50 protein-coding genes and 2 tRNA genes are annotated in these 48,258 nt (G+C 36.2%); 51 read left to right on the top strand and 1 reads right to left on the bottom strand.

Features of this window, described 5'->3' with window-relative positions; translation table 11 throughout:
• The first annotated feature begins 175 nt into the window (after positions 1-175).
• The 9 genes from DN393_RS29235 to rsmI all read left to right on the top strand — a co-directional run bounded on the left by DN393_RS29235 (position 176) and on the right by rsmI (position 6,679).
• A complete protein-coding gene (locus DN393_RS29235) occupies positions 176-355 on the top strand; it encodes a sigma factor G inhibitor Gin (protein WP_064475144.1) in 180 nt (59 codons plus the stop codon).
• Positions 356-427: 72 nt separating this feature from the next.
• On the top strand, positions 428-1,849 hold the full coding sequence (locus tag DN393_RS29230; protein ID WP_149174193.1) for an aminotransferase class I/II-fold pyridoxal phosphate-dependent enzyme: 1,422 nt from the start codon (positions 428-430) through the stop codon (positions 1,847-1,849).
• A 1-nt stretch (position 1,850) separates the two neighbouring features.
• A complete protein-coding gene (gene tmk, locus DN393_RS29225) occupies positions 1,851-2,477 on the top strand; it encodes a dTMP kinase (RefSeq protein WP_000677225.1) in 627 nt (208 codons plus the stop codon).
• A gap of 35 nt (positions 2,478-2,512) precedes the next feature.
• Positions 2,513-3,496 carry a DNA polymerase III subunit delta' gene (holB, locus tag DN393_RS29220; RefSeq protein WP_064475146.1) on the top strand — a complete coding sequence of 328 codons (984 nt, stop codon included), beginning with the start codon at positions 2,513-2,515 and terminating at the stop codon, positions 3,494-3,496.
• A 5-nt stretch (positions 3,497-3,501) separates the two neighbouring features.
• Positions 3,502-4,329 (top strand): PSP1 domain-containing protein, encoded by an 828-nt coding sequence (locus DN393_RS29215; protein WP_000272429.1) that lies wholly within the window; start codon positions 3,502-3,504, stop codon positions 4,327-4,329.
• A gap of 14 nt (positions 4,330-4,343) precedes the next feature.
• The gene (yabA, locus tag DN393_RS29210) at positions 4,344-4,697 is read left to right on the top strand and encodes a DNA replication initiation control protein YabA (protein WP_000412057.1); all 354 of its coding nucleotides are present in this window, start codon (positions 4,344-4,346) and stop codon (positions 4,695-4,697) included.
• Between the two features lie 120 nt (positions 4,698-4,817).
• Entirely contained in the window at positions 4,818-5,558 is a 741-nt protein-coding gene (locus DN393_RS29205; RefSeq protein ID WP_060486369.1) for a tRNA1(Val) (adenine(37)-N6)-methyltransferase, read from the top strand.
• Entirely contained in the window at positions 5,545-5,835 is a 291-nt protein-coding gene (locus DN393_RS29200; RefSeq protein ID WP_000414343.1) for a GIY-YIG nuclease family protein, read from the top strand. Before DN393_RS29205 ends, DN393_RS29200 begins: the two co-directional genes overlap by 14 nt.
• Entirely contained in the window at positions 5,804-6,679 is an 876-nt protein-coding gene (gene rsmI / locus DN393_RS29195) for a 16S rRNA (cytidine(1402)-2'-O)-methyltransferase (RefSeq protein ID WP_149174192.1), read from the top strand. The genes DN393_RS29200 and rsmI overlap by 32 nt, the downstream gene beginning before the upstream one ends.
• Positions 6,680-6,699: 20 nt before the next feature.
• Here the strand turns inward: rsmI and DN393_RS29190 are convergent, their stop codons facing one another.
• Positions 6,700-6,984, bottom strand: coding sequence for an AbrB/MazE/SpoVT family DNA-binding domain-containing protein (locus DN393_RS29190; RefSeq protein ID WP_000843037.1), 285 nt, complete (start codon positions 6,982-6,984; stop codon positions 6,700-6,702).
• A 501-nt stretch (positions 6,985-7,485) separates the two neighbouring features.
• Here DN393_RS29190 and metG point away from each other — a divergent pair.
• The 42 genes from metG to lysS all read left to right on the top strand — a co-directional run bounded on the left by metG (position 7,486) and on the right by lysS (position 47,939).
• On the top strand, positions 7,486-9,468 hold the full coding sequence (gene metG / locus DN393_RS29185; RefSeq protein WP_064475149.1) for a methionine--tRNA ligase: 1,983 nt from the start codon (positions 7,486-7,488) through the stop codon (positions 9,466-9,468).
• A 165-nt stretch (positions 9,469-9,633) separates the two neighbouring features.
• Positions 9,634-10,401: a TatD family hydrolase gene (locus DN393_RS29180; protein WP_064475150.1), complete on the top strand. Its 768-nt coding sequence runs from the start codon at positions 9,634-9,636 to the stop codon at positions 10,399-10,401.
• A 194-nt stretch (positions 10,402-10,595) separates the two neighbouring features.
• Positions 10,596-11,153, top strand: a complete 558-nt coding sequence (gene rnmV, locus DN393_RS29175; protein ID WP_000692830.1) for a ribonuclease M5 — start codon at positions 10,596-10,598, stop codon at positions 11,151-11,153.
• Positions 11,150-12,028 (top strand): 16S rRNA (adenine(1518)-N(6)/adenine(1519)-N(6))-dimethyltransferase RsmA, encoded by an 879-nt coding sequence (rsmA, locus tag DN393_RS29170; RefSeq protein ID WP_064475151.1) that lies wholly within the window; start codon positions 11,150-11,152, stop codon positions 12,026-12,028. Before rnmV ends, rsmA begins: the two co-directional genes overlap by 4 nt.
• Positions 12,029-12,138: 110 nt before the next feature.
• Positions 12,139-13,002 (top strand): sporulation peptidase YabG, encoded by an 864-nt coding sequence (gene yabG, locus DN393_RS29165; protein ID WP_064475152.1) that lies wholly within the window; start codon positions 12,139-12,141, stop codon positions 13,000-13,002.
• Between the two features lie 238 nt (positions 13,003-13,240).
• On the top strand, positions 13,241-13,501 hold the full coding sequence (gene veg, locus DN393_RS29160; protein ID WP_000044349.1) for a biofilm formation stimulator Veg: 261 nt from the start codon (positions 13,241-13,243) through the stop codon (positions 13,499-13,501).
• Positions 13,502-13,592: 91 nt separating this feature from the next.
• Positions 13,593-13,772, top strand: coding sequence for an acid-soluble spore protein SspF (gene sspF, locus DN393_RS29155; protein ID WP_001985066.1), 180 nt, complete (start codon positions 13,593-13,595; stop codon positions 13,770-13,772).
• Positions 13,773-13,968: 196 nt separating this feature from the next.
• Entirely contained in the window at positions 13,969-14,838 is an 870-nt protein-coding gene (gene ispE / locus DN393_RS29150) for a 4-(cytidine 5'-diphospho)-2-C-methyl-D-erythritol kinase (RefSeq protein WP_000772096.1), read from the top strand.
• A 54-nt stretch (positions 14,839-14,892) separates the two neighbouring features.
• Positions 14,893-15,741, top strand: coding sequence for a pur operon repressor (gene purR / locus DN393_RS29145; RefSeq protein ID WP_064475153.1), 849 nt, complete (start codon positions 14,893-14,895; stop codon positions 15,739-15,741).
• Between the two features lie 124 nt (positions 15,742-15,865).
• Positions 15,866-16,240, top strand: a complete 375-nt coding sequence (locus DN393_RS29140) for a RidA family protein (protein ID WP_000869826.1) — start codon at positions 15,866-15,868, stop codon at positions 16,238-16,240.
• A 152-nt stretch (positions 16,241-16,392) separates the two neighbouring features.
• A complete protein-coding gene (gene spoVG / locus DN393_RS29135; protein ID WP_000454042.1) occupies positions 16,393-16,686 on the top strand; it encodes a septation regulator SpoVG in 294 nt (97 codons plus the stop codon).
• Between the two features lie 323 nt (positions 16,687-17,009).
• A complete protein-coding gene (gene glmU / locus DN393_RS29130; protein ID WP_064475154.1) occupies positions 17,010-18,389 on the top strand; it encodes a bifunctional UDP-N-acetylglucosamine diphosphorylase/glucosamine-1-phosphate N-acetyltransferase GlmU in 1,380 nt (459 codons plus the stop codon).
• An 18-nt stretch (positions 18,390-18,407) separates the two neighbouring features.
• On the top strand, positions 18,408-19,361 hold the full coding sequence (locus DN393_RS29125) for a ribose-phosphate diphosphokinase (protein ID WP_000107420.1): 954 nt from the start codon (positions 18,408-18,410) through the stop codon (positions 19,359-19,361).
• Positions 19,362-19,433: 72 nt separating this feature from the next.
• Positions 19,434-19,994 (top strand): aminoacyl-tRNA hydrolase, encoded by a 561-nt coding sequence (gene pth / locus DN393_RS29120; RefSeq protein ID WP_078183735.1) that lies wholly within the window; start codon positions 19,434-19,436, stop codon positions 19,992-19,994.
• Between the two features lie 70 nt (positions 19,995-20,064).
• Positions 20,065-20,289, top strand: a complete 225-nt coding sequence (locus DN393_RS29115; protein WP_000399441.1) for an anti-sigma-F factor Fin family protein — start codon at positions 20,065-20,067, stop codon at positions 20,287-20,289.
• A gap of 105 nt (positions 20,290-20,394) precedes the next feature.
• A complete protein-coding gene (gene mfd / locus DN393_RS29110) occupies positions 20,395-23,925 on the top strand; it encodes a transcription-repair coupling factor (RefSeq protein ID WP_064475156.1) in 3,531 nt (1,176 codons plus the stop codon).
• A 136-nt stretch (positions 23,926-24,061) separates the two neighbouring features.
• Entirely contained in the window at positions 24,062-24,598 is a 537-nt protein-coding gene (gene spoVT / locus DN393_RS29105) for a stage V sporulation protein T (RefSeq protein WP_000648312.1), read from the top strand.
• A 232-nt stretch (positions 24,599-24,830) separates the two neighbouring features.
• Complete coding sequence (locus tag DN393_RS29100; protein WP_088047080.1) at positions 24,831-26,432, top strand: putative polysaccharide biosynthesis protein; 1,602 nt, start codon at positions 24,831-24,833, stop codon at positions 26,430-26,432.
• A 12-nt stretch (positions 26,433-26,444) separates the two neighbouring features.
• Positions 26,445-27,905: a bifunctional methyltransferase/pyrophosphohydrolase YabN gene (gene yabN / locus DN393_RS29095; protein WP_149174191.1), complete on the top strand. Its 1,461-nt coding sequence runs from the start codon at positions 26,445-26,447 to the stop codon at positions 27,903-27,905.
• Positions 27,906-27,919: 14 nt separating this feature from the next.
• Positions 27,920-28,195: an RNA-binding S4 domain-containing protein gene (locus DN393_RS29090; RefSeq protein ID WP_001234876.1), complete on the top strand. Its 276-nt coding sequence runs from the start codon at positions 27,920-27,922 to the stop codon at positions 28,193-28,195.
• A gap of 58 nt (positions 28,196-28,253) precedes the next feature.
• On the top strand, positions 28,254-28,562 hold the full coding sequence (gene yabP / locus DN393_RS29085; RefSeq protein WP_001059101.1) for a sporulation protein YabP: 309 nt from the start codon (positions 28,254-28,256) through the stop codon (positions 28,560-28,562).
• Positions 28,559-29,212, top strand: a complete 654-nt coding sequence (yabQ, locus tag DN393_RS29080; RefSeq protein ID WP_016085301.1) for a spore cortex biosynthesis protein YabQ — start codon at positions 28,559-28,561, stop codon at positions 29,210-29,212. The genes yabP and yabQ overlap by 4 nt, the downstream gene beginning before the upstream one ends.
• Positions 29,209-29,568, top strand: coding sequence for a cell division protein DivIC (gene divIC / locus DN393_RS29075; protein WP_001208737.1), 360 nt, complete (start codon positions 29,209-29,211; stop codon positions 29,566-29,568). Before yabQ ends, divIC begins: the two co-directional genes overlap by 4 nt.
• An 87-nt stretch (positions 29,569-29,655) precedes the next feature.
• A complete protein-coding gene (locus DN393_RS29070) occupies positions 29,656-30,144 on the top strand; it encodes a S1 domain-containing RNA-binding protein (protein WP_000021454.1) in 489 nt (162 codons plus the stop codon).
• A 160-nt stretch (positions 30,145-30,304) separates the two neighbouring features.
• A tRNA-Met gene (locus DN393_RS29065) sits at positions 30,305-30,378 on the top strand.
• 13 nt (positions 30,379-30,391) lie between these two features.
• Positions 30,392-30,463, top strand: a tRNA-Glu gene (locus DN393_RS29060).
• A gap of 260 nt (positions 30,464-30,723) precedes the next feature.
• Complete coding sequence (gene spoIIE, locus DN393_RS29055; protein WP_064475159.1) at positions 30,724-33,195, top strand: stage II sporulation protein E; 2,472 nt, start codon at positions 30,724-30,726, stop codon at positions 33,193-33,195.
• A 232-nt stretch (positions 33,196-33,427) separates the two neighbouring features.
• Positions 33,428-34,858: a tRNA lysidine(34) synthetase TilS gene (gene tilS / locus DN393_RS29050; protein WP_064475160.1), complete on the top strand. Its 1,431-nt coding sequence runs from the start codon at positions 33,428-33,430 to the stop codon at positions 34,856-34,858.
• Positions 34,855-35,397, top strand: a complete 543-nt coding sequence (gene hpt / locus DN393_RS29045) for a hypoxanthine phosphoribosyltransferase (protein ID WP_000981838.1) — start codon at positions 34,855-34,857, stop codon at positions 35,395-35,397. The genes tilS and hpt overlap by 4 nt, the downstream gene beginning before the upstream one ends.
• Positions 35,398-35,482: 85 nt before the next feature.
• Entirely contained in the window at positions 35,483-37,384 is a 1,902-nt protein-coding gene (gene ftsH, locus DN393_RS29040) for an ATP-dependent zinc metalloprotease FtsH (protein WP_016085296.1), read from the top strand.
• A 225-nt stretch (positions 37,385-37,609) separates the two neighbouring features.
• Entirely contained in the window at positions 37,610-38,398 is a 789-nt protein-coding gene (locus DN393_RS29035; protein WP_000578367.1) for a type III pantothenate kinase, read from the top strand.
• A 6-nt stretch (positions 38,399-38,404) separates the two neighbouring features.
• The gene (gene hslO / locus DN393_RS29030) at positions 38,405-39,283 is read left to right on the top strand and encodes a redox-regulated molecular chaperone HslO (RefSeq protein WP_149174190.1); all 879 of its coding nucleotides are present in this window, start codon (positions 38,405-38,407) and stop codon (positions 39,281-39,283) included.
• A 110-nt stretch (positions 39,284-39,393) separates the two neighbouring features.
• On the top strand, positions 39,394-40,317 hold the full coding sequence (gene cysK, locus DN393_RS29025) for a cysteine synthase A (RefSeq protein ID WP_064475161.1): 924 nt from the start codon (positions 39,394-39,396) through the stop codon (positions 40,315-40,317).
• A gap of 219 nt (positions 40,318-40,536) precedes the next feature.
• On the top strand, positions 40,537-41,934 hold the full coding sequence (gene pabB, locus DN393_RS29020; protein WP_087979110.1) for an aminodeoxychorismate synthase component I: 1,398 nt from the start codon (positions 40,537-40,539) through the stop codon (positions 41,932-41,934).
• Between the two features lie 5 nt (positions 41,935-41,939).
• Complete coding sequence (pabA, locus tag DN393_RS29015) at positions 41,940-42,527, top strand: aminodeoxychorismate/anthranilate synthase component II (protein WP_149174189.1); 588 nt, start codon at positions 41,940-41,942, stop codon at positions 42,525-42,527.
• Positions 42,521-43,378 carry an aminodeoxychorismate lyase gene (gene pabC, locus DN393_RS29010; RefSeq protein WP_088047082.1) on the top strand — a complete coding sequence of 286 codons (858 nt, stop codon included), beginning with the start codon at positions 42,521-42,523 and terminating at the stop codon, positions 43,376-43,378. Before pabA ends, pabC begins: the two co-directional genes overlap by 7 nt.
• Positions 43,368-44,228: a dihydropteroate synthase gene (folP, locus tag DN393_RS29005; RefSeq protein ID WP_142315072.1), complete on the top strand. Its 861-nt coding sequence runs from the start codon at positions 43,368-43,370 to the stop codon at positions 44,226-44,228. The genes pabC and folP overlap by 11 nt, the downstream gene beginning before the upstream one ends.
• On the top strand, positions 44,229-44,591 hold the full coding sequence (gene folB, locus DN393_RS29000) for a dihydroneopterin aldolase (protein ID WP_064475166.1): 363 nt from the start codon (positions 44,229-44,231) through the stop codon (positions 44,589-44,591). It begins immediately after the preceding gene.
• Positions 44,588-45,103 carry a 2-amino-4-hydroxy-6-hydroxymethyldihydropteridine diphosphokinase gene (folK, locus tag DN393_RS28995; RefSeq protein ID WP_064475167.1) on the top strand — a complete coding sequence of 172 codons (516 nt, stop codon included), beginning with the start codon at positions 44,588-44,590 and terminating at the stop codon, positions 45,101-45,103. Before folB ends, folK begins: the two co-directional genes overlap by 4 nt.
• Positions 45,055-45,258: a helix-turn-helix domain-containing protein gene (locus DN393_RS28990; protein WP_000387029.1), complete on the top strand. Its 204-nt coding sequence runs from the start codon at positions 45,055-45,057 to the stop codon at positions 45,256-45,258. Before folK ends, DN393_RS28990 begins: the two co-directional genes overlap by 49 nt.
• A 23-nt stretch (positions 45,259-45,281) precedes the next feature.
• Positions 45,282-46,280, top strand: coding sequence for a tRNA dihydrouridine synthase DusB (gene dusB / locus DN393_RS28985; RefSeq protein ID WP_064475169.1), 999 nt, complete (start codon positions 45,282-45,284; stop codon positions 46,278-46,280).
• 159 nt (positions 46,281-46,439) lie between these two features.
• A complete protein-coding gene (gene lysS / locus DN393_RS28980) occupies positions 46,440-47,939 on the top strand; it encodes a lysine--tRNA ligase (protein WP_000369672.1) in 1,500 nt (499 codons plus the stop codon).
• The last annotated feature ends 319 nt before the right edge of the window (positions 47,940-48,258 follow it).

The raw sequence follows: 48,258 nt of genomic DNA, 5'->3' as shown, positions 1-48,258 counted from the left end.
TCTTTTGACTTGTGTTTTTTTCTGTTTTCAAACAGTACGAAAAAAGAAGTAATGGTAATACAAACACGTTGCCCAAGGGTTAATCATATTATATAAGAGATGGATGTATATTTTTCTGAAAATTGTTAAGGAATAGAAGTATAAAATATGTCCATTTGAATAGGGAGGGAAGGTTATGAAAGTACAAAATGAAGTTTGTATTGTTTGTGAGACAGAAAGAAAAGAAGGGATATATGTTTATAATAATTTAATATGTTATGAATGTGAAAAGGATATGGTGAATACGGAGACAAATGATCCGAAGTATATATATTATTTAAAGCAGCTTCGGAAATTAGAAGTATCATATTTTTAAATAGGCATATGCCTATTATTTTTTTTGTTCTGTATAATAGAGGGAGAATGAAATAATAAGGAAGAGATATAGATGAATCAAAATCGCATACCTTTATATGAGGCATTAACAGAGTTTAAAGAAAGAGGGCCGTTATCCTTTCATGTTCCAGGTCATAAAAATGGTTTAAACTTCCCTCAGGAAGCTGTAGGGGAGTTTAAAGATATACTATCTATCGATGTAACTGAGTTGTCAGGATTAGATGATTTACATAGTCCGTTTGAATGTATAGATGAGGCACAACAGTTATTAGCTGATGTATATGGAGTGAAAAAAAGTTATTTTTTAATTAATGGTTCAACAGTAGGGAATCTAGCAATGATTTTGTCTTGTTGTGGGGAACATGATATTGTTCTTGTACAAAGAAATTGTCATAAATCAATTATTAATGGTTTAAAATTAGCGGGCGCAAATCCAATTTTTTTAGATCCATGGATTGATGAAGCTTATAATGTACCAGTGGGAATTCATGATGAAATTATTAAGGAAGCAATTGAAAAATATCCAAATGCTAAAGCACTCATTTTAACGCATCCTAATTATTATGGAATGGGGATGGATCTAGAGGCAAGCATCGCTTATGCACATGCACATAAAATCCCCGTTTTAGTAGATGAAGCACATGGAGCCCATTTTTGTTTAGGAGGGGCATTTCCAAAGTCAGCATTAGCATATGATGCAGATATTGTAGTTCATTCTGCACATAAAACATTACCCGCGATGACAATGGGATCCTATTTACATATAAATAGTCGCTTAGTGAAAGAAGAAAAAGTTTCTACCTATTTAAGTATGCTACAATCTAGTAGTCCATCGTATCCAATTATGACTTCTCTTGATATTGCACGTTTTACAATAGCACGTATAAAAGAAAAGGGACATGATGAAATTGTCGAGTTTTTACGGGGATTTAAAGACGAATTGTGTTCTATTCCACAAATAGCTATTTTACAGTATCCATTACAAGATGAGTTAAAGGTTACTGTACAGACACGTTGTCAGTTATCAGGATACGAATTACAGTCTGTATTTGAAAAGGTCGGTATATATACAGAAATGGCGGATCCATATAATGTCCTATTTATTTTGCCCTTGCAAGTAAATAAGGAATATATGAAGGCTATAGAGATGATCCGAGGGGCATTGCAATATTATGAGGTGAAAGACAAGAAGGAATCTATTCGTTATACTTATAAAGGAGAATTTTCTCCTTTACCGTATACATATAAACAACTGGAAGGATATGAAACAAAAGTAGTATCTGTAGAAGAAGCAGTTGGGATGATAGCGGCAGAAATGGTAATTCCGTACCCACCTGGAATTCCATTAATTATGTATGGGGAAAGAATTACTTCAGAACATAAAGAGCAAATTATGTATTTAGAGCAATCAGGCGCTCGTTTTCAAGGTAGCACGAAATATATGAAAGTGTATGATATAGAAAGTAGGTTTTAGAATGAAGGGATTATTTGTAACAATTGAAGGTCCAGAAGGTTCGGGTAAAACAACGTTAATTAAAAGTTTATTGCCGTACTTTGAACAAAAAGAACAAAAGGTAATGGCGACGAGAGAACCAGGTGGTATTGCAATTTCAGAGGATATTAGAACAATTTTACATAAACAAGAATATACGATGATGGAAGCACGTACAGAGGCGCTTCTGTATGCTGCTGCACGTAGACAACATTTGGTGGAAAAGGTTATGCCGGCACTTAACGAGGACTACCTTGTATTATGTGATCGTTTTATAGACAGCTCTTTAGCGTATCAAGGATATGCAAGAGGGTTAGGTATGGATAAAGTATTTGAAATAAATCGTTTCGCAACAGAGGACTGTATGCCTAGTTTAACGATTTACCTAGACATTGAACCAGAGATTGGTTTAGCTCGCATTGAAAAAGATGCAGGACGTGAAGTGAATCGATTAGATATGGAAGATATCTCTTTCCATAAACGTGTCCGTGAAGGGTATTTACAAGTTGTAGAACGTTTCTCAGATCGTATTGTATTGGTAAATGCTGATCAACCAATGGAAAAACTTATAGAAGAAGTTGTTCAGATTATAGAAGATAAATTGTTATAATAGAAGGAAAGAATGAAATAAGTGAGGTATGTATTATGACGAAGACGTGGGAGCAGCTTTCTGCTATACAACCCATCGGTGTAAAAATGTTGATGAATAGCATTGCAAAAGAGCGTATATCCCACGCTTACTTGTTAGAGGGAGGGAAAGGGACTGGAAAGTTTGCAACGGCAATTCAAATGGCAAAGAGTTTCCTATGTTCTGGGCGGAATGGGGTAGAGCCTTGTCATGTATGTACAAATTGTAAGCGAATTGATTCAGGTAACCACCCTAACTTACATATTGTAAAACCAGACGGATTATCTATTAAGAAGCAGCAAATTCATGATTTACAAGAAGAGTTTTCAAAAACAGGATTAGAAGCAAATAAAAAAGTATATATTATTGAGCACGCAGATCGTATGACAGCAAATGCAGCGAATACACTTTTAAAATTTTTAGAAGAACCAAGTAGTGATACAACAGCTATTTTACTTACTGAACAAAGTCATCAAATTTTAAATACGATTTTATCTCGCTGTCAAGTTGTTACATTTAGACCGTTACCTACGGAATCTTTAATTAGAAGATTACAGGATGAAGGTATTACGGCATCTTTATCGACACTTGCTGCGCAACTCACGAATAGTTTTGATGAAGCTTTAGCTTTATGTAGTGATGAATGGTTTGCACAAGCACGAGCTTTAGTGATAAAATTATGTGAAGCGCTCGAAAAGGATAAAGCCTCTATTTTTTTTGTACAAGAAAAATGGGGAAAACACTTTGGAGAGAAAGAACAATTACAGCAAGGTTTAGATATGTTGCTCCTTATTTATAAGGATTTATTATATGTTCAACTTGGAGAAGAAGATCGTCTTGTTTTTCATGAGCAGAAAGAGTTGTTTGAATCTTTCTCCTATGCTCAGAAGCGCATTGTATCAGCTCTCTTTAATATATTAGAGGCAAAAAATAGAATCAACGCTAATGTAAATGCGCAGCTTGTGTTCGAACAGTTAGTGTTGCGGTTGCAGGAGGGATGACCGTTTTGTATGATGTAGTAGGTGTTCGCTTTAAGAAGGCCGGAAAGGTGTATTACTTCGATCCGAATCAGTTCGATATCTCTGAAAATGAGTTTGTAATTGTAGAAACAGTAAGAGGTATTGAGTACGGAAAAGTAGTTATTACCAAAAAGCAAGTTGATGAAAACGACGTTGTATTACCGCTAAAAAAGGTTATTCGTATTGCAAATGAAAATGATCGTACCATTGTTGAAGAGAACAAACATGCTGCGAAAGAAGCATATCAAGTTTGTCAGCAAAAGGTAGTAGAGCATAATCTTGATATGAAACTTGTAGATGTAGAGTATACGTTCGATCGCAATAAGATTATTTTCTACTTTACTGCGGATGGTCGGATTGATTTCCGCGAACTAGTGAAAGACTTAGCGGCAATTTTTAGGACAAGAATTGAACTAAGACAAATTGGTGTTCGTGATGAAGCGAAGATGCTTGGTGGTATTGGTCCATGTGGTCGTATGCTTTGTTGTTCTACTTTTTTAGGAGATTTTGAACCTGTATCCATTAAGATGGCAAAGGATCAAAATTTATCATTAAATCCTGCAAAAATCTCTGGTTTATGTGGTCGCTTAATGTGTTGCTTAAAATATGAGAATGATGAATATGAGGCAGCAAAGGAACAACTTCCTGATTTAGATCAACGTATACAAACCCCGCATGGTACTGGCCGTGTTATCGGATTAAATATTTTAGAAAGATTAATTCAAGTGGAACTAGTAGACAAGGAACGGATAGTAGAATATACGTTAGATGAGTTAGTGAATAAAGGGGTCGTTTCGAGTCAAACCACAGATTAATGAGGTGGGTGCTTGTGGAGAAAAAAGATATTTTTGCATCGGTTTCTAGTATGGAAGAGCAAATTGGACATTTATACAAACAGTTGGGAGAATTAAAACAACATCTTGCAGAGTTGTTGGAAGAGAACCAACATATAAAAATGGAAAATGAAAATTTGCGACACCGCTTTGAAGAAGTGCAGATTAAAGAAAAACAAAAAACTCAAAAACGTAAAGAAGTGAAGCCGAAGACAACTGATATTGGCGAAGGCTACGATAATTTAGCAAGGCTATATCAAGAAGGTTTTCATATTTGTAATCTGCATTATGGAAGTGTACGTAAAGAGGGAGATTGTTTATTCTGCCTGTCATTTTTAAATAAAAAGTGAAATTACCTTTCCAATGATAATTGGAAAGGTAATTTTTTATACATGAGAGTAGAATGAAATATGTTTTTTATTAGTAGAAGATGAAATAGGGTAGGTTAAGTGTAAGAAAAGGAGTAACATATGAATTTATATGAAGATGAACGTTTAGATTACTTATTAGCGCAAGATATGAAGATTGTACAAAGCCCATCAGTATTCAATTTCTCGTTAGATGCTGTTTTACTTGCAGACTTTGCTTGGGTACCGATTCAAAAAGGTAATGTACTTGATTTGTGTACAGGTAACGCAGTTGTCCCCCTTTTATTAAGTACAAGAACAAAGGGAAACATTACAGGTGTAGAAATTCAAGAACGTTTATATGATATGGGAATCAGAAGCGTTCAATACAATAAGTTAGAAGAAAGAATTCACTTAATACATGGGGATTTGAAAGATATGCCGGAGAAACTTGGACGTCATCAATATGATGTAGTCACATGTAATCCCCCTTATTTTCAAACACCTGCAACTTCTGAGAAAAATATGAATGAACATTTAGCGATAGCTCGTCATGAAATTATGTGTACATTAGAGGATGTTGTATCTGCAAGTAGTCAATTAGTAAAGCAAGGTGGGAAAGTAGCATTTGTACATCGTCCAGGTCGTTTACTAGATATTGTTACATTAATGCGTAAATACAAAATTGAACCAAAGCGTGTACGATTTGTTTATCCTAAGGCAGGGAAAGAAGCGAATACATTGTTAATTGAAGGAATTAAGGATGGAAACGCAGATTTGAAAATATTGCCCCCTCTTTTTGTATATGAAGAAAATAATGAATATACAAAGGAGATTCGTTCAATTTTATATGGAGAAGAATAAGCATTGTTTTTATGTAGTAGAGTGCTCTGACGGAAGTTATTATGCTGGATATACAAATCATATAGAGAAGCGGATTCAGACCCATAATAGTGGAAAAGGGGCTAGGTATACGCGTGCTAGACTTCCTGTTGTTTTAAAATACATAGAATTTCATGAAGATAAGCGTACAGCTATGCAAGCAGAGTATTATTTTAAGCAGTTAAATAGAAAACAAAAAGAAGAATATATGCAAAAAGGAGAACGCTATGTGGCAACAAAAAAGCTTTCAACAAAATGAAAAGGGAGTTTTATATTTAGTACCAACTCCTATTGGAAATTTAGAAGATATGACATTTCGTGCAATCCGAATTTTAAAAGAAGCTGATTTAATTGCTGCTGAAGATACGAGACAAACGAAAAAACTTTGTAATTATTTCGAAATTGAAACCCCTGTTATGAGTTACCATGAGCACAATAAGGAAGTAAGTGGGAAGAAAATATTAGGGAAGTTAGACGAAGGAAAGACTGTAGCACTTGTTAGTGATGCTGGTATGCCGTGTATTTCCGATCCAGGTTACGATATTGTTGTAGAGGCTGTAGCAGAACAGTATCATGTTATCCCGCTTCCTGGGGCAAATGCAGCCCTTACAGCATTAATTGCATCAGGTCTTGAAACAAAACAATTTTATTTCTATGGATTTTTACAAAGAAATAAAAAAGAAAGAAAAATGGAGTTAGAGAAGCTTCGTTATGTACAAACTACAATGATGTTTTATGAAGCGCCCCATCGTTTAGATGATACTTTAATCTCGATGCAAGAAGTGTTGGGAAATAGAGAAATTGTATTATGTCGAGAGTTAACGAAAAAATTCGAGGAATTTATTCGTGGAACAGTTGAGGAAGCAATTGAGTGGACGAAACAAAATGAAGTTCGTGGCGAGTTTTGTATTTTAGTAGCTGGTTCAACGGAAGAACCTGCCCCAGAAGAACAATGGTGGGAATCTATTTCGATATATGATCATATTGAACATTATATAAACGAAAAAAGTATGAATTCAAAAGAGGCAATAAAAACAGTCGCTAAAGATCGAGATTTGTCGAAACGCGATGTATATCAAATCTATCATGTCGATAAAAAATAAGCTTCTCATAATTGAGAAGCTTATTTTGCTGTTTCGATATAATCTTGAAGTTCGTTTAAGACTTGCTCAGCGCCTTCTTTGCTTAAGATAATTTTACCTTCAGCTAAAGATAGGTTACCATCAGATACTTCACCAGTTACTTGGCAAGTCATGTTTGGCTTATATTTTTTTAAGATGATTTTCTCGTCATCAACGTAGATTTCAAGAGCATCCTTTTCTGCAATACCTAAAGTACGGCGTAATTCGATTGGAATTACTACACGACCTAATTCATCAACTTTACGAACGATACCAGTAGATTTCATAATTCTTTTCCTCCTAAAGAAATAGTTTATAAGTTTCGAGTCTATTTTCTAGATTCGTCATTTTTCGACAAAATACCCTATGGACATATGATACCAATCATTTACATTTCCGTCAATTCTTTAATTCTATATTTTTTAAAAAGATTTATAGATTTCTTACTTCTTATATATAATAGAATGAGAGTAATTTCTACTATTATTTCACTTTATTTTCAGAAAAATTTATAGATTGTAAGTAAGGACTGTATATTTTCTTGAAATATGAGCAATAGATGATAAAGATACTAAGTATTAACTCGTTTTTATCAAGCATTAGCAAGCAGTAAGATTCTAAATTTAAAATTTGGCTGGAGCAAAGAAGTTAAGTTGGAGTCGGATTGGTGCGGGTTAATAATCCGCGGGAGTGAACAAAACCCCCACAGATTAAAGTTTCACTTTATATATAAGTTTTTGATATACTATTTATAAATACATATGAGGTTATCCGGGAGGTCCAAAACAATGACAGAGGAAAACAAATCCTTTTATATTACTACCCCAATTTATTATCCAAGTGGAAAATTACACATTGGACATGCTTATACAACAGTAGCAGGAGATGCGATGGCACGATATAAGCGTATGCAAGGATATAATGTTCATTATTTAACAGGAACTGATGAGCATGGACAGAAGATCCAAAAGAAAGCAGAAGAATTAAATGTTACACCACAAGCATATGTGGATAACATTGTTGCAGGAATCAAAGAGCTTTGGGAGAAGATGGATATCTCTTATGATGATTTTATTCGTACAACTGAAGATCGTCATAAAGATGTTGTTGAAAAAATCTTCAAGCAACTAGTAGATCAAGGTGATATTTATCTTGATGAATATGAAGGTTGGTATTCTGTACAAGATGAAACATTCTATACAGAACATCAATTAGTAGATCCAATTATGGAAGGTGAAAAAGTAGTTGGAGGAAAAAGCCCAGATAGTGGTCATGATGTAGAACTTGTTCGTGAAGAATCGTATTTCTTTAGAATGGGTAAATATGTCGATAGACTATTAAAATTCTATGAAGATAATCCACATTTCATTCAGCCAGAGTCTCGTAAGAATGAGATGATTAATAACTTCATTAAACCGGGCTTAGAAGATTTAGCTGTTTCTCGTACTTCATTTGACTGGGGAGTTCGTGTTCCAGGTAACCCGAAACACGTTATTTACGTATGGGTTGACGCATTATCTAACTACATTACAGCATTAGGTTATGGAACAGAAAATGAAGAGATGTATAAGAAATTCTGGCCAGCTGATGTGCATTTAGTTGGAAAAGAAATCGTTCGTTTCCATACAATTTATTGGCCAATCATTTTAATGGCATTAGATTTACCTCTTCCGAAAAAAATCTTTGCTCATGGTTGGATTTTAATGAAGGATGGAAAGATGAGTAAGTCAAAAGGAAACGTAGTAGATCCAGTTACTTTAATCGATCGTTACGGATTAGATGCATTACGTTATTACTTACTTCGTGAAGTTCCATTCGGATCTGATGGTGTATTCACACCAGAAGGATTTGTGGAGCGCATTAATTTCGATTTAGCAAATGACTTAGGTAACTTATTAAATCGTACAGTAGCTATGATTGATAAGTACTTTAACGGAGAAATCCCTGCATTTAAAGCAGATGTAACGGAATTCGATGAAACGTTAGTAACGTTTGCAAAAGATACATTGAAAAAAGTAGAAGAGGCAATGGAGAATATGGAATTCTCTGTAGCGCTAAGCTCAATTTGGCAATTGGTTAGCCGTGCAAATAAATATATTGATGAAACACAACCGTGGGTATTAGCGAAAGATGAGAATGATCGTGAAAAATTAGCTTCTGTAATGGCTCACTTAGCAGAAGTACTTCGTCAAACAGGTATTATGCTTATGCCGTTCTTAACGGTAGCACCAAGTAAGATGTTTGCTCAACTTGGACTTACTGAAGAGGCACATAAATCTTGGGGAAGCCTATCTACAATTGGCTGTATTCCAGCTGGAACAAAAGTAGAAAAAGGAAACCCGATTTTCCCTCGTTTAGAAATGGAAGTAGAAGTAGGCTACATTAAAGAACAAATGAAAAGCTCTGCTCCTAAAGTAGAAGAGAAAAAAGAAGAAGAACCGAAAGCAGAAGAAATTACAATTGATGATTTCTTTAAAGTAGAATTACGCGTAGCTGAAGTACTATCAGCTGAACCTGTGAAAAAAGCAGATAAGTTGTTAAAAATTCAGCTGGATTTAGGTACAGAAAAGCGTCAAGTTGTTTCAGGAATTGCAAAATTCTATTCGCCGGAAGACCTAAAAGGTAAAAAGGTTATTTGTGTAACAAACTTAAAACCTGTAAAATTACGCGGTGAATTATCACAAGGTATGATTTTAGCGGGTGAAGAGAATGGCGTGTTGTCATTAGCATCAATCGACCAAAATCTACCAAACGGTACGAAAATCAAGTAATTAAGACAAGAAAAGAGATGTTTCACGTGTAACATGTGTGAAGCGTCTTTTTTCTTTTTACATTCTCTACTTTTGCATTAAAATTATAGTATTGTTATCGTTAAGTTAGTAAAGAGCTTATTTTTTAGAATAAACTGGATTTCAATATAAAAGGAGTTATGTATTATGTTGTTTGATACACATTCACATTTGAATGCAGAGCAATTTGAAGAAGATTTGCAAGAGGTTATTGTACGAATGAAAGAAGTGGGAGTTACCTATACAGTTGTTGTTGGTTTTGATGAAGTAACGATAAAAAAGGCGATTGAATTAGCTGAAACTTATGATTTTATTTACGCTGCGGTAGGATGGCATCCAGTTGATGCAATTGACATGACAGAAGAACATCTAGCTTGGTTAGAAGAACTTGCTTCTCATCCTAAAGTCGTTGCACTTGGAGAGATGGGATTAGATTATCATTGGGATAAGTCTCCAAAAGAAATACAGAAGGAAGTATTCCGTAAACAAATTGCATTAGCCAAAAAGGTGAAATTGCCGATTATTATACATAACCGCGATGCAACTCAAGATATTGTTGATATTCTAGAAGAAGAGAATGCAGCTGAAGTGGGAGGCATTATGCATTGTTTTAGTGGCAGCGTAGAAGTAGCAGAGCGATGTGTTGATATGAACTTTTTAATTTCGTTAGGCGGACCAGTTACATTTAAAAATGCTAAGAAACCGAAAGAAGTTGCTATGGAGATTCCATTAGAGAAATTGTTAATAGAGACGGATTGTCCATATTTAACACCACATCCATTTCGAGGAAAACGAAATGAACCAAGTTATGTAAAACTCGTAGCAGAAGAAATTGCGAATTTAAAAGGAATTTCTTATGAGGAAGTAGCAGAAATAACAACAAAAAATGCAAAAGCTTTATTTGGTGTTGAATAAAAAGGAGTGGGAGAACCCATTCTTTTTTATTTTTGTGAAAAAATAAGGGCGAATGAGGAAGTGTTACAATAAGAAGAGAGAACAAAGTTTTGGACATTCTATTTTTTAAAATGTAAGAATGGGGAAAATAATAATGGAAAAGTCGTCATTTTTTTGTTTTACTAAGTAGAGACGAAACGAGTGTGGAGGCAAGCATGAAAATTAAAGAGATTATCGTTGTAGAAGGTAAAGATGATACAGTTGCGATTAAGCGTGCTGTTGATGCGGATACAATTGAAACGAACGGTTCAGCAATCGGTGATCATGTTATTGAGCAAGTTAAATTAGCGCTGCAAAAACGGGGCGTTATTATTTTCACAGATCCGGATTATCCTGGAGAGCGTATTCGAAAAATTATTTCTGATAAGGTGCCTGGATGTAAACATGCCTTTTTACCGAAGGAAGAAGCACTTGCCAAAAGGAAAAAGGGTGTCGGGATTGAACATGCTTCTAATGAATCAATTCGCCGTGCTTTAGAGAATATACATGAAGAAATGGAAGCTTACACAAGTGAAATTAGTTGGAGCGATTTAGTCGATGCAGGCTTAGTGGGCGGAGAAATGGCAAAGAGTCGCAGAGAAAGAATGGGTAAGCTATTAAAGATTGGTTATACAAACGCAAAACAGTTACATAAACGTTTACAAATGTTTCAAGTTTCAAAAGAATCGTTTGCAGAAGCTTATAAGCAAGTCATACAGGAGGAAAGAAAATGAAGGATATCGCAACGCCAAATCGTACGAAAGACATTGTTGAAAAGTATGGATTTTCATTCAAAAAAAGTTTAGGACAAAATTTTTTAATTGATACGAACGTATTAAATCGTATTGTCGATCACGCTGAAATTGGTTCAGAAAGTGGTGCAATTGAAATTGGACCAGGTATCGGTGCGTTAACAGAACAATTAGCGAAGCGTGCTAAAAAAGTAGTGGCTTTTGAAATTGATCAGAGATTATTACCGATTTTAGATGAGACGTTAGCTCCATATAACAACGTTACAGTTATAAATAAAGACGTACTAAAGGCAGATGTACATGAGGTGTTTAGTGAGCAATTTGAGGAAGGGCAAGATGTAATGGTAGTAGCGAACTTACCGTACTATATTACAACGCCAATTTTATTTAAATTGCTGGAAGAGAAATTACCGGTTCGTGGATTTGTTGTTATGATGCAAAAAGAAGTTGGAGATCGTTTAGCTGCTAAACCTGGAACGAAAGAGTATGGTTCTTTATCCATTGCTATTCAGTATTATACAGAGGTAGAAACAGTTATGACTGTACCACGTACAGTGTTTGTGCCACAACCAAATGTTGATTCTGCGATTATTCGTCTCCTAAAGCGCCCGAAACCAGTTGTAGAAGTAACAGATGAGACATTCTTCTTTGAAGTAGTACGAGCAAGTTTTGCACAGCGTCGTAAAACTTTAATGAATAATTTATCAAATAATTTAAACGGTTTCCCGAAAGATAAAGAGTTGTTGGATCGAATTTTAACAGAAGTAGGAATTGATCCAAAACGAAGAGGCGAAACGCTATCTATCGAGGAGTTTGCAACATTAAGTAATGCATTAGTTCTTCATAAATTGTCATAAGAATAGAAAAGGGACAGTTCAACTTGAACTGTCCCTTTTGTCACCTTTCCGCTCCTACATTCATACTTTAAAAACAGGTAAGATGGCCTAACGAGTTTGGAGGTAGGAGAATGGCTTTACATGTTGGAGAATTAGTGGAACGATATTCTCATAATAGGGATATCCTTTTTCGTATTATAGAAATAAAAGGCGAGATAGCTATATTATTTGGAGAGGAAATTAGACTGGTGGCAGATGCACCACTTGAAGATTTAATTAGTATAGATCAACGAGAGCATAAAAAAAGAGCGAAGCGTGAGAAAGAAACGATGGAGCGTACGTATCGTTTGTTTCAACAAGATTATGTATTAATGAAACAAAGGCATGAACACACTTCAACGGGTGGATATACAAGTGAGGTGAATTATTTTCAAATGCCAGGACGTGTATTGCATATAGATGGGGACCCGTTATATTTGCGCAAGTGCTTAGACTTATATAATAAAATTGGTGTTCCTGTACAAGGTATTCATTGTAAAGAAACAGAGATGCATGAAAAGGTAGTAGATTTAATAGATCATTTTCGTCCGGACATTTTAGTTATTACGGGGCACGATGCATATACAAAATCAAAAGGGGTAAAGGGAGATTTAGCAGCATATAGACATTCAAGGCATTTTGTACAGGCTGTTCGAGAAGTGAGAAAAAAATATCCATCATTGGATCAACTCGTTATTTTTGCCGGGGCATGCCAATCACACTTTGAAGCATTAATTCGAGCGGGTGCTAATTTTGCTAGTTCACCATCTAGAATTAATATTCACGCACTAGATCCTGTATATGTGGTTGGTAAAATTAGTTTTACGTCGTTTATGGAAAGAGTAAATGTATGGGATGTTGTACGTAATACGATTACCGGCGAAAAGGGACTTGGCGGGATTGAGACGAAGGGGATTTTACGAACTGGATTACCCTTTCAACATTATGAAGAATAAGCAAGGTACATATGTATCTTGCTTTTTTGTATGGAAAGGATTTAAATCAGCTTGGATAAAAAGAGACAAGAACGCGCAGACTACATAATGATACTTTTACAATATAGTATTTCTTCTATCTATTTGAACGCATGATGCTTTTATAACGATATTGTCTGTGAGTTGCGGTTAATAATTGGGATAGATATATCGTGTTTTAAGTGTTCAATCTAAATTACAGCGAGGTGTAACGAAGTATATGTCAAAACGTTTAGATGAAATTAAAAGCGAATTAGATCACCATCTTGGACAGAGACTGATGTTAAAGGCAAATAGTGGGAGAAGAAAAACAGTAGAACAATCAGGTGTACTTGCAGAAACGTACCGTTCTGTTTTTGTTGTACAATTGGATCAGCAAGAAGATGCGTTGCAACGTGTATCATATAGCTATGCGGATGTTTTAACAGAGACAGTAGAGTTAACGTTTTATGGTGAACCTCATAATGAAGTGATTTTATAATTCATGTATCGTTACATATATTCCCACAAATGAAAAGCTATATTATTTTGCATACTAATTATACCGTAGCAAAATAAGGAGGGACTCTGCATTGAGTAGACGAAGAGGTGTCATGTCAAATCAATTTAAAGAAGAGCTTGCAAAAGAGCTAGGCTTTTATGATGTTGTTCAGAAAGAAGGCTGGGGCGGAATTCGTGCGAAAGATGCTGGTAACATGGTGAAACGTGCTATAGAAATTGCAGAACAGCAATTAATGAAACAAAACCAGTAGTTGTAAGATACTTTCTATGCTACGGTAGCCGAGGAGTGATTCCTCGGCTTTTTGTACTCGAAAAGGTGCCATCATTTTACATAAGTAGTTTCATTCTGAATGCTTTTCGTTATAATTAGGGAAGTGTCATCGTCTTACTATAAATTTATGGTAAAATAAACGATAAAAGATTGAGTACATAGAGTGGGTGAATAGATTGAAGCTACTAGTGAAAGCACCAGCAAAGATTAATCTGTCGTTAGATGTACTGGGAAAAAGACAAGACGGATATCATGAAGTGAAAATGATTATGACAACAATTGATTTAGCGGATCGTTTAGAACTAATGGAATTAGCAGAAGACCGTATTGAAATTTTATCCCATAATCGGTATGTCCCAGACGACCAAAGAAATTTAGCTTATCAAGCAGCGAAATTATTAAAAGAGAAGTTTAATGTGAAAAAAGGCGTATCTATTACTATTGAAAAAACGATTCCAGTAGCAGCTGGATTAGCAGGTGGAAGTAGTGATGCAGCAGCGACATTACGTGGCCTTAATAAATTATGGAATTTAGGGCTTACAATTGATCAGTTAGCAGAGCTTGGCGCAAAAATTGGATCAGATGTATCGTTTTGTGTATATGGTGGGACAGCAATTGCCACTGGAAGAGGAGAGCAAATTGAGCACATAAAAACTCCGCCTTCTTGTTGGGTTATTTTGGCGAAACCCCATATTGGTGTATCTACTGCTGATGTGTATGGAAATTTAAAGTTAAATCGAGTTACACATCCAAATGTAGATAAAATGGTTAACGTCATAAATGCTGGGGACTACAAAGGGATTTGTGATACTGTTGGTAATGTTTTAGAAGATGTAACGTTTGCGATGCATCCTGAAGTTGCACGTATTAAGGCACAGATGAAGCGATTTGGGGCGGATGCCGTATTAATGAGTGGAAGTGGCCCAACTGTATTTGGTCTTGTGCACCATGATTCGCGAATGCATCGTATATATAATGGATTAAAAGGATTTTGTGAACAAGTATACGCAGTACGTTTATTAGGAGAGCGAGAAACGCTTGAATAAAGACGTATAATACGTTATGATTTGTTTAGAATATTCGTGATTTGAGGTGAGAGTATGAAAATTAGACGAAGTACAAGATTAGTCGATATGACGTATTACTTGTTACAAAACCCTCGTCAGCTAGTTTCTCTCACTTTTTTTGCTGAAAGGTATCAATCAGCTAAGTCTTCCATTAGTGAAGATTTAGTTATTATTAAGCAAACGTTTGAACAACAAGGGGTCGGCACATTGCAAACGGTACCAGGAGCAGCAGGAGGAGTGAAATATATACCATATATAAGTGAGGAAGAGGCAGATCTAATTATTAGTGAGCTTTGTAGCTTATTTGAAAATCCAGGTCGTATTTTGCCTGGTGGTTACTTATATATGACAGATCTTTTAAGTAATCCTCGCCATATTAATGGCGCAGGTCGTTTGTTTGCTTCTGTTTTTGCTAGGCAACCAATTGATGCGGTTATGACGGTGGCAACGAAGGGGATTCCACTTGCTTATGCGGTGGCAAATTACTTAGATGTACCGGTAGTAATTGCAAGGAAAGATAATAAGGTAACAGAAGGTCCAACTGTTAGTATTAACTATGTATCAGGTTCTTCTAAGCGAATTCAAACAATGACGTTAGCAAAGCGTAGCCTTCCAGAGGGATCAAATGTTTTAATTATTGATGACTTCATGAAAGCTGGCGGGACAATTCAAGGTATGATGAGTATGTTAGAAGAGTTTAAGGCTAATGTTGTTGGTATTGGTGTATTAGTAGAATCCACGGATATTGAAGAACGACTAATTAATAATTTTGTATCATTAATTCGTCTATCAGAAGTTGATGTGAAAGAAAAAGCGATTCAAGTGGAAAAGGGAAATTATTCACTGGCACCATTTGATGAAGGGCTTGTAGAGGCTGAGTAAAAAGGTAAAGCAGATCGCTTTATCTTTTTTTTATTCTATTTATAAATTATAAAATAGATGGACAAACTGCTTTTCGTGCACTATTTTTAAAGAGTAAAAATAAATAATAAAAGGGTGAAAAAATATGAAAGTTGTTCAAACAAGCAATGCACCACAAGCAATTGGACCATATTCACAAGGGATTATTGTAAATAATATGTTTTACAGTTCAGGACAAATTCCGTTAACTGCAAGTGGAGAGCTTGTAGCAGGAGACGTGACAGTACAAACAGAGCAAGTATTTCAAAATTTACAAGCGGTATTAGAAGAAGCAGGTGCTTCATTTGATACAGTAGTAAAAACAACAGTATTCTTAAAAGATATGGATGATTTTAATGCTGTTAATGAAGTATACGGCTCTTATTTCTCTACTCATAAGCCAGCGCGTTCTTGTGTGCAAGTAGCAAAATTACCGAAAGATGTTTCGATTGAAATCGAAGTAATTGCCCTAGTTAAGTAATCTTTTGTAAGCGATAACCTCCACTAATCTCTATATTCAATTACATTAAAAATTTTTATCTTAAAAATTTTTAAAAAATTAAAGGGAAAATAGAAAATTTGTGGAATTTATACAAATATATCGCTTATTTAGAAAAGGGTGGTGAACACAAGATGGAAGTGACTGACGTAAGATTACGCCGCGTAAACACAGAAGGCCGCATGAGAGCAATTGCCTCTATTACTCTAGACCATGAATTTGTTGTTCATGATATTCGTGTAATTGATGGTAATAATGGATTATTTGTAGCAATGCCAAGTAAACGTACTCCAGATGGAGAATTCCGTGACATTGCACATCCAATTAATTCTAATACACGCTCTAAAATTCAAGATGCGGTTTTAACAGAGTATCATCGTTTAGGCGAGTTAGAAGAGGTTGAGTTTGAAGAAGCGGGTGCTTCGTAAAATTCGAATGAAAAGGGCTTTTTAAAGAAATCCCTATAATTTTGCAACAAACTCCTGTAAGCATTTACAGGGGTTTGTTTTTTTTGTGGTTTTATCTATTTTTCGCACGGAAAATTCTGAATTCTTCAAAGTGAAGAGGAAAACTTCTAATTTTTTCAAAATCATTTTAAATAGTATAGCTTATTTCTTAAAAAAGATACTAAAGAGTAAAACATCGTATAAGAATTATGGTAAAATTTAATAGTTAAAATGTGTTTCTTGAAATATATGATGATTTAGGATAATATCGTTAATGGATAAATAGGTTGCGATGGAGGGTCTATATGTCAAACAGATTTGCAGTGATTCTAGCTGCAGGCAAAGGCACACGTATGAAGTCTAAGCTATACAAAGTGCTTCATCCTGTATGTGGAAAACCTATGGTACAACATGTTGTCGATCAAGTAACGCAATTAGGATTGCAGAAACTTGTAACAGTCGTAGGACATGGTGCTGAAATGGTACAAGAACAGCTAGGAAACGTAAGTGAGTTTGCATTACAAGCAGAACAACTTGGTACAGCACATGCTGTAGATCAAGCTGCAAGTGTACTTGCAAACGAAGAAGGAACAACTTTAGTTATTTGTGGTGATACGCCGCTAATAACTGCTGAAACGATGGAATCATTGCTTCAGCAACATAAAGAGGCAGGGGCAATGGCAACGGTGCTAACAGCTTACATAGAAGAACCTGCTGGATATGGTCGTATCGTTCGTAATGAGAATGGTCATGTTGAAAAGATTGTTGAGCATAAGGATGCAAATGAGAAAGAATTAGCTATTAAAGAAATCAATACAGGTACGTATTGTTTTGATAATAAAGCTTTATTCGCCTCACTTTCTAAAGTTTCAAATGATAACGTACAAGGTGAATATTACCTGCCAGATGTTATTGAGATTTTAAAAAATGAAGGTCATATCGTATCAGCTTATCAAACAGAGCACTTCGATGAAACGTTAGGTGTTAACGACAGAGTCGCTCTATCGCAAGCGGAAATTATTATGAAAAACCGTATCAACCGAAAGAACATGGTAAATGGTGTTACAATTATTGATCCAAGTAACACGTATATTTCTGCTGATGCGATTATCGGTAGTGATACAGTTCTTCATCCAGGAACAATTATTGAGGGGAATACTGTAATTGGTTCTGATTGTGAAATTGGACCGCATACAGTAATTCGCGATAGTGAAATTGGAGATCGTACAACAATTCGTCAATCTACTGTACATGATAGTAAACTTGGTACAGAAGTATCGGTTGGTCCATTTGCACATATTCGCCCAGATTCAGTTATTGGAGATGAAGTACGCGTTGGAAACTTCGTGGAAATCAAAAAAACTGTTTTTGGTAATAGAAGTAAAGCTTCACACTTAAGTTATATCGGGGATGCACAAGTTGGAGAAGACGTGAATCTTGGTTGTGGTTCAATTACGGTGAACTATGACGGTAAGAATAAATTCAAAACTGTGATTGGTAACGGGGTATTTATTGGATGTAATTCAAACCTTGTTGCTCCTGTAACAGTTGAAGATGGTGCTTATGTGGCAGCAGGCTCTACAATTACAGAGAATGTTCCATCAAAAGCATTATCTGTAGCACGTGCACGTCAAGTTAACAAAGAAGACTATGTTGATCAATTGCTGAATAAGAAAAAATCATAATGTGGAGGGTTAATCTAGATGTCGACTCAATATCTAAATTCTAATTTGAAAGTATTCTCTTTAAACTCTAATAAGGAACTTGCTGAGCAAATTGCAAAGCACATTGGAGTAGGACTAGGAAAATGTTCTGTTGATCGTTTTAGTGATGGAGAAGTTCAAATTAACATTGAAGAAAGTATCCGTGGTTGCGATGTATTCATTATTCAATCTACAAGCTTCCCAGTAAACGAACATATCATGGAATTACTTATTATGATCGATGCATTAAAGCGTGCATCTGCAAAAACAATTAATATTGTTATTCCTTACTATGGTTATGCGCGTCAAGACCGTAAAGCGCGTTCTCGTGAACCAATTACATCGAAACTTGTAGCAAACTTGCTTGAAACAGCAGGTGCAACTCGTGTAATCACTCTAGATTTACATGCTCCACAAATTCAAGGATTCTTTGATATCCCAATCGACCACCTAATGGGTGTACCGATCCTTTCAGATTACTTTGAAACAAAAGGTCTTAAAGATATCGTAATCGTGTCACCTGACCACGGTGGGGTAACTCGTGCTAGAAAAATGGCAGATCGTCTAAAAGCACCAATCGCTATTATTGATAAGCGTCGCCCTCGTCCGAACGTATCAGAGGTAATGAACATTATCGGTAATATTGAAGGTAAAACAGCAATTTTAATTGATGACATCATTGATACAGCTGGTACAATTACATTAGCAGCAAACGCTCTTGTTGAGAACGGTGCTTCTGAAGTATATGCTTGCTGTACACACCCAGTATTATCTGGTCCAGCAATTGAGCGTATCCAAAATTCAAATATTAAAGAGTTAGTTGTAACGAACTCTATCGTATTACCAGAAGAGAAGAAAATCGACAAAGTACATGAACTTTCAGTTGCTCCACTAATCGGAGAAGCAATCATTCGTGTATACGAAGAAGAATCTGTAAGTGTATTATTCAATTAATTGGATAGAATGAGACGTAACCAAGATTGGTTACGTCTTTTCGTATCGAAAAAAGAAAGTAGTGGTACAAGAATGAAATTGATAGTAGGACTTGGGAACCCGGGTAGAGAATATGAATTAACAAGGCATAATATTGGATTTATGGCGATTGATGAACTTGCAAAGCGTTGGAATATTTCTTTGAATGAACAAAAATTTAAAGGAATATTTGGTGCGGGATTTGTTAATGGAGAAAAAGTAATCTTATTAAAGCCACTTACATATATGAATTTATCTGGGGAAAGTATTCGACCACTCATGGATTACTATAAAATTGATGTTGAAGACTTCGTTGTTCTGTACGATGATTTAGACATCCCTGTAGGTAAATTACGCCTTCGTATGAAAGGTAGTGCTGGTGGACATAATGGTGTGAAATCAACAATTTCACATTTAGGAACACAAGAGTTTCAACGTATCCGCATGGGAATTGATCGTCCGAAAAATGGCATGAAGGTAGTAGATTACGTATTAGGACGTTTTACATCGGAAGAAATTCCTGATGTGAGTCATTCTATTGAAAAAGCAGCGGATGCATGTGAAGAATGGTTAAATAAACCTTTTCTTCAAATCATGAATACCTTCAATAGTTAAGGGTATGATTGGGAATATTTTGTCTTATTTTTACCCATACTAGTAGTAATTGGATTTTTAGGAGGCTAGTATGGAAGGTTATTATTATTGCAGACATTGCGGGAGTAATGTAGGCTCCGTTACTGCAGAAAAAGTGTATAGCGACGTTTTATTTCAACTAACAGAGCAAGAAGTAGTAGAGATGATTCATTTTCATGAGAATGGAAATATATATATAAAAACGATTTGTGAATCGTGTCAAGAAACGCTCGCATCTTATCCTGAGTATTATGAATATGAAAAATTTCTGCAATAAAATGTTGTCGCTTTGGCATGTCCAAAGCATTTTTCTGTTTTCTTTTTCCGAAATATTTGCATAAAATATAGTGGCTTGCTCTTTATGTTGAGAGGGGTTTTGAAAATGATAGGTTTATTAGAGCAATTTTATAAAAATGAAGAGATCCAATCGGTTATTAATGGACTAGAAGATGGTTTAAAAGAACAACTTGTATCAGGTATGGCAACCTCTTCTCGTTCGTTATTAATGGCGGCCTTATATAAAAAAACAAAAAAATCACAACTTATTGTGACGCATAATTTATATCAAGCACAAAAAGTGCATGAAGATTTAGTGGCGTTACTTGGTGAAAAAGATGTGTGGTTATACCCAGTAAATGAATTGATAGCATCAGAAATTGGTGTTGCAAGCCCAGAATTGAAGGCGCAACGTATTGAAGTATTGAATCGTTTAGCGGCAGGAGAGAACGGGATTATTGTAGCGCCAGTTGCAGGACTACGCAGATTTTTACCAATGAAAGAGTTGTGGAAGCAAAGGCAAATCGAAATCAATCTAGGGCAAGAGATTGATTTAGATACATTCTTGCATACTTTACATCATATTGGTTATGAGCGTAAGTCGATGGTAGAAGCTCCTGGGGAATTCAGTTTGCGTGGGGGAATATTAGATATTTACCCATTAACTGAAGAGTTACCATTTCGTATTGAATTTTTCGATACAGAAGTTGATTCTATTCGATTATTTGATGTGGATGAACAGCGCTCTCAAGATAAAAAAGAAAGTGTTAGATTTGGTCCAGCAACAGAGTTTTTATTTTCACAGGAAGAATTGAAGTCGGGAATTGAGCATCTTGAGGAAGGCTTGACTAAGACGATGCAAAAACTTTCCGATGATAAATTGAAGACTACAGTGCTTGAAACGGTAAGTCATGAAATTGAGATGTTAAAAAACGGGCAAAGTATAGAACAGATGTTTAAATATTTATCTATTTTCTATAAAGAACCTGCTAGTCTTATAGATTATTTACCAGAAGATGGTATTGTGGTTTTAGATGAGATTTCCCGTATTCAAGAAACAGCATCACATCTTGAAACAGAAGAGGCGGAATGGTATATATCACTTCTTGGTGAGGGAATAATTATTCAAGATTTATCTTTCTCACACTCGTTTGAGGAATTTCTTCATCATAAAAAAAGAAGTTTTGTATATTTAACGTTATTCTTACGTCATATAGCACATACACATCCGCAAAACATTGTGAATGTGACATGTAAAACAATGCAAGATTTCCATGGGCAGATGCAGTTGTTGAAAACTGAAATTGATAGATGGAACGAAGGGCATTTTACGACTGTTGTGCTCGGCACAGATGATGAACGTGTAAAAAAACTACAACATATTTTAAGTGATTATGATATTGAGGCAGATATCGTAGAGGGCACAGACATATTATTGCCTGGAAGGTTACAAATTGCTGTAGGTGATTTACATGCAGGATTTGAAATGCCGATGCAAAAGCTTGTTGTTATTACTGAAAAAGAGCTTTTTCATAAGAAAGTTAAAAAATCACAACGTAAGCAGAAGTTATCTAATGCTGAACGTATTAAAAGTTATTCGGAATTAAAAGTTGGAGATTATGTAGTTCATGTAAATCATGGTATAGGTAAATTCTTAGGTATCGAGACATTAGAGATTAATGGTGTTCATAAAGATTACTTGAATATTAAATATCAAGGTAATGATAAGTTATACGTTCCAATTGAACAAATTGACCAAGTGCAGAAATATGTAGGATCTGAAGGTAAGGATCCAAAAGTTTATAAATTGGGCGGAAATGATTGGAAAAAGGTCAAAACGAAAGTTGAAAAATCTGTACAAGACATTGCGGATGACCTAATTAAACTATATGCTGAGCGCGAAGCTTCAAAGGGTTATGCATATACACCAGATACGGCAGAACAACAAGAATTTGAATCTTCTTTCCCATATCAAGAGACAGAGGATCAATTACGTTCTATTGAAGAGATTAAGAAAGATATGGAACGTGGACGTCCGATGGATAGGCTTCTTTGTGGTGATGTAGGATATGGAAAGACGGAAGTAGCTATCCGTGCGGCATTTAAGGCAATTATGGATGAAAAACAAGTTGCAATTTTAGTGCCGACAACGATCCTTGCACAACAACACTATGAAACAATTCGAGAGCGTTTTCAAGATTATCCAATCAATATAGGATTATTAAGTAGATTCCGTACGAGAAAACAGCAAAATGAAACAATTAAAGGCTTAAAAGATGGTACGGTAGATATCGTAATCGGAACGCATCGTATTTTATCTAAAGATGTTACTTATAAAGATTTAGGTCTTCTTATTATTGATGAAGAACAAAGGTTTGGTGTAACGCATAAAGAAAAAATTAAACAATTAAAAGCAAATGTTGACGTGTTAACATTAACGGCAACTCCGATTCCGCGTACACTCCATATGTCTATGCTTGGTGTGCGTGACTTATCTGTTATTGAGACACCACCAGAAAATCGTTTCCCAGTCCAAACGTATGTAGTAGAGTATAACCCAGCGTTAATGCGAGAAGCGATAGAACGAGAGCTTGCAAGAGGTGGGCAAATTTACTTCCTATATAATCGTGTGGAGGATATCGAAAGAAAAGCGGATGAAATTTCGATGTTAGTTCCAGACGCGCGTGTAACTTATGCGCATGGAAAAATGAACGAAGGTGAATTAGAGTCTGTTATGCTATCGTTTTTAGAAGGGCAGCATGATGTTCTTGTAAGTACAACAATTATTGAGACGGGTGTAGATATTCCGAATGTAAATACGTTAATTGTATTTGATGCAGATCGTATGGGACTATCGCAGCTGTATCAGCTTCGTGGTCGTGTTGGACGTTCTAATCGTGTTGCATATGCATACTTTGCATACAAACGAGATAAAGTGTTATCAGAAGTTGCAGAGAGGCGTCTGCAAGCCATTAAAGAGTTCACAGAGCTTGGGTCAGGTTTCAAAATTGCAATGAGAGACTTATCCATTCGTGGTGCAGGTAACTTGTTAGGAGCCGAACAGCATGGATTTATTGATTCTGTCGGATTTGATCTATATTCTCAAATGTTAAAAGATGCAATTGAACAGCGTAGAGGAACAGATGGGGTTGAAAATACAGTTAATGTTGAAATTGATTTAGAAGTAGATGCATATTTACCAGATGCTTATATTTCAGATAGTAAACAAAAGATTATGATGTATAAACAGTTTAGAGGTGTTTCTGCAATTGAGGATATTGAAGAGTTGCAGGAAGAGATGATAGATAGATTTGGTGATTATCCGCAAGAAGTTGGTTACTTATTGCAAATTGCAAATATTAAAGTATTGGCAATGAAAGAACAAATTGAGTTAATTAAGCAAAATAAATTTGAAGTGACAATTCTGTTCTCAGAACAAGCAAGTCAAAATATTGATGGCGGAAAATTATTCATGCTTGGAAATAGTTTTGGACGTATGATTGGTCTAGGAATGGAAGGATCGCAATTGAAAATCGTTATGAAAACAAATGGTTTAGAGACATCGAAGTGGTTAACAATTGCTGAAAATTTATTAAAAGGCCTGCCAGATGTAAAAAAAGAAGTCATAAATGCCTAATATAAGATAAAAAAATACAATTCGGCGTGCATAGAAGAACTAATGTGTAAAATACTATGTCTAACAGTTGGTGATTTTTACATGAACAGGTAAATTCACCACTTTGATCATCAGTAGAAAGTGAGGCAGCATTAGAATGAAAGCAACTGGAATCGTACGTCGAATTGATGATTTAGGTAGGGTAGTAATTCCGAAGGAAATTCGTAGAACTTTACGTATTCGAGAAGGAGACCCACTAGAAATATTTGTTGATCGCGATGGAGAAGTGATTTTGAAAAAATATTCTCCAATTAGTGAACTAGGTAATTTTGCAAAGGAATATACGGAAGCTTTATACGATAGCTTAGGACATAATGTGCTTGTATGCGATCGTGATTCTATTATCGCAGTAGCAGGCGTATCTAAAAAAGAATACTTAAATAAAAGTGTTGGCGATTTAATTGAGAAGACAATGGAAGAGCGTAAGTCTGTAATTATGACAGATGAAAGCGAAATTTCAATTATTGATGGAGTAACAGAAAAAGTGAGTTCCTATACAATTGGCCCGATTGTTGCGAATGGGGATCCAATTGGAGCTGTTGTTATCTTCTCTAAAGAGGCTATTATAAGTGAAGTAGAGCATAAGTCAGTAAATACAGCTGCAAGCTTTTTAGCGAAACAAATGGAGCAGTAAGGCTATATGGAATTTTAGAAGTAGCAATCTTTCCTAATTATGATATTTCTTCTTGAGAAATCAAATATTTGGAGATATATGTATATTGAATGAAGGTAGCGCTTTGCTACCTTTTTTCGTTGAACATTTCTATCGTTGCGCGAACGTATTATTACTCGTGTAGGCAAGGAAGCTTGTCCTTTTCTTTATGATATAATACGAGGGGTGAGAATAGAAAAAGGAGTTTTCTTGTATGGAATCAAAGAAGTATCAAGCCTTTTGGCGTGGGGCTATTATATTAACAATCGCAAGTTTTGTTACAAAGGTATTAAGCGCTTTTTACCGTATTCCATATCAAAATATAGCGGGTGATATTGGTTTTTATATTTACCAACAAATTTATCCGTTTTATGGATTTTGTTTAATTTTAGCTACTTATGGGTTCCCCATTATAATTTCAAAAATGGTTGCGGAACGATTAGAGCGAGGGAAACAACAAGAAGCAGAAGAAATTATCTGTGTATCTTTTTGGTCTTTATTGGGAATTGGTTTCGTAGGCTTTTTTACATTGTTTTTTGGTGCCGAAACAATTGCAGCAGCCATGGGTGATATACACTTAGATAAGTTATTACGTGTTATTTCATTTTCATTCATATTGATGCCGTTTTTATCTGTAGCAAGAGGATATTTTCAGGGGTTCAATAATATGATGCCAACAGCTGTTTCGCAAGTGATAGAACAAACGATTCGTGTTTCTATTATTGTATTTTTATCTCTATTCCTAATTGCTCACGGATTTGATTTATATACAGTCGGTGCAGGTGCTATGTTAGGTTCAATCGCAGGCGGACTGATTGGGATTATCGTACTTGTACTTTATATGCGTCATGACTTTCGTTCTATATTTTTCAAGAGTGTAAAGAGAATTAAGGGGAAAAAGAGGATCATTAAAATTCTGTTTTGGCAGGGATTGGCGATTTGTGTTAGTAATTTAGTACTTATTTTTATACAAATGGCTGATTCCATTTCCTTCTATTCCTTACTTATTGGGGCAGGAGAACAAGCTGAAAGTGCAAAGGTATTAAAAGGTGTTTACGACAGAAGTATCCCGCTTATGCAATTAGGTACTGTCGTGACAACTTCTTTCTCATTGTCACTTATTCCAATTATTACAGCGGCGAAGGAAAGAGGAGATCTTTCCTTTATTCGAGAAAAGGTAAAGTTAGCAATGAAAATAACATTTGTTATTGGATTTGCAGCTGCCATTGGATTAACTTGTATTATTCAGCCTACGAATATTATGTTGTTTGAAAATAGTGATGGGTCAGATGTTTTATCCATTTTATCTTTATCTATTTTATTTAGTTCATTGTCGATTACAACTGCTTCTATTTTGCAAGGGTTAGGACAAACATTAAAACCAGCAATATTCGTTATATTTGGGGGTTGTTTAAAGTTAGCTTTAAATTATACATTAATGCCGTATTTTGGTGTGAAGGGAGCTGCAATTGCAACACTAGTTGCGTTAATTGTAATTTCTGTGCTAAATAGTGCATTACTTATGCAAGCTGTATCTGAATCGCTTATCGATAAGCGTAATATGTTAGGTGTAGTTATTAGTGGTATCGGTATGGGGTTTGTATTAATAATATTTATACGTGTGATGCAAATGTCTGGATTAGTAATTGATACAACGCATAGAGGAATTGCAACACTTGAGGCATTGTTAGGTGTAGCTATCGGTGGATTAACATATGTGTTTTTAATTTTAAAATTACGTGTATTTACAAAAGCGGAAATAGGAACCGTTATGAAAAAAGAGAAAAAAGAAGGTTTATTGAAGAAGAGTGGATAGAGGTGGCAGGTTGTGAGTGGAATCATTACTATTTTAGGGTTAGGTGCTGGTGAGTTAGATCAGTTAACGATGGGTGTATATCGAAAAATAAAAGAAGCAGATCACATGTTTGTTAGAACGAAGGAACATCCCGTTATAGAAGAGTTGGAGAAAGAAGGTATACAATATACAGCCTTTGACAGTGTATATGAAGCGCATGATACATTTGAAATTGTATATGAAACAATCGCGAATACATTGCTAGAACAAGCTGAAGGCACAGAAATCATCTATGCCGTGCCAGGGCATCCGCTTGTAGCGGAAAGAACGGTTCAGCTACTGTTGGAAAAAGGCGAAGTAGCGAATGTTGAAGTGCGCATTGAAGGTGGACAAAGTTTCCTTGATCCTATGTTTGCGAGTCTAAAGATTGATCCGATTGAAGGATTCCAATTAATTGACGCCACATCATTTGAAAGAGGACAATTAGAATTACGTCAACATTTAATCTTTTGCCAAGTATATGATGCATTCGTTGCGTCTGATGTGAAATTAACATTAATGGAGATGCTATCAGATGATTATGAAGTGTATATCGTAACAGCTGCAGGGACTTCGTTTGAACAAGTTAAAAAGGTACCGTTGTACATGTTAGATCATGAAACAGAGTTGAATAATTTAACGAGTGTATATGTACCACCAGTTAAAGAACGTGCGTCCTTGTATCAACAGTTTGATGTGCTTAGAGAAATTATTGCAGACCTTCGTGGACCGAATGGTTGTCCGTGGGATAAAAAGCAAACACATCAATCTTTAAAGAAGTATTTAATTGAGGAAGCTTATGAAGTGTTGGAAGCAATTGATGAAGAGGATGATGATCACTTAGTAGAAGAACTGGGTGATATATTATTACAAGTTATGTTGCATGCTCAAATCGGGGAGGATGAAGGTTGGTTCTCTATAGATGATATTATTCGAACTTTATCTGAGAAAATGGTTCGCCGCCACCCGCATGTATTTGGGAATACGGATGTAAATAATGCTGATGAAGTAATTGCCAATTGGGAAGAAATTAAAAAACAAGAAAAAGGATTCGTGAAAGAATCTGTTTTAAATGGGGTTCCAAAAAGTTTGCCACAATTACTACGCGCCTATGAAATCCAGAAAAAAGCTGGCAAAGTTGGTTTCGATTGGGTTGATGTACAACCGATGATAGAGAAAGCCTTAGAAGAATGGCAAGAGTTCCAGCAAGAAGTTACAAATATGGATGAGGCGAAAATGTTAGGTGAATTTGGCGATTTACTATTTGCGTTTGTGAATATAGCTCGTCATTATAAAATAGATCCCGAAGAGGCGTTACGTTCAACGAATGAGAAATTCGTCGGTCGTTTCTTATACATGGAAGCAAAGGTAGCTGAAATGAATAAAGATATGCAAGATTTATCATTAGAGCAGTTAGATGTTTTATGGGAAGAGGCAAAACAAACAGAGCGTTAATAGGGGGATTTGATATGCGTCTAGATAAGTTTTTAAAAGTATCACGTTTAATTAAAAGAAGAACATTAGCGAAAGAAGTAGCTGATCAAGGAAGAATATCAATTAATGGTCAAGTGGCAAAAGCGAGTTCAGATGTGAAAGTAGCTGATGAATTAACAATTCGTTTTGGTCAAAAAATAGTAACTGTAAAAATAAACGAATTGAAAGAAACGACTAAAAAAGAAGATGCAGCAAATATGTATAGTTTAGTTCGCGAAGAAAAAGTAAAGGCTGAAGAAGGCTTGTTCTAAAATCAATTATCCCTTCATACATTACTAATAGCTAGTATAAATCTATGGGGGGATTTACGTGAATAATGGTTACTCACCTATGTCTTCTAATCAACAAAATGTTTCGGTAGAGCATGATATTATTATGCGTGGCAGGCGTGTAATTGATATTACCGGTGTAAAGCAGGTAGAGAGTTTTGATAGCGAGGAGTTTTTACTTGAGACCGTAATGGGTTTTTTAACAATTCGTGGTCAAAATTTGCAAATGAAAAATTTAGATGTAGAAAAAGGTGTTGTATCGATTAAAGGGAAAGTTCATGAGATGCTGTATATTGATGAGAATCAAGGGGAGAAAACTAAAGGATTCTTTAGTAAGTTGTTTAAATGAGCCTAACAATTCAGTTGTATACGATGCTCTCAATGATCGGAATGGGTGCTTGGATTGGAGCGTCTTTAGATACATACCAACGATTTTTAAAGCGGCAAGAACGTAAACGTTGGCTTGTATTTATACATGATATACTATTTTGGATTGTCCAAGCATTATTCGTTTTTTATGTATTGCTTCTTGTAAATGAAGCTGAACTACGTATATATGTATTTTTGGCATTATTATGTGGTTTTGCGGCGTATCAAAGCTTATTGAAAGCACTATACATGAAACTGTTAAATTTTCTCATCTATATTTTTATGCAAACAACACATTTTTTTGTTCAAATTATAAAGCTACTCATGATAAAACCTGTTATTATTATAGCGCAGCTATTTATTGCATTTATATTATTCTTATTTCGTATACTGCTTTCAATTGGACATGTGTTATGGAAAATGGTGATTTGGATATTACTTTTCATATGGAAAGTTTTTTTCTGGCCTGTTCGATTTATTGCTTCGCTCATATGGAAACTTCTCCCTAATCGTGTTAAACTTTTTATAATGAAACATGTAGGGTTCCTGCAATATATAGCAAAATTGAAGGGACACATCTTCCAATTATGGGAGCGTATAAAAAAGAAGTTAGGGGGACCTCGGAAATGAGGGAACTGAGACAAAGAACAATCGAAAAACAGAGTCCAAATCCTGTTAAAGAGCATATAATACAAACGGATGAGAACAGGAAGCGACTTTATCGCCGTTTAGCGGTTTTTCTTGTCTTTGCTTTTACAATTATTGCGAGTATTAGTGTAACGTTTTATCAACAAAACAGTTCCATTAGAGCAAAAGAAGCAAAAGTTAAGGACATGAAAAAAGAACTGGATTCATTAACGAATAAAGAAAAGAGTCTAAAAGACGAAGTTCAAAAGTTAAATGATGAAGAGTACGTATTAAAGATTGCTAGAAGGGATTATTTCTTCTCTGGAAAAGGGGAGATAATTTTTCCTGTTTCTAAGTAGAGTATGTCTTATTGACACTATATTTTAGGATTATATATAATAAAGTAAAATTTGACTTTTTAACCACTAAGGAGGAGCATTTTTTTTATGTCAATCGAGGTAGGCAGCAAGTTACAGGGTAAAGTAACAGGTATTACAAATTTTGGGGCTTTTGTGGAGCTGCCAGAAGGCTTAACGGGTCTTGTTCATATTAGTGAAGTTGCTGATAATTATGTGAAAGATATTAACGATCACTTAAAAGTGGGCGACCAAGTAGAAGTAAAAGTTATTAACGTTGAAAAAGATGGCAAGATCGGTCTATCTATTAAAAAAGCGAAAGAGCGTGAAAAAACAGAAGGAGATCGTCCACGTGGTGAATACCAACGCGGTGGCGGTGGCGATCAACAACGTTCTGGACGTCCACAACGTAATCGTTCTTTCAACAGAGATAACCGTGGTGGCGGTAACGAACGAGCTCCAAAAGAAACATTCGAGCAAAAGATGGCACGTTTCTTAAAGGACAGTGAAGATCGTTTAACTTCTTTAAAGCGTAACACAGAATCTAAACGTGGTGGCCGTGGCGCACGTCGCGGATAATAAGAACGTTTAATTCTTAGCATATAGAGAAGTACCCAGGGCGATTGCTCGGGGTGCTTTTTTATATGTGAAAATATATTTTTAAAAAAGTTTTCAAGATGTGTTGACTTTAAAATATATCTGAGGTAAGATACTAATTGTCCGTTAAATAAGACGACATGGCGGTGTAGCTCAGCTGGCTAGAGCGTACGGTTCATACCCGTGAGGTCGGGGGTTCGATCCCCTCCGCCGCTATATTTAATTTAACGGCCCGTTGGTCAAGTGGTTAAGACACCGCCCTTTCACGGCGGTAACACGGGTTCGAATCCCGTACGGGTCATCCTAAAAAGATCATGCAAATTTGCATGATCTTTTTTTGTTAAATAAATTAAGACATACAACACTTCTACAAAATCACCCTATATTTTCTGAATGTTCAATTAAAATAGTGAGAATAAATTACATACCGTGTATATATGTAGAGTTATTTCGAATAAAAAGTCGAACGATTATAAAAGTGAAAACTGTTGTTTTGACAAAAATCCCAATAATCATCTTTTATAATGACAGTAATTAAACTATGCAGGTGGTGTTAAAAATATGCCTAAAGCAGGAAGGAATACTATGAATACAAGTGCATTGGCAATGAATGAGAGTCAGCTTGGAGCAGTAAAGTGGACGAGTAAGTTGCGAATGAAGTTTGAGCAGGTTTTCTTTAGATGGGGATTTATTATTGTTGTTATTGGTTTTCTTTTGGGACGAGCGTATATATTAACAAACATTTTACCGTTTGCACTGCCGTTTTTTGCTGCTGTTTATGTTATGAAGCGGGATAAAATGCCGCTCGCGTTCTTGGCTCTTATGGGGGGCGCACTTTCAGTTTCGATAGATAATTTATTCTTTACCTTTGCATCTATTTTTACTTTCTTCATTTATAATATCTTCTTTAGTCGGTTTACACGTAAAACTGTTGGACTTGTTCCATTCCAAGTATTTATCTCCGCATTAACCGCACATTTAGTTGTCGTATATTTCGCGCAACAAACTGTCACCATGTACGATTTACTCGTTAGTACGATTGAGGCAGGGCTTAGCTTCGTATTAACTATGATATTTTTACAAAGTGTTCCGCTTTTAGTAGAACGAAAAGGTAAACAACAAGCGCTAGAGACAGAAGAAATTGTTTGTTTAATTATATTACTAGCATCTGTTTTAACAGGTACAACAGATTGGTTTGTATATGACGCTTCTATTCAACATATTTTTACTAGGTATTTAGTGCTCGTGTTTGCATTTATCGCGGGGGCTGCTACAGGATCTACAGTGGGGGTGGTCACTGGATTAATATTAAGTTTAGCCAATGTCTCCAGTTTGTCTCAACTTAGTCTACTTGCTTTTTCTGGGTTGCTTGGTGGTTTGTTAAAAGAAGGGAAGCGTTTAGGTGTTAGTTTAGGTTTATTAATTGGGACGAGCTTGATTACGCTATATGTAGACAAGCAAACAAACATTGTGACAACTTTAATTGAATCTGGTGTGGCGATTGTGTTCTTCTTATTAACACCGAAACTTGTTATGGATCGTATTGCTAAATTCATGCCAGGCACACAGGAACATTCACAAGATCAACAACAGTATTTAAGAAGGATGCGTGATGTTACAGCGAATAAAATTAATCAATTTGCCAATGTATTTGCTGCTTTATCTAATAGCTTTTCTGTATATGGATATGTGGAGGAGGAAGATAAAGAGACAGAAGCGGATTTGTTCTTAAGTACAATTACTGCAAAAACATGTCAAACATGCTTTAAAAAGGACCAATGCTGGGTAGTTAATTTCGACAAAACGTACGATTATATGAAACAAATAATGAGTGAAACGGAAGAGGGGACGTTGCAGCATAATCGGAAGTTAGTTCGTGAATGGGACAAGCATTGTGTGAGAGGGAAGAAAGTGACGGATTTAGTAGCGGGTGAATTAGATCACTTCTATGAAGGACAAAAATTACGAAAACAAATGAAAGAAAACCGTAGAATAGTAGCGGAGCAACTATTAGGTGTATCAAAAGTTATGGAGGATTTTGCTAAGGAGATCCAAAGAGAACGAGAAAATCATCAAGTGCAGGAAGAACAGATTATGCAAGCGTTTCGTGATTTTGGCGTAGAAGTAGAGCATGTTGATATATATTGTTTAGATAGAGGAAGTATTGATATTGAAATGTTGATTCCGGTTGCATCTAATGAACATGGAGAATGTGAAAAGTTAGTTGCGCCGATGCTTTCTGATATTCTAAAGGAAAATATTGTTGTTAAACATGAAGAAAAATCTTCTTATCCGAACGGCCACAGCTTAATATCATTTGGTTCAGCAAAAACGTATTCTCTTGATACTGGGTTGGCCACAGCTGCAAAAGGCGGTGGGTTTGTTTCTGGTGACTCTTATGCGATGATGGATTTGAGTGTTGGTAAATATGCACTTGCAATTAGTGATGGTATGGGAAATGGGCAAAGAGCTCATATGGAGAGTAAAGAAACGGTGAAATTATTACAAAAAATACTTCAATCAGGCATTGATGAGGAAATAGCGATTAAATCTATCAATTCTATTCTTTCTTTAAGAACAACAGAAGAGATGTTTACGACGTTAGATTTAGCTATGGTGGATTTACGGGATGCGAGTGCGAAATTTTTAAAGATTGGATCGACGCCGAGTTTTGTTAAACGCGCGAATAATATTTTGAAAATTGAGGCAAGTAATTTACCGATGGGGATTATTGAGGATGTTGAAGTTGATGTAGTAGGTGAACAATTAAAAACGGGCGATATCCTTATTATGATGAGCGATGGGATTTTCGAAGGAGCGCAACATGTAGAGAATCACGAGCTATGGATGAAACGAAAAATTAAAGAATTACAAACCGAAGATCCGCAAGAAATTGCTGATATCATTATGGAAGAGGTGATTCGCTCTTGTGATGGTTATATAAATGACGATATGACTATCGTTGTGGCGAAAGTGAAGAAAAATATGCCGAAGTGGGCTACGATTCCAATTGTAGGAATGCAGGCACAATAAATTTTAAGTGTGATGTTTCTTTATCACTGTTTCTTTCTAAAAACCTAGGTGGATGCCTAGGTTTTTTACTTTAAAAGATAATGTTATTATTTTTGTGAATATGTACGGATGATGTAAGATAAAAATGTAATTTTTGTATATCTTTTTTTTGCACAATGTTTGTAAAAGTTGTACCATTATAAACAAGGTAACTAACGTTGCTGTTCTTGTTTAATGAAAGGTGATTACGAAGTTGAAAGATACATTTGTTGAAAAGGTAGATGACTTTGTAAAGCAGCATGATGTATTAAAGGAACGTTCAACAATTGTTGTAGGGGTTTCTGGTGGTCCTGACTCTTTGGCTCTTTTATATTATTTGTTAGAAAAAAGAGCAGCAAAACAGTTTGAAATTGTAGTGGCACATGTGGATCATATGTTTAGAGGTGATGAATCTCATGAGGACCTACAGTTTGTGCAGGACCTTTGTAAAGGGCTGGGAGTTATTTGCGAAACGATAAGGATTAATGTGTCGCAATATCAACAGCAACACGGAATGAATGCACAGGTTGCTGCTAGAGAATGCAGATATGCATTTTTGGAAAGAATAATGAAGAAATATGATGCGAGATATGTAGCTCTTGGACATCATGGTGATGATCAAGTAGAGACGATTTTAATGCGCCTTGTACGAGGGAGTACTCCGAAAGGATATGCAGGAATTGCAGTGAAGCGTCCTTTTCATAATGGATATTTAATTAGGCCGTTACTTGGAGTAACGAAGGAAGAGATTGTTGATTACTGTAATAAGCTAAAAATAATTCCCCGTATAGATCCAAGTAATAAAAAGGAAGTATATACAAGGAATCGATTACGTAAATATGTTCTTCCTCATTTGAAAGAAGAAAATTCACAAGTGCATGAGAAATTCCAAAAATTTAGCATGCAAATGCAAGAGGATGAGGCGTATTTGCAGGAATTAGCTTTTGAGAAAATGAATAAAGTAATTACAAAAAAAAGTGATAAACAAATTAGCTTATCAATTCCTGCCTTTGAATCCATGTCTATGTCTTTACAAAGAAGAGGGATTCAACTAATATTAAACTATCTTTATGAATATAAGATTCCATCTTCTCTTTCCTCTATACATATTGACAAAGTGATTGAGTTTTTTAAGCGGACACAACCTTCGGGTTCACTTGATTTTCCAGGTGATTTAAAAATTGTTCGCGCATACGAAGAGTGCAGCTTTGGATTTAAACAAGGAATTGTTTCTCCTTTTTTACAAGATTTATCAGTGCCCGGGACAATTACGCTATCGAACGGGGATAAGCTTGTAACAGAGGTGAGCGAAGACATACCAAGTAACATGAATGAAACAGTATTTGTTGCTAAGTATAATGATATATCATATCCACTTCGTATTCGTTCTAGAGAAAATGGAGATCGCATGTCAATACAAGGTATGAATGGCACAAAAAAGATAAAAGCTATCTTTATCGAAGCGAAAGTACCAAGAGAAAAAAGAGAAGAATGGCCGGTCGTTTGTGATGCAAGTGGGAATATTATTTGGGTACCCTTGTTGAAGCGATCTGCATTTGCTATCTCGAAAGAGACGGCAAAGAAGGATAAATATATGATTATTCACTACAAAAGCAAGGAGTCTTCCGGGAGGATAATGAAATGATGAATCAAGATATCGAAAAAGTATTAATTTCTGAAGAACAAATACAAGAAAAGGTGCTCGAATTAGGCGCAATTATTGCAGAGGATTATAAAAACACAGTACCTCTTGCGATTGGCGTATTAAAGGGCGCGATGCCATTCATGGCAGATTTATTAAAGAGAACAGATACATATCTTGAAATGGACTTTATGGCTGTATCTAGTTATGGTCACTCTACCGTTTCAACAGGCGAAGTGAAAATTTTAAAAGACCTTGATACTTCTGTAGAAGGTCGCGATATTTTAATCGTTGAAGATATTATTGATAGCGGTCTTACGCTAAGTTACTTAGTAGACCTATTTAAATATCGTAAAGCGAAGTCTGTAAAAATTGTTACGTTATTAGATAAGCCGACAGGCCGCAAGGTAGATTTGAAAGCGGATTATGTTGGATTTACTGTTCCGCATGAATTTGTTGTAGGATATGGATTAGATTATAAAGAGCAGTACCGTAATCTTCCTTATGTAGGAGTATTAAAACCAAGCGTTTACTCAAATTAATTAAATACAGGCGTTACAATTGTATAGGAAAGTTTTTCTATGTTACGATTTACAATAGTGTTTATGCCGTGAGAGGAGGTTAGGAATGAATCGTATCTTCCGTAATACCATCTTTTATTTACTGATATTCCTAGTAGTAATTGGAATCGTGAGCTATTTTAATGGTTCGACGCAAAAAACGACATCAGTTAGCTACGATAAATTCATTACTAAACTAGAAAAAGGTGAAGTGCGTAATGTGCAACTTCAACCGAAAAATGGTGTATTTGAGGTAAAAGGACAATTTAACAACTCTAGCCAAGGAGAACAATTTGTTACTTATGCACCAAATACTGAGGAATTACAAAAGAAAATTAATGACAAAGCGCAAGGTGCTGAAGTTAAGTATCAACCAGCAGAAGAAACAAGTGCTTGGGTAACGTTCTTTACTTCTATCATTCCGTTTGTCATTATCTTCATTTTATTCTTCTTCTTATTAAACCAGGCTCAGGGCGGCGGTAGCCGTGTTATGAACTTCGGGAAAAGTAAGGCGAAGTTATATAATGACGAAAAGAAAAAAGTTCGTTTCAGAGATGTTGCTGGAGCGGATGAAGAGAAACAAGAGCTTGTTGAGGTAGTTGAATTCTTGAAAGATCCTCGTAAGTTCGCTGAAGTTGGTGCTCGTATTCCGAAGGGTGTTCTATTAGTAGGACCTCCAGGTACAGGTAAAACTTTACTAGCACGTGCCGTTGCAGGTGAGGCTGGCGTTCCATTCTTCTCTATCAGTGGTTCTGATTTCGTAGAGATGTTCGTTGGTGTCGGTGCATCACGTGTACGTGATTTATTCGAAAATGCAAAGAAAAATGCTCCTTGTATCATTTTCATTGATGAAATTGATGCAGTAGGACGTCAACGTGGCGCAGGTCTTGGTGGTGGCCATGATGAGCGTGAGCAAACGTTGAACCAATTACTTGTTGAAATGGATGGATTCGGTGCAAACGAAGGTATTATTATCATTGCTGCAACAAACCGTCCCGATATTCTTGATCCAGCGTTATTACGTCCAGGTCGTTTTGACCGTCAAATTACAGTAGATCGTCCAGATGTAAATGGCCGTGAAGCTGTACTGAAAGTACATGCTCGTAATAAACCGCTTGATGATCATATCAACTTAAGAGCAATTGCAACTCGTACACCAGGGTTCTCTGGTGCTGATCTTGAAAACTTATTAAACGAAGCTGCTTTAGTAGCTGCGCGTCAAGATAAGAAGAAAATTGATATGAGTGACATTGATGAAGCAACGGATCGTGTTATTGCAGGTCCTGCTAAGAAAAGTCGTGTTATCTCTGAAAAAGAACGTAATATCGTTGCATTCCATGAAGCTGGCCATACTGTAATTGGTGTTGTCCTTGATGAAGCAGATATCGTTCATAAAGTAACAATTGTCCCTCGTGGTCAAGCTGGTGGATATGCAGTGATGCTTCCGAAAGAAGATCGTTACTTCATGACAAAACCAGAGTTACTTGATAAAATCACTGGTTTACTTGGTGGTCGAGTAGCTGAAGAGATTGTGTTTGGTGAAGCAAGCACAGGTGCTCACAACGACTTCCAACGTGCGACTGGTATTGCAAGACGTATGGTTACGGAATTCGGTATGAGTGATAAGCTTGGACCAATGCAATTCGGTAGCTCACAAGGTGGTCAAGTGTTCTTAGGAAGAGACTTCCATTCAGAACAAAACTACAGTGATGCAATTGCACATGAAATCGATGTGGAAATGCAAACTATTATAAAAGAATGTTATGCTCGCGCGCACCAAATTCTTACTGAAAAACGTGATAAGCTAGATATTATTGCGAAAACGTTACTTGAAGTAGAAACGTTAGATGCAGAGCAAATCAATCATTTATATGATTACGGCAGATTGCCAGAGCGTCCAACATCTTCAGATGATGTGAAAGTAAACATCAATATGAAGAAGGACGATGAAGAATCAGAAGATAAGTAAGAGATGAAGGAGTGACGATGGTCACTCCTTTTTTTATTTGTGGAACGAAATGAAGTAGAAAAAGAATTTAAATAAATTGGGTATTAAAAATTGAAATAGAGCGTAATCTTTTTGTAAAATGATGAGGATAGAAAAGCTGATTATATAAGTATGTGTGATATGATGTTTTTATAAGTTTTATACATACTGCACAAATATAGATTAAATAAGATAAGTGGTGAGAATATGATTTTTGTATTGGATGTAGGGAACACAAATGCTGTACTAGGCGTGTTTGAAGAGGGGGAACTTCGTCAACACTGGCGCATGGAAACAGATCGTCATAAGACAGAAGATGAATATGGAATGCTTGTCAAGCAGTTGCTTGAGCATGAAGGTCTTTCGTTTGAAGATGTGAAAGGTATTATCGTGTCTTCAGTCGTACCACCAATTATGTTTGCTTTAGAGCGCATGTGTGAAAAGTATTTTAAAATTAAACCGCTTGTAGTAGGTCCTGGAATAAAAACAGGGCTAAATATTAAATATGAAAATCCACGTGAAGTAGGCGCGGACCGAATTGTAAATGCGGTAGCAGGAATCCACTTGTATGGAAGTCCGCTTATTATTGTCGATTTCGGTACGGCTACTACATATTGTTATATTAACGAAGAAAAGCATTATATGGGTGGAGTTATTACGCCGGGAATTATGATTTCAGCAGAGGCTTTATATAGTAGAGCGGCAAAACTTCCTCGTATTGAAATTACAAAACCAAGCAGTGTTGTTGGAAAGAATACGGTAAGTGCAATGCAATCTGGTATTCTTTATGGTTATGTTGGACAAGTGGAAGGTATTGTTAAGCGTATGAAAGAGGAAGCTAAACAAGAACCGAAAGTTATTGCAACAGGTGGATTAGCGAAATTAATTTCAGAAGAATCGAATGTAATTGACGTTGTAGATCCATTTTTAACATTAAAGGGTTTGTATATGTTATACGAGCGTAATGCAAATTTACAGCATGAGAAAGGTGAATAAATGAGTATGAAAGATTATTTAGTAAAAGCGTTAGCGTTTGATGGGGAAGTGCGTGCATATAGTGTACGTACTACAAACACAGTAAGTGAGGCGCAAAGACGTCATGATACATGGAGAACAGCTTCAGCGGCACTTGGTCGTTCTTTAACTGCAGGTACAATGATGGGCGCGATGTTAAAAGGTGACCAAAAGTTAACGATTAAGGTAGAAGGTAATGGTCCGATTGGTCCCATCTTAGTAGATGCTCATGCAAATGGGGATGTACGTGGTTATGTAACGAATCCACATGTTGATTTTGAAGGAACGGAACAAGGAAAATTACGTGTATATCAAGCGGTAGGTACTGAGGGATTTGTAACAGTAATTAAAGATATTGGTATGCGTGAGCCGTTTATTGGTCAATCTCCAATTGTTTCAGGAGAATTAGGGGAAGACTTCACGTATTATTTTGCAGTTTCTGAGCAAACACCTTCTTCTGTAGGAGTTGGCGTTCTTGTAAATGGAGATGACAGCATATTAGCGGCAGGTGGATTTATCCTTCAAATTATGCCAGGTGCACAGGAAGAAACAATTTCATTCATCGAAGATCGTTTGCAAAAAATTCCTCCTGTATCAACGTTAATCGAACAAGGGCTTTCTCCAGAAGAGTTACTGTATGCAGTTCTTGGAGAAGATAAAGTAAAAGTATTAGAAGTGATGGATGTTCAATTTAATTGCACATGCTCACGCGAACGTATTGAGAGTGTGTTAATTAGTTTGGGTAAAACAGAGTTAGAGCAAATTCGCGAAGAAGAAGAAGAGACAGAAGTTCATTGTCATTTCTGTAATGAGCGATACAAGTTTTCTAAAGAAGATATTACAAATTTAATTGAGAGTTTGTCATAAGGGAAGTGAGGGAATCCATCCTCTAAATAGATTGACAAACAGGGAATTTTCTGACAAAATCGAAATATAGATAAAACCAATAAAAATACTCGGTGTTAGGAGTGACAGGAATGCGAGTGGCACAATCAGTTTCAGAATTAATCGGGAAAACGCCGATCGTTAAGTTGAACCGCATCGTAGAATCAAACAGCGCAGATATATACTTAAAATTAGAATTTATGAATCCAGGGAGCAGTGTTAAAGATCGTATTGCATTAGCTATGATTGAAGATGCTGAAAAAAAAGGATTATTAAAAGAAGGCGATACAATCATTGAGCCAACAAGTGGTAACACAGGAATTGGTTTAGCGATGGTAGCGGCCGCTAAAGGATATAAGGCAATTTTAGTAATGCCAGAAACAATGAGTATTGAGCGTCGTAATTTATTACGTGCTTACGGTGCAGAATTAGTATTGACTCCAGGACCTGAAGGAATGGGTGGAGCGATTCGTCAAGCGACTGAATTAGCAAAAGAGCATGGCTACTTTATACCACAACAGTTCAAAAATCAATCAAATCCAGAAATTCATCGTTTAACAACAGGGCCAGAAATTGTTGAACAAATGGGTGAACAATTAGATGCGTTTATTGCAGGTATTGGTACAGGTGGAACGATTACTGGTGCTGGTGAAGTACTGAAGGAAGCGTATAAAGATATTAAAATTTATGCAGTAGAACCTGCGGATTCACCAGTACTATCTGGTGGGAAACCGGGTCCACATAAAATCCAAGGAATTGGGGCGGGATTCATCCCAGAGACATTGGATGTAGAGGTATATGATGAAATTGTTCAAGTAAAAGCAGAGCAAGCATTTGAATATGCAAGAAGAGTGGCTAAAGAGGAAGGTATTTTAGTGGGTATCTCTTCTGGAGCAGTTATTTATGCAGCAACAGAAATTGCGAAAAAGTTAGGTAAAGGGAAAAAGGTACTTGTTATTATCCCAAGTAACGGTGAACGTTATTTAAGTACACCGCTTTATCAATTTGAGTCTTAATTATATGTGATTGAAAAAGCATCCTTGAAAAGGATGCTTTTTCTTTTTGGATTGGAAATAGGAAAAGAGTGAATGACTAGAAAACTTCATGTAAAATAAGAGGTAGTATAATTAATTTATTTTCACTAGCCTTCGAGTATAACCACTTTATATACATAACGAATGTAGTTTGAAGTGGTTAATCTAAGAGGGTGGGATAAAAGAAGACGGGGTGTTGATATGCAACGAAGAAAATCTTTAGCGCTTTCTATTCCATATCAGTTAGATTTCTTTAAGCAGTATAAATTTCTTTCTAAGGATAAACCGCAACATATTTTGTTAGAGAGTGGACGTGGCGGTCGTTATAACATTGTGGGGTTGAACCCAGTAGCGGTAATCCGAGGGAAGGGTGAAACGTTACATATAAGCGAAAGTGGTAAGGAAACAATAAAACAAGGAAACCCATTAGATTTAATGCAGGAATATATGGAGCGATGGAAAACGGACTATAATCCGGAATACCCTCCATTTCAAGGTGGTGCAATTGGTTACTTTAGTTATGATTGCATCCGTTATATTGAAAAACTCCCTTCCCTTGCGGAAGATGACATTAATATACCTGATATATTCTTTTTATTATTTGATGATGTGTTTGTTTATGATCAAAAAGAAAAAGTATTATGGATTATTACACATTATGTAGATAAGCATGAAGAGGCAAAAGAGCGATTAAATGAATGGAAGATTCTTTGGGCGACAGAAGCGCCAGAAGTGAATATACCTTTTGCGTGCCCTGAAGAGAAAAGTGAAACAGTTGCTTTTACAGAAGAAAGCTTTATGAAGGCGGTTGAATGTATTCAAGAATATATTGGAGCTGGTGATGTGTTCCAAGTAAACTTGTCGACAAGGCAAGAAAGAACGTTACAAACACACCCACTCGAAATTTATACAAGTCTTCGTGAAATTAATCCATCTCCATATATGGGTTACTTGGAGCTCGGGGATTTTCAAATTGTTAGTGGATCGCCAGAGTTGCTAATTAAGAAAGAGGGAACCGAAGTAAGTACAAGACCGATTGCTGGAACGAGATCTAGAGGGGCGAATGAGCAAGAGGATGAAGAATTAGCAAAAGAATTAATTGAGAACGAAAAAGAAAGAGCAGAGCACGTCATGCTTGTGGATTTAGAACGAAATGATTTAGGGCGTGTTTGTAAATATGGCACTGTAGAAGTAGATGAATTTATGGTAATTGAGAAATACTCACATGTTATGCATATTGTTTCTAATGTGCGTGGTGAGGTGGAAGAAGATAAAGATGCTTTTGATTTAGTGAAGGCTGTATTCCCTGGGGGAACAATTACTGGTGCCCCGAAAATACGTACGATGGAAATTATTGAAGAATTAGAACCTGTTCGCCGAGGGATTTATACAGGTTCAATCGGGTGGATCGGTTATTCTGGAGATACAGAATTGAATATTGTAATTAGAACACTGCTTGCTAAAGATGGAAAAGCACATGTACAAGCAGGAGCAGGAATTGTAATTGATTCGAATCCGGAAAATGAATATAAAGAGTCGTTAAAAAAGGCGATTGCTTTATGGCGTGCAAAAGAACGTAGCGAAGAAACGGTTAGGTGAGAGAAATGATATTAATGATTGATAATTATGATTCTTTTACATTTAATTTAGTGCAGTTTCTTGGAGAACTTGGACAAGAGCTTGTTGTTAAACGTAACGATGAAGTGACTATTTCAGATGTTGAGAATATGAAACCAGACTTTTTAATGATTTCGCCAGGTCCGTGTAGTCCTAATGAAGCGGGTATTAGTATTGAGGTTATTCAATACTTTGCTGGAAAGATTCCGATTTTTGGGGTTTGTCTTGGACATCAATCCATTGCACAAGTGTTTGGTGGAGAGGTTATACGTGCGGAGCGCTTAATGCATGGGAAAACGTCGCTTATGCATCATGACGGAAAGACGATTTTTTCGGATATCCCTAATCCGTTTACTGCGACACGTTATCATTCCCTTATCGTTAAGAAAGAGACGTTACCTGATTGCTTAGAGGTAACATCTTGGACAGAAGAAGGGGAAATTATGGCGCTCCGTCATACAACATTACCGATTGAAGGTGTACAGTTCCATCCGGAATCAATTATGACTTCCCACGGAAAAGAGTTGTTGCAGAATTTCATTCGTAAATACAGTCCAAGTGTGACATCATGTTAATTTACTTAAATGGTGAGTATGTAGAAGCAAGTGAAGCGAGAATTTCTCCTTATGATCATGGTTATTTATATGGTCTTGGAGTTTTTGAGACGTTTCGTATTTATAATGGTCATCCTTTCTTATTGGATGATCATTATGACCGTTTAATAGATGCGCTGGATACATTGCAAATTAAATGGACAATGACGAAAGATGAAGTACTGCTTATTTTGAAGAATTTACTCGTTAAGAATGAATTAGAGCATGCATATGTACGTTTTAATGTATCAGCGGGTATAGATGAAATTGGATTGCAAACGAAAATGTATGAAGAGCCGTCTGTTATTGTTTTTATAAAACCTTTAGCAGCCCCTGAAGATGTAGTAGAAAAAGAAGGGGTTGTTTTAAAGCAAGTGCGAAATACACCAGAGGGTGCGTCTCGCTTAAAGTCTCATCATTATTTAAATAACATTTTAGGAAAACGTGAAATTGGAAATGTTGTGAATAAGGAAGGTATTTTTCTTACTGAAACAGGTTATGTTGCAGAGGGTATTGTTTCGAATCTCTTTTTCGTGAAAGGTGATATTTTGTATACACCTTCGTTAAAAACGGGGATTTTAAATGGTATCACTCGTGCGTTTATTATAAAGGTTGCTGAAGGGTTGGGCATCGAAGTAAAGGAAGGTTTCTTTACAAAAGATGAATTACTTTCCGCTGATGAAGTTTTCGTAACAAACTCGATTCAAGAAATTGTTCCACTTTATCATATAGAGGGGCGAGATTTCCCGGGTAAAGTAGGTGTGGTTACAAAAAGGTTTATGAATCTTTACGAAATGCAGAGAGAGAAATTGTGGAGCAGAAATGAATTGTGAAGAGGAGATGTGTAGTTTGAAGTGGGATTATGATTTGCGCTGCGGCGAATATACATTGAACTTAAATGAAAAAACTTTAATTATGGGGATTTTAAATGTAACACCAGATTCGTTTTCCGATGGTGGGAGTTACAACGAGGTAGAGGCTGCGGTGCGCCATGCGAAAGAAATGCGAGATGAAGGTGCTCATATTATTGATATCGGCGGTGAATCTACTCGCCCAGGTTTTGCTAAAGTATCAGTGGAAGAAGAAATCAAGCGAGTTGTTCCGATGATTCAGGCGGTTGCAAAAGAAGTGAAATTGCCTATTTCTATCGACACGTATAAAGCTGAAGTTGCAAAACAAGCAATCGAAGCTGGCGCTCATATTATTAATGACGTTTGGGGAGCGAAGGCGGAACCAAAAATCGCTGAAGTTGCAGCTCATTACGATGTACCTATTATCTTGATGCACAATCGCGATAACATGAATTACCGCAATTTAATGGCTGATATGATTGCTGATTTATATGACAGTATTAAAATTGCTAAAGGTGCTGGTGTGCGAGATGAGAATATCATTTTAGACCCAGGCATTGGTTTTGCTAAAACACCTGAACAAAATTTAGAAGCGATGCGTAATTTAGAACAGTTAAACGTACTGGGTTATCCGGTTCTCTTAGGTACTTCAAGAAAGTCCTTTATTGGACATGTGTTAGATTTACCGGTAGAGGAACGTCTTGAGGGAACGGGAGCTACCGTTTGTCTCGGCATTGAAAAGGGCTGTGAGTTTGTTCGTGTTCATGATGTGAAGGAAATGACACGTATGGCTAAGATGATGGACGCGATGATTGGTAAGGGGGTAAAGTAATTGGATAAAATTTATGTTCATGATATGGAGTTTTACGGTTATCATGGTGTATTCCCAGAGGAAAATAAATTGGGTCAGAGATTTAAAGTGGACTTAACGGTGGAGTTGGATTTGAAACAGGCAGGAGAAAGTGATGACTTAGAGCATTCTGTCAATTATGGAGAGCTTTTCGAGTTATGTAGAAAAGTTGTTGAAGATAGAACGTATAAGCTTGTAGAGAGTATCGCTGAAAATATTGCTGCAGATATATTGAAACGATATGAGAGTATTTTCCGTTGTACAATTAAAGTAATTAAACCAGATCCGCCGATACCTGGACATTATCGTGCTGTAGCAGTGGAAATTACGAGAGAACGTCCATGAATAATATAGCTTACATTGCATTAGGTTCAAATATCGGAGAACGTTATACGTATTTAACTGAAGCGATTCAGTTTTTAAACAAAAACCCGTATATCCAAGTTAACGATATTTCATCTATATATGAAACAGAGCCAGTTGGCTATACTGACCAAAGTTGCTTTTTAAATTTAGTTATAAAAATTTCTACCAATTTATCACCGCAAGAATTATTGAAAATTACACAAAGAGTAGAGAATGATTTAGGAAGAAAAAGGGAAATTAGATGGGGTCCGAGGACCATCGACCTTGACATTTTACTATATAATCAAGAGAATATTGAAGCAGAGAATCTTATTGTTCCGCATCCGCGGATGTTCGAAAGAGCTTTTGTTATCGTTCCGTTGTTAGAGATTAATCAAGATATAAAACAAAACATTTCACGTTCACAAGTAGAAGAAATGAAAAGGCGAGAGGGAGTAACGGTATGGAAGCAGAAAAATGGGGAAGACGCATTCGTGCTTTTCGAAAGCTGAAAGGTTATACACAAGAAGGTTTTGCGAAAGAGTTAGGGGTATCTGTATCTGTTTTAGGTGAAGTTGAGAGAGGGAATCGATCGCCTTCCCAAGATTTTGTAGTGGAAGTTGCTAAGGCATTAAAGGTTTCAGTGGAGGAATTAATGCCGAAGTGACTATGAAGGAAGGAGTAAGTCGAGTGTTAAAGATTGCAAACATTGAGATGAAAAACCCGGTTGTATTAGCACCGATGGCGGGAGTGTGTAACTCTGCATTCCGTTTGACAGTAAAAGAATTTGGTGCAGGTTTAGTTTGTGCTGAAATGGTAAGTGATAAAGCGATATTACTTAATAACAAAAGAACATTAGATATGTTATATATTGATGAAAGAGAAAAGCCATTAAGTTTACAAATTTTTGGTGGAGAGAAAGAAACTCTTGTAGATGCTGCGAAATACGTAGATAAATATACGACAGCAGACATTATTGATATTAATATGGGTTGCCCAGTACCAAAAATCATTAAGTGTGATGCGGGAGCAAAGTGGCTTTTAGACCCAAATAAAATATATGAAATGGTAGCGGCAGTTGTAGATGCTGTTGAAAAGCCGGTTACAGTTAAGATGCGTATTGGTTGGGATGCAGATCATATTTTTGCAATTGAGAATGCAAAAGCTGTTGAGCGTGCTGGCGGACAAGCAGTAGCAGTTCATGGACGTACACGAGTACAAATGTATGAAGGGAAAGCGGATTGGGATATTATTAAACAAGTAAAGCAAGCTGTAAATATCCCGGTTATCGGAAATGGTGATGTCGAAACGCCACAAGATGCAAAGCGTATGCTTGATGAAATTGGTGTAGACGGTGTTATGATTGGTCGTGCTGCCCTTGGGGACCCGTGGATGATTTATCGTACGGTAAAGTATTTGGAAACAGGTGAATTAATGCCGGAACCGACAGTGCGTGAGAAAATTGACGTATGTATGTTGCATCTAGATCGTCTTATCGATTTAAAGAACGAAATTGTCGCTGTAAGAGAGATGAGAAAGCATGCAGCTTGGTATTTAAAGGGTGTTCGTGGTAATGCAACTGTACGTAATGGTATCAATGCTTGTAATACGCGTGAGGACCTTGCGAATGTATTAGGTGCATTTGTAGAAGAAGTAGAAGCGAAACAACAAACAATTCACGTTGGTTAATAATAGATAGGGAAGATTGACATTCTTCTATACACTTCCTATAATTACGTGAAAGAAAGAAGAACTGCCAGCTAGTTGCTGGCAGTTTTTCTAGTTGAGTAGAAAATGCTATACTGTATATATTGTAAAAATTAATAGAGCTGGAGTGATATCAATACCATGGATAACATGAACCACGAAGAATTAAACGACCAATTGCTTGTTCGTCGTGAAAAGTTACATAACTTACGTGAGCAAGGAATCGATCCGTTCGGTAAACGATTTGAACGTACAAATGCAACAAATGACTTATTAAGCTTATATGGAGAGTTCTCTAAAGAAGAATTAGAAGAGAAAGAAATCTCTGTTTCTATCGCTGGTCGTATTATGACAAAACGCGGTAAAGGAAAAGCTGGATTTGCACATATTCAAGATTTACATGGACAAGTTCAAATTTATGTTCGTAAAGATGCTGTTGGAGATGAAGAGTACGAATTATTTAAAACAGCAGATTTAGGTGATTTAGTAGGTATTGAAGGTAAAGTGTTCAAAACGAACGTTGGAGAACTTTCGGTGAAAGCAACGGGCTTTACACTATTAACGAAATCTCTTCGTCCATTACCGGATAAATATCATGGATTAAAAGATGTTGAACAACGCTACCGTCAACGTTACTTAGACTTAATCACAAGTATGGAAAGCCGTGAAACATTCGTTACTCGCAGTAAAATCATTCGTGAAATGAGAAGATACTTAGATGACAATGGTTATCTTGAAGTGGAAACACCTATGATGCATGCAATTGCAGGTGGAGCTTCTGCGCGTCCTTTCATTACGCACCATAATGCGTTAGATATGGAATTATACATGCGTATCGCAATTGAACTTCATTTAAAACGCCTTATTGTGGGTGGATTAGAAAAAGTTTATGAAATCGGTCGTGTATTCCGTAATGAGGGTGTATCAACTCGTCATAATCCAGAGTTTACAATGATTGAATTATATGAAGCGTATGCTGATTATAAAGATATTATGAAACTAACAGAAAATATGGTTGCTCATATTGCGAAGCAAGTACTAGGTACAACAACAATCCAATATGGTGATTATGAAATTAATCTAGAACCAGAATGGACACGTCTTCATATGGTAGATGCAATCAAGGAACATTCAGGCGCAGATTTCTGGAATCCAATGAGTGTAGAAGAAGCGCGTGAACTTGCAAAAGAACATAATGTAGGTATTAAGGATACGATGGAAGTTGGTCATATTATAAACGAATTCTTCGAACAAAAAGTAGAAGATAAATTAATCCAACCAACATTTATTTACGGTCATCCGGTAGAAATTTCGCCACTTGCGAAAAAGAATGACGAAGATCCACGATTCACAGATCGTTTCGAATTATTTATCGTTGCACGTGAACATGCAAATGCATTTACTGAGCTAAATGATCCGATTGATCAAAAAGAACGTTTTGAAGCGCAATTAAAAGAACGCGAACAAGGTAATGATGAAGCTCACATGATGGATGATGATTATATTGAAGCTCTTGAGTACGGTATGCCTCCTACAGGTGGACTAGGAATTGGTATTGATCGTCTTGTTATGTTGTTAACGAATGCACCATCTATTCGTGATGTATTATTATTCCCTGCTATGCGTCATAAACAAGACTAAGCTTTGGAGATTTCTCCAAAGCTTTTTTTATTTGAGTATGAGCTACGTGGGGATAGTAGTTCTTGATGGTGCGAGAAATTATATTTATATAGAAGAAATGTGCTGTTTTTATACTTTTTTACTAAGTTGAAAATTTTATTAGAAAAACTATTGCATTTTAATAATCAAACTGGTATATTTATATTCGTTGCCACGAAAGGTAACAAGCAAAACAAACGAAAAACAACTTATTGAAAAAAGTTGTTGACGAAAATATAACGAAATGTTATATTAATAAAGTCGCTTCTGAGCGGCAGACGAGTTCTTTGAAAACTGAACG

Source organism: Bacillus sp. BPN334 (genome assembly GCF_008368885.1).
Taxonomy (GTDB): domain Bacteria; phylum Bacillota; class Bacilli; order Bacillales; family Bacillaceae_G; genus Bacillus_A; species Bacillus_A wiedmannii.
This window is presented reverse-complemented; position numbering and strand designations above follow the sequence as displayed.

Excerpts from the sequence above, each read along its gene's own strand:
- DN393_RS29235 (WP_064475144.1), top strand. The coding sequence starts at position 176 with ATGAAAGTACAAAATGAAGTTTGTATTGTTTGTGAGACAGAAAGAAAA.
- DN393_RS29230 (WP_149174193.1), top strand. The coding sequence starts at position 428 with ATGAATCAAAATCGCATACCTTTATATGAGGCATTAACAGAGTTTAAA.
- tmk (WP_000677225.1), top strand. The coding sequence starts at position 1,851 with ATGAAGGGATTATTTGTAACAATTGAAGGTCCAGAAGGTTCGGGTAAA.
- holB (WP_064475146.1), top strand. The coding sequence starts at position 2,513 with ATGACGAAGACGTGGGAGCAGCTTTCTGCTATACAACCCATCGGTGTA.
- DN393_RS29205 (WP_060486369.1), top strand. The coding sequence starts at position 4,818 with ATGAATTTATATGAAGATGAACGTTTAGATTACTTATTAGCGCAAGAT.
- DN393_RS29200 (WP_000414343.1), top strand. The coding sequence starts at position 5,545 with ATGGAGAAGAATAAGCATTGTTTTTATGTAGTAGAGTGCTCTGACGGA.
- rsmI (WP_149174192.1), top strand. The coding sequence starts at position 5,804 with ATGTGGCAACAAAAAAGCTTTCAACAAAATGAAAAGGGAGTTTTATAT.
- DN393_RS29190 (WP_000843037.1), bottom strand. The coding sequence starts at position 6,984 with ATGAAATCTACTGGTATCGTTCGTAAAGTTGATGAATTAGGTCGTGTA.
- metG (WP_064475149.1), top strand. The coding sequence starts at position 7,486 with ATGACAGAGGAAAACAAATCCTTTTATATTACTACCCCAATTTATTAT.
- DN393_RS29180 (WP_064475150.1), top strand. The coding sequence starts at position 9,634 with ATGTTGTTTGATACACATTCACATTTGAATGCAGAGCAATTTGAAGAA.
- rnmV (WP_000692830.1), top strand. The coding sequence starts at position 10,596 with ATGAAAATTAAAGAGATTATCGTTGTAGAAGGTAAAGATGATACAGTT.
- rsmA (WP_064475151.1), top strand. The coding sequence starts at position 11,150 with ATGAAGGATATCGCAACGCCAAATCGTACGAAAGACATTGTTGAAAAG.
- yabG (WP_064475152.1), top strand. The coding sequence starts at position 12,139 with ATGGCTTTACATGTTGGAGAATTAGTGGAACGATATTCTCATAATAGG.
- veg (WP_000044349.1), top strand. The coding sequence starts at position 13,241 with ATGTCAAAACGTTTAGATGAAATTAAAAGCGAATTAGATCACCATCTT.
- purR (WP_064475153.1), top strand. The coding sequence starts at position 14,893 with ATGAAAATTAGACGAAGTACAAGATTAGTCGATATGACGTATTACTTG.
- DN393_RS29140 (WP_000869826.1), top strand. The coding sequence starts at position 15,866 with ATGAAAGTTGTTCAAACAAGCAATGCACCACAAGCAATTGGACCATAT.
- spoVG (WP_000454042.1), top strand. The coding sequence starts at position 16,393 with ATGGAAGTGACTGACGTAAGATTACGCCGCGTAAACACAGAAGGCCGC.
- glmU (WP_064475154.1), top strand. The coding sequence starts at position 17,010 with ATGTCAAACAGATTTGCAGTGATTCTAGCTGCAGGCAAAGGCACACGT.
- DN393_RS29125 (WP_000107420.1), top strand. The coding sequence starts at position 18,408 with ATGTCGACTCAATATCTAAATTCTAATTTGAAAGTATTCTCTTTAAAC.
- pth (WP_078183735.1), top strand. The coding sequence starts at position 19,434 with ATGAAATTGATAGTAGGACTTGGGAACCCGGGTAGAGAATATGAATTA.
- DN393_RS29115 (WP_000399441.1), top strand. The coding sequence starts at position 20,065 with ATGGAAGGTTATTATTATTGCAGACATTGCGGGAGTAATGTAGGCTCC.
- mfd (WP_064475156.1), top strand. The coding sequence starts at position 20,395 with ATGATAGGTTTATTAGAGCAATTTTATAAAAATGAAGAGATCCAATCG.
- spoVT (WP_000648312.1), top strand. The coding sequence starts at position 24,062 with ATGAAAGCAACTGGAATCGTACGTCGAATTGATGATTTAGGTAGGGTA.
- DN393_RS29100 (WP_088047080.1), top strand. The coding sequence starts at position 24,831 with ATGGAATCAAAGAAGTATCAAGCCTTTTGGCGTGGGGCTATTATATTA.
- DN393_RS29090 (WP_001234876.1), top strand. The coding sequence starts at position 27,920 with ATGCGTCTAGATAAGTTTTTAAAAGTATCACGTTTAATTAAAAGAAGA.
- yabQ (WP_016085301.1), top strand. The coding sequence starts at position 28,559 with ATGAGCCTAACAATTCAGTTGTATACGATGCTCTCAATGATCGGAATG.
- divIC (WP_001208737.1), top strand. The coding sequence starts at position 29,209 with ATGAGGGAACTGAGACAAAGAACAATCGAAAAACAGAGTCCAAATCCT.
- DN393_RS29070 (WP_000021454.1), top strand. The coding sequence starts at position 29,656 with ATGTCAATCGAGGTAGGCAGCAAGTTACAGGGTAAAGTAACAGGTATT.
- spoIIE (WP_064475159.1), top strand. The coding sequence starts at position 30,724 with ATGCCTAAAGCAGGAAGGAATACTATGAATACAAGTGCATTGGCAATG.
- hpt (WP_000981838.1), top strand. The coding sequence starts at position 34,855 with ATGATGAATCAAGATATCGAAAAAGTATTAATTTCTGAAGAACAAATA.
- ftsH (WP_016085296.1), top strand. The coding sequence starts at position 35,483 with ATGAATCGTATCTTCCGTAATACCATCTTTTATTTACTGATATTCCTA.
- DN393_RS29035 (WP_000578367.1), top strand. The coding sequence starts at position 37,610 with ATGATTTTTGTATTGGATGTAGGGAACACAAATGCTGTACTAGGCGTG.
- hslO (WP_149174190.1), top strand. The coding sequence starts at position 38,405 with ATGAAAGATTATTTAGTAAAAGCGTTAGCGTTTGATGGGGAAGTGCGT.
- cysK (WP_064475161.1), top strand. The coding sequence starts at position 39,394 with ATGCGAGTGGCACAATCAGTTTCAGAATTAATCGGGAAAACGCCGATC.
- pabB (WP_087979110.1), top strand. The coding sequence starts at position 40,537 with ATGCAACGAAGAAAATCTTTAGCGCTTTCTATTCCATATCAGTTAGAT.
- pabA (WP_149174189.1), top strand. The coding sequence starts at position 41,940 with ATGATATTAATGATTGATAATTATGATTCTTTTACATTTAATTTAGTG.
- pabC (WP_088047082.1), top strand. The coding sequence starts at position 42,521 with ATGTTAATTTACTTAAATGGTGAGTATGTAGAAGCAAGTGAAGCGAGA.
- folP (WP_142315072.1), top strand. The coding sequence starts at position 43,368 with ATGAATTGTGAAGAGGAGATGTGTAGTTTGAAGTGGGATTATGATTTG.
- folK (WP_064475167.1), top strand. The coding sequence starts at position 44,588 with ATGAATAATATAGCTTACATTGCATTAGGTTCAAATATCGGAGAACGT.
- DN393_RS28990 (WP_000387029.1), top strand. The coding sequence starts at position 45,055 with ATGGAAGCAGAAAAATGGGGAAGACGCATTCGTGCTTTTCGAAAGCTG.
- lysS (WP_000369672.1), top strand. The coding sequence starts at position 46,440 with ATGGATAACATGAACCACGAAGAATTAAACGACCAATTGCTTGTTCGT.